Raw genomic sequence first — 57,671 nt, 5'->3', positions numbered from 1 at the left:
AAAATTAAGCGTGCTCATTAAAAACACGGCATGGATTTCTTTTTGAATGAACGGCAATTCGATGAGGCTTGCTTGAACTAAGCTAACTTTAGCATTGCAAAGTGCGGCAAGATTTGGCGTGATTTTTTCGCTCAGAATAATCTGGTGGTGCATAGGCAAATTCGTTGTAACTTCACCACTTAACTCACCGATCTTCAAAACCTGATGACCTAAAATTTTGGGCATCCAAGGCATTAACATTTGGCGTAAGGTTTGGCAATAATCATCCCCCTTTGGCAAATTTTGCCAACTTTCAGGATGAATGAAAGGCTTGGTCGCTTTGGCATTCCAGTTTACAATCATTTTATTCCTCCATCACAAATGAAAAGGATGATTATGTTATTTGCTTTGCCTGCGCTGAATGATAACTACATTTGGCTTTATCAACGAGAAAATATGCCTCTTATTATTGTCGATTTGCCTGAAACCGACAAGTTGTTTGCATGGCTAGATAAGCAAAATGTAACGGTTGAAGCAGTATTGCTTACTCACGAACATGAGGATCATACACAAGGTGTGTCGGCATTTAAAAAACGTTATCCAACGGTGCCGATTTATGGGTCGCAAGAATGTGAGAAAAAAGGCGCAACTCAAATTGTGAACGAAGGGAAGATCCTTACCGCATATTATCAAATTGATGTCATTCCGACGGGTGGACACACTAAACAGCACGTGAGTTTTTTAGTGGATAATCATTTATTTTGTGGCGATGCGTTATTTTCTGCTGGTTGTGGACGTGTTTTCACAGGTAATTATGCACAGATGTTTGAAGGTCTACAGCGTTTGAATACATTGCCAGACGAGACGATTGTTTGCCCTGCTCACGAATATACATTGGGAAATTTAGCGTTTGCAGAAACTGTGCTGGTGGAGAAAAGTGCGGTAGAAAAAAGTGCGGTAGAAAAACAACGTATTTTTGTTGAAACACAACGAGCTGAAAATAAACCAAGCTTGCCAACAACATTAAAACTAGAGAGAGAAATTAATCCGTTTTTACAAGCAAAAACACTTGAAGAATTTACCGCACTTCGCAAAGCCAAAGATATTTTCTAAGTTATCTTTTTTATTGGGGAAAAGTGCGGTGATTATTTAAATTAGCGGGTTATTTCTTTCTTGCTAACATCGTAGCAAATTTCATTTTAATGCGATTGCCGTTTTCATCGGTTTTGTGTAATTCGCCCATATTTTCGTTATATTCTAAAAACTCCCAATCTTTGTAATATTCTTTTAATTCATTTTCAGCGAAAGTGAAAGAGAACGGAAGTGGGCAAGGCACATCATCTGTGGACATAGCGGCAACGATTAAGTTATACCCGCCAACATTGGTGTGTTCTTGCATATTTTTGATGATTGACGGCACACGTTCACGATTTAAGAACATAAATACCACCGTTGAAACAATAAAATCATAGTTTTCTTGAATGTTGGCGGCGTTAATATCGTAAAGTGCGGTAGAAATATTAAGGTTTTCTTTCTCTTTGGTTTCATTTAAAAAGGCAATGCTGTTTTCATTGTGATCCCAAGAGGTCACATCATAGCCTAATAAACTTAAATAAAGTGAATTACGCCCTTGTCCACAACCTAAATCTAATACTTTACAAGGCGAGATAATTTTTGCTGCATCCACCACATCGCCGTGAGTAGCTGTCATGTTGTATTTTTTACTGAAGTAATCTTCTTTTTTGCAATAGAAACCTAGGGTACATTCAAGGTCATCAGAAAGGGCTTCAACACGATGCCATGCTTGAGGTTCAACAAAAGGAATGTCGCTTTCTGGGGTAAAAATATGCTCGGCAATGACATCGCCATTTTCGGTTAGCTCATAAAATTTGAGCTTACCTTTTAATACAGTTAATTTCCCCCAAGTGCCGACTTTTGTGTTGTGCTTTTCTTGGAACATTTGTGGTAATTTGTCTTTTGTCCACACTGGCATTTGTTTATAGCAGATTAATTCGTTTTTCATAATATTCTCCAAATAGATAAATAGTTGAGTGTTATAGTAGGTTATAAGTCGCCTATTTTCAACAAGAAAATAAAAGGGCAACGTAATGTTGCCCTCATTTAGATTGAATTGATTATTTTACTTGCATGCCTGCGGTGACACCGATATCGGCAGAAAGTAAGAATAAGTCACTACCGCCTGTTCCTGCGGATAGAATCATCCCCTCAGATACACCGAATTTCATTTTACGTGGTGCAAGGTTTGCCACCATAATCACAAAACGACCTTCTAATTCTTCAGGCTTATTGTAAGCCGCTTTAATGCCAGAGAAGACTTGACGAGTATGATCGCCAAGATCCAATTCAAAACGTAAAAGTTTATTGGATTCTGGCACCGCTTCGCATTTCAATACTTTTGCTACACGCATATCAAGTTTAGCGAAATCATCAATAGTGATGGTTTCAGCAATAGGTTCAACGGCAGAAAGTGCGGTTGGTTTTGCCTCGGTTTTTTCTGCTGCTTTATTGGCTGCTGCAAATAAGGCTTTAGTTTCTTCTACAACAGAATCAATTTGTTTTTTCTCTAAACGAGAGAATAAGGCTTTAAACGGTGCAAGAGTATGGCTAAGTAATGGTTGATGAATATTATCCCAACGTAATTCAGCTTGTAAGAAGGCTTCTGCACGTTCTGCCAGTTTTGGAAGAACAGGTTTTAAGTAAGACATCAACACGCGGAAAAGCTCAATACCCATTGAACATACGGCTTGTAATTCTGCCTCTTTGCCTTCTTCTTTTGCAATCACCCAAGGGGCTTTTTCATCAATGTATTTATTGGCTTTATCCGTTAATGCCATAATTTCACGAATGGCTTTATTGTATTCACGGCTTTCGTAGTAAGCGGCGATTTGCTCAGCTTGGGCGGTAAATTCTGCAAATAATGCTTCATCTTCCAGTTTATTTGCAAGTTTGCCTTCAAAGCGTTTCGCAATAAAACCGGCATTGCGTGAAGCTAAATTCACTAATTTGTTTACAATATCCGTATTTACACGTTGTACGAAATCTTCAAGATTAAAGTCTAAATCTTCAATGCGATCATTTAATTTTGCCGCATAGTAATAACGCAAACATTCAGGATCAATATGATTTAAATAAGTGCTGGCTTGAATGAAAGTTCCGCGAGATTTTGACATCTTTGCTCCATCCACCGTGACATAGCCGTGAGTGAATACATTAGTCGGTTTACGATAGCCACTACCTTCAAGCATTGCAGGCCAGAATAGACTGTGGAAATAAACGATGTCTTTACCGATGAAATGATAAAGCTCTGCATCGCTGTCTTCAGCCCAAAATTCATTGAAATCAATGCCTTTACGATTGCATAGATTTTTGAATGAAGCCATATAGCCGATTGGCGCATCTAACCAAACATAGAAGAATTTATCTTTTGCGCCCGGAATTTCAAAACCGAAATAAGGCGCATCGCGTGAAATATCCCATTGTTGTAAACTGCTTTCAAACCATTCTTGCATTTTGTTCGCAATTTCAGATTGAAGTGAGCCAGAACGTGTCCATTCTTTTAACATGCCTTCAAATGCAGGTAGGTCAAAGAAAAAGTGTTCAGATTCTTTTACCACAGGCGTTGCGCCAGAAACGGCTGAACGAGGATTAATTAAATCCATTGGGCTATAAGTAGAAGCACAAACTTCGCAGTTATCTCCATATTGATCTTCTGCTTTACATTTCGGGCAAGTGCCTTTCACAAAACGATCAGGCAAGAACATATTTTTTTCAGGGTCGAATAACTGAGAAATGACTTTACTCTTAATAAAGCCATTGGCTTTGAGTTTATTGTAAATTTCTGCAGTGAGCTGTTTATTTTCTTCGCTGTGAGTGGAATGATAGTTATCAAAACTAATATTGAACCCTGCAAAATCACGCACGTGATCGGCTTTTGCTTTGGCAATTAATTCTTCAGGGGGAATGCCAAGTTTATCAGCATTCAACATAATGGGTGTGCCGTGTGCATCGTCTGCACAGACAAAATGGATTTTATTGCCACGCATACGTTGAAAACGCACCCAAATATCCGCTTGGATATGTTCTAACATATGGCCTAAATGAATTGCCCCATTGGCATAAGGCAAGGCGCAAGTGACTAAAATTTTACGGGGTTGAGTTGTCATTTTTATTCTCTTTTTTAGTATACAAAAATTGTGCTTATCTTACTAGAAAAAAAAATAAGGGGCTAGTTTAAAACTTAATAAAATGCTATAAGAATTGATTTTTTATTACATAATAGGTAGAATATTATTACATCTCATTAGATTTCCTTATATTTAGTTTATTTATACACTGAATGCCAGTGTTACTACTTCAACAACATTTTATTCCCTACAATATATTAGAGGTTTTGCAGCATTAGCTGTATTATTTTTTCACTTAAGAGCTTCATTAAATAATGCTTATTCTCAGGTTAACTTAGGAGATCTACTTTTTTCACAAGGATATTTGGGAGTTGATTTCTTTTTTGTATTAAGCGGATTTATTATTTGTTTTTCTACAGAAAAAGAAAACTATGGATGGGGTTCATTTATTATTAGAAGATTTTTTAGAATTTATCCTTTACTTATTATTTGTATAACTACATATTATTTAGTAATGAGAAATTATGATTTGCATTATTATTTGATTTCTGTATTAGGATTTAACTTTAATTATCAAGCTTCTGCGCCTCATTTTGGTTATAATGTATTACCTTCTGCATAGTCGATTTCTTATGAGATAGTTTTCTATTTTGTTTTTTCTATAGCAATGGCTATTAATCATAAATATCGTGTGTATATCACTATTTTTTTAATTTTTCTTTTGTATCTTTCTTCTAGTTACTATTTTAACCATGATTTTTATTTATACTTTGGGGCGGGAGATAACAACTTAGTTGGAGAACATAATGTGTTGTATATATTTACCTCTTCAATGTTCTTTGAGTTCATTTACGGCATGTTGATTTATTTGTTTTATAAATATTCTAAAGGTTTTCTAGGGAATTTAAATATAGTAAATGCCTATCCAATTAAAGTTGCCTTTGTTTTATGTGGTATTTATCTGTTTTTCTTTATTTTGTCTAATGATAAAGATAACTTTTATTGGCTTCTGGAGACTGGGTCGTTTTCTGGTGGGGTTATTGCATCTTTATTTATTATTTTATGTATCTTATATGAGACTTTATTTAAAATATCTCGTTCATCTTTATTAATATATTTTGGAGAAATATCTTATTCACTTTATATCAGTCATATGGTGTTTACTGATTTTATTTATCATAAGTTTTATATTGTAAAACAAAATGGTCTTGCTACCTTTTTTATGGTAACTATCTTATGTATTTTACTAGCTATGATTTTACATCATACAATTGAAAAACCAATGATATCTTATTCAAAAAAATTAGTTTTACGTATGAAAAGTTCATTTTAATGAAAAATGAGTAATTGTTATCACTTTTTTTCTAGTTTGAAAAACTTTAACTTAACATACCGCACTTTCCGTGATTAAATATGCCCGACAAATTTACTCTACTAAACAGGAAGTTATTATGGCAACCTACTTTTCTGATAATTTGACTGCCGAGCAGCAAAATCAAGTTCAGCAGATTATTCAACAATTTCAGCATCCAACCCTGCAAAAGGACCTGATTGCGCTTAATACTTTGAAAAAAGTGGAAAAGGGCGGTGATACTTTACGCATTGAATTGAAATTACCTTTTGCATGGAATTCTGGTGCAGAACAGTTAAAACAAGCGGTTTCAGATGCGTTGTTGAAAGCGACAGATTGCAAAGCAATTAAATGGGCGATCTCGTATCAAATCGCTACACTTAAACGTGCAAATAATCAACCCGCTGTAAAAGGTGTGAAAAATATTATTGCTGTGAGTTCTGGCAAAGGCGGCGTAGGGAAATCATCGGTTTCTGTTAATCTAGCTTTAGCATTACAAGCACAAGGCGCACGCGTAGGAATTTTAGATGCGGATATTTATGGCCCTTCCATTCCACATATGTTAGGCGCAGCGGATCAACGTCCAACTTCTCCAGATAATCAACACATCACTCCAATTAAAGCACATGGTTTATCTACAAATTCTATTGGCTTTTTAATGAATGAAGACAGCGCAACAATTTGGCGTGGCCCAATGGCGAGTAGCGCATTAAGCCAATTATTAAATGAAACCCTATGGGATAGTTTAGATTATCTTGTTATCGATATGCCTCCGGGCACGGGCGATATTCAACTTACCTTATCACAACAAATCCCTGTGACTGGTGCAGTGGTAGTGACAACTCCGCAAGATATTGCTTTGCTTGATGCGGTGAAAGGTATTTCAATGTTTGAGCGAGTATCCGTGCCAGTGTTGGGTATTGTAGAAAATATGTCTATGCACATTTGTAGCGAGTGCGGTCACCACGAAGCGATTTTTGGCACAGGCGGTGCAGAGAAAATGGCGGAAAAATACAATGTGAAAGTATTAGCTCAGCTTCCTTTACACATTCGTATCCGTGAAGATTTAGATGCGGGCAACCCAACTGTTGTGCGAGTGCCTGAAAATGAAATTTCACAAGCGTTCCTACAACTCGCAGAAAAAGTCTCTACAGAACTTTATTGGCAAGGTTCCGTCATCCCAAGTGAGATTTTATTTAAAGAAGTGAAATAATCGAAAAAAGATAGGGCTGCATTTGCAGCCCTGTTTTATTGTGGATCAATTAAATCAACAAGTTTCATAATAACTTCATCGATTAAATAATCTTCTGCTTTTGTAGCAAATTTTGCCTGTCGTTCTTCTAAATCTAATGCTCTTAGTTGGTGGCACAAAATAACACCAGTTATTTTTCCTGATTGAGTGCTATTTCCATCAAGAGTAACTGTCACACTTTGTGAACGTGCTGCATTTCCACCTGTTGAAATTGGGCAACAAAGAGCCGTTCCTAATGCGTTGTTTAATAACTCATCAGTTATGACAATAAAGTAATGTGGGCTGTGTAATTCCTTTCCTTTTGTTGGATCGGGATCAATGTACCAAATTTCACCTTTTTTTGGGGCTCGCATTACCATACTTCTTTCCCTACGGCTTTAGAGCTAGTGAGTTCTGAGATTGATGCATTTAAGTTTGCTATTTCTTTGCTATCAATAGCTGTTAATAATTCCGCAATGCTCTTTCGTCCTCTTGCTTTCCGTTTAACTGGGGTCAGCACAACTTGTTCTCCTTGCGGTTCTAAATTGATTTTATTTCCAATTTCCCAGCCCATTTTTTGCAATATTGCCATTGGAACAGTTAGAATTGCGGCACCACCTTGTTGTCTTAATGTCGCTTGCATAATGATCTCCTAGATTAAAGTGCTACTTTGTGCAACATTGTAGTGCAAATAAAAAATAAAACAACTCTAATTTACCCCACCCATTTCACCACTTCATCCAACGTTTTACGGGATTTTTTTGCAATATCGCGTGAGCGGTAGCCGAAGGTTGCGGCGACAGAAACCGCATATTCTTGAGGATCGAATAATCCTTCTTCGGCGAGACATTCATTCATTTTATCGTAATGAAAACCTTCAATAGGGCAAGAGTCGATGCCAAGAGCTGTAGCTCCAGTAAGCATATTGGCAAGGGCGATATAAGTTTGTTTACTGCACCAATCAAATAAAGTGCGGTCGCTTTCGAGCAATTTCATATCTTCTTCTTGCAGTGCTTTGTATTTCGCGAGGGCGGCTTGTTGTTGGTCTGCGTTCAGGCCTTTGCGCGCCATTACATCCACAAAAAATGGGCTGTCATAACGGGCATTTTTCTTCGCTAAAATCACCACAAGATGACTGCAATTATCAAGCTGATTCATCATTCCCCAGCTAAAAGGTTTCATTTTTTCGCGTAAGGTTTTATTTTGAATCACTAAAAATTTCCAAGGCTCAGAGCCGACAGAACTCGGCGATAATCGACCGCACTCTAAAATACATTCAAAATCTTCATCACTAATTTTTTTTGCGGGATCGTAATAACGTGTTGAGCTGCGTTGATTAAAGAGTTCAAGAACTTGTTCACGAGTAAGTTGAGTCATTTTATTTCCTCTTTTTTAAACAAAAATGTGCTGCCATATTAAAGATTAGTTTTTGCTAAAACAAGGGAAAGATTCTAGAATAGTCAGCACTTTTATCACAGAGGGTGAAAATAATGACAAGAATTGCAATTATTCCTGCGAGAGCAGGTTCTAAAGGAATTAAAGACAAAAATTTACAGCTTGTGGGTGGCGTTTCTTTGGTGGGGCGAGCGATTTTGGCAGCGCAAGAATCGGGCATGTTTGATCAAATTGTGGTGACATCAGACGGTGAAAATATTTTAAAAGAAGCCACAAAATATGGTGCAAAACCAGTGGCACGCCCTGAAAGTTTGGCACAAAGTGATACGCGCACCATTGATGCTATTTTGCATTGCTTAGAAACACTTAATATTTCACAAGGCACCGCCGCACTTTTTCAACCAACCAGCCCATTGCGCAATGCTTTAGATATTCGTAATGCGATGGAAATTTTCCTTGGCGGCAAATATAAATCCGTGGTTTCAGCTTGCGAATGTGAGCATCATCCTTATAAATCCTTCACTTTAGAAGGCACCGAAGTTCAGCCTATTCACGAATTAACGGATTTTGAAGCCCCTCGCCAAAAATTACCGAAATCTTATCGTGCAAATGGCGCAATTTATATTAATGACATCGAAAGTCTCTTTGAAGAGAAACGCTTTTTTATTGTGCCAATGCGTTTTTATTTAATGCCAACTTATCGTTCTATTGATATCGATTCCACACTTGATTTGCAATTAGCAGAAAGTTTAATTTCAAAAGAATTTTAAGAAAATTGACCGCACTTTGCGGTCTTTGTTTTTTGATAAGCCTATTTGCTTTTTCTCAATAAAAACTCCCCTAAAAATCACCGCATTTTTGCTTACTTCTTGTGCAAAAAAAGCAAGCGTTTGCTTTGCGTTTTTATGATATTTTTAAATGTAAATTATTGTAAAGATTGTTCTGACTTCTTGAGATTGGTAAATATTACACGACCACCTTATATATTCTTCAGTTCAACGAAGTCGGAGTTTGTGCGGTTTATTGAGTATATGCAGGAAGATAAGATTGATAATTGGCAAGCCTTTGATAATGCGCAACGAATTGTAGTCAATGCCTCAGCAAGCTATTCAGGTAAGTATGAGGATAATATGGTTTACAAGTTCTAAACTCTGTAAAATTTAAACGCCCTTTAATGATGATTTAAAGGGCGTTTTTATTTCTCAAATTTAGCGATTTTTAACCGCTTAAAATGGGAAACAGCCAAGATTTCAGATTTCTCACTTTTAACGGTTATGTTTCTCAAAATTTGCGGGCGGCTACAACCGCACTTTAGGTTTAGACTTTATTCAAATAAGGATTTGTGTAATGAACGAACGACTTCGTCAGCATGTTCACTTTGCACTAACATGCAAATATTATTGGTACTTGCGCCATAACTAATCATTCGCACGTTGTAAGATTGAAGCGTATCAAAAATACGTTTTGCTACACCAGAAGCAATATGTAAGTCATTGCCGATTAATGCGACTAATGACAATCCAGTATCGACTTTTACTGAACAATATTGACGGAGTTCATCTAATAATTCAGCTGAAAGTAATTCCGCCTCTGAAGATGCAGAGCCAGTTTTATCTAACGTCAATGCAACGCTCACTTCTGATGTGGTGATAGTATCTACTGAAATTTTGTGTTTAGCCAAAATGTTAAACACATTCGCTAAGAAACCTTGCGCATGCAGCATACTTAAGCTTGAAAGAGTGAGTAAAGTTTGATCTCGGCGTAATGCAATTGCACGGAAAGTTGGACGAGGTTGAGGATCGCGAGTAACCCAAGTTCCGCCCGCTTCTGGTGCTTTACTTGAACCCACATAAACGGGGATATTGCTGCGTACTGCAGGGAGTAATGTGGCTGGGTGTAGCACTTTTGCGCCAAAGGTTGCCATTTCAGCGGCTTCTGCAAAACTCATGATATCGATTCGTTGTGCAGTAGGAACAATGCGTGGATCGGTTGTGTAAATACCCGCGACATCAGTCCAAATTAAAACGTCTTTTGCATTTAATACTTCGGCTAACAAAGCAGCAGAGTAGTCGCTACCGCCACGGCCTAATGTAGTTGTTTTACCACTTGGTTCACGCCCGATAAAACCTTGAGTAATGACTAATTCGCCGCGGTCTATTAATGGTTTTAAAATGTTATTGCTGTTTGATTGGGTTTGTTCATCATTCGGTGCTGCTTTACCAAAATGGTTATTGGTTGCAATAATTGTACGTACATCAACCCAAGTACCCGATGCGTTTTGTTCACGTAAAATCTCAATAAAGATTTGAGTTGACATCATTTCACCGTGGCTGATGAGTTCATCGGTTAATGCGGGAGAGGTTGCAAGACTAGCTGCTTCAGAAAGTGCGGTAATATTTTCAAGATATTTTTCAATAATTGGACGAACACGGCTGTCGTCTTTTAACTCATTCAAAATATTCTCTTGAATTTGACGGATTTCACCAATTAATTTTTCGCGTTCTGTCGCTTCTACACCATTTGCTAAAGCGACTAATAAATTTGTCACTCCAGCTGATGCAGAAAGCACGACTACGCGTGTATTTGGATCGGCAATCACAATTTTTGCACAAGCTGTCATTGCTGCATGGTTGGCTACAGATGTTCCGCCAAATTTGGCGACTGAGAGATGGGACATAAGATACTCCTAGATTTTGTGTTTTTAGAATAATGAACATTAGAAATAATGATTTAGGCATTTTTTGTCAAATAAATTTTAATTAAAAATAAATAGATGAGTGAGTAAAAGAGAAATAGCGATTAAAGTGCTAAAAAAGCCAATATGATATTGTAGAAATGTATAAAAAATAGTTGATGTGTTTTATTAATAATCAAATGAAAAGGAAAATCCAAATTTTTTAAAAAAAGTATTTGACGAGTATAGTCAAAATCAGCATAATACGCCCCGCAAAGCCGATATGGTTAGGCAAATTAAGGTAATGGCTACATAGCTCAGTTGGTTAGAGCACAACACTCATAATGTTGGGGTCGCAAGTTCGAATCTCGCTGTAGCCACCAAATTTGCGGGACTGGCGAAATTGGTAGACGCACCAGATTTAGGTTCTGGCGCCGAGAGGTGTGTGGGTTCAAGTCCCTCGTCCCGCACCATTTATTGCTTTGTAAGTCAAATAGTAGTTGGGGTATCGCCAAGCGGTAAGGCACCGGGTTTTGATCTCGGCATCCCTAGGTTCGAATCCTAGTACCCCAGCCATACTATCAAATAAATCTTCTTTATATCTACTCAAAGATTTCTCTGTTGGGGTATTGCCAAGCGGTAAGGCACCGGGTTTTGATCTCGGCATCCCTAGGTTCGAATCCTAGTACCCCAGCCATATTTTTAAATTCTCATACTTCTAATAAAAGCTAGTTTTTTGCCTTATTTAAGGTTGTTTTTGCGATCCAGATCTCAAACACGTTTATTTGTAATATGAAGTAATATTCTATTAATGCTATCTTGTTTTCCTATTCATTTAGGAGAGCAATATGGAATTTTCTTTACAATACATCATTATTTTCATTTTTGTTATTTTATTTCTAATTGGCTTATTTTCATCTAAATCGAGATCAACTCGTCGTAATGCGAAGAAGAGTCGTCTTCATCTTTCGACAGAAAACAAAATTAATATTGTGAATAAAAATGATCATCTTGATGTCATTATATTGAGTAAGTATAAAAGAAAAGCCTTGATGAATAAGAGTGAATATCAACTTTTTCTTCGTTTAGAAAAATTGTTATCTAAAGGTTATCAAGAGTTCCGTTTATTTACTCAGGTTTCAATGGGAGAGTTTTTAGAATCAATAGATAAAGAGGCCCATTTTGCGATAAATAGTAAACGAGTAGATTTTTTGATTGTAGATAAGAAAGGCTATGCCGTAATAGTAATTGAATATCAAGGGCAGGGACATTATCAGGATAATGCAGCGAAGCATGATGCAGTGAAACGGGAGGCTTGTCGAAAGGCTGGGGTGATTTTTTTAGAATTTCAGCCAAACTATGGAAAAGCAGAATTAGAATTTGTTGTTGAAAACTTAAAACGTTATTTGATAAAAAATTAAAGTTTAGGTATTTATTGAGAAATAATTAAAATACTCAGAACAAAAAAGCTAAGACTGATATCTTAGCTTTTTTACTTTGTTCAAACTTGTAAATTACGCGCGTTTGAAGTCAATGTGAACCAATTTTGGTTTGAATGGGTGACGTTGCATTGCTTGTACTTTAACTGCAACTTCTTTACCACCGATCACTAAAGTAATCACTTCAGAATAGAAAGATTCATGTGCTTGCGCGTTGTTTAATTCATCGTGGATTAAGATGATTGAAACTGGCTCTTCGCTGCCACCATAAACGATTGCAGGGATTTGACCATTATGACGCAGGCGGCGGCTCGCACCCTTACCTTGCGCTGTACGAACTTCAGCGTTAAATTTAAATGCCATTTTAATGTTCTCTTTAAATTAATGTTAAAAGAAAGAAAATTGCAGGCGACCCAGCAATTTTCCAAATATAGTTCCCAAAGACAAGCACTGGCCACGCTTTGAGACGGCAAATTATAGAATATCCCTCTTTTCAAAGCAAACTTTTTCTAGGTTTTTTACCCTGAAAAGATTAGAATGCTTAACAGTTTTTTACGATATTCATTAAAAAATAAAGTAGGAAGATTATGGAATTTCTGATTGGATTTTTTACTGAGTACGGCTATTGGGCTGTTCTTTTTGTTTTAATTATTTGCGGATTTGGTGTACCGATTCCTGAGGACATTACGTTAGTTTCTGGCGGTGTCATTGCGGGGCTTTATCCAGAAAGTGTTAATTCACATTTAATGTTGCTGATCAGTATGCTTGGCGTACTTGCAGGCGATTCTAGTATGTATTGGCTTGGTCGTATTTATGGCACAAAAATTTTACGTTTTCGCCCAATGCGTAAAATCGTGACGTTACAACGTTTAAGAATGGTGCGTGAAAAATTCAGCCAATATGGCAACCGTGTGTTATTTGTCGCACGTTTTTTACCTGGTTTGCGTGCCCCAATTTATATGGTCTCTGGAATTACTCGCCGTGTAAGTTACACACGTTTTGTCTTGATTGATTTCTGTGCTGCTATTATTTCTGTGCCAATTTGGGTTTATTTAGGCGAACTTGGTGCAAAAAATTTAGACTGGTTACATGCTCAAATCCAAAAAGGTCAAATGGTGATTTATGTGCTTATCGCTTTACTTGCCCTATTCCTTTTCTGGAAATGGAAAAAATCGAAAAAATAAACGAAGTAATCAACCAAAAGAGCGGTTAAAAAATCTTGTGTTTTTTTAACCGCTCTTTTTTATCTTGAATCTAAGTATATTGGCTTTATTTGATCACTTAATTCAACTCAAATACCCAATTTTGACATAGATTATATATTTACCTTTCCAATAATCATCAAAAAATTTGATTTTTATCAATAAAATTTTTCTTTAAATGAGTAAACTCTACGTACCTCTTGTTAGGTATAAATGAATAAATAAAATTTTTTAAGGAATGTCACTATGAAAAAAACAGCATTAACACTTATGTTAGGTGGGGTTTTATTAGCAGGTTCAGCAGCTGCACACGAAGCTGGAAGTGTTGTGGTACGTGCCGGTGCAATTACTGTAGATGCAAATTCAAGCTCAAGAACTCAAACATCTATTGATGTGGGATTAAAAGTAAAAAATAATACTCAATTAGGTTTAACTGGAACCTATATGTTAACGGATAATATTGGTGTGGAATTATTAGCTGCAACGCCGTTCTCTCATAAAATTCATGCGAATGTACCTGCACGTAACCTTGATTTAGGTAAAACAGCAATCGTGAAACAATTACCGCCAAGTTTATATGCTCAATACTATTTCTTTAAAGCAGATTCAGCTGTACGTCCTTATTTAGGTGCTGGTTTAAACTATACTCGTTTCTATCACGCAAAATCTGTTAACCCTGCAGTTACCAACTTAGAAGTGAAAAAACATTCATTTGGTCCTGTAGCAAATGTGGGCTTAGATGTGAAATTGGCTCAGAATGTTTATTTTAATGTTTCAGCATGGTATACACATATTAAAACCACAGCAAAATTCCAAGCACTTGGTGCAAATCATGAAGTTAAGTTAAAACTTGATCCAATGGTGTACTTTGCAGGCATTGCAGTGAAATTCTAATTTCATTGATAAAACAATAAAACAAAAGAGCGGTTAAAAAATTCTGTGTTTTTTTAGCCGCTCTTTTTATTTCAATAGACTATAAATTTCTCGCTTTTAAATAATTTTCCACTGTATCCACAATGGCTTGGGTCTGTGGATCAATTTCTATATTCACAATATCGCCCACTTTACGTTGCCCCATTAAGGTTCGTTGCAAAGTTTCAGGAATTAAATTCACACAGAATTGCGTGCTTTTTACTTCGCCAATAGTCAGACTGATGCCATCTACCGCAACAAATCCTTTCGTTAATATGTATTTCATTATATCTGCGCTTGGCAACTCAAACCAAATTTGTCGGTTATTTTCACTGGCAAAAATGTCTGAAATGGTTGCGGTGCAATACACATGACCAGATAATAAATGCCCGCCAATTTCTGTTCCCATTTGCATGGCTCGTTCGATATTCACATTATCGCCTACTTTCACTGCTCCAAGATTCGTAATTCTTAAGGTTTCTTGCATGAGATCAAAGCTAACGAGATCGCCGTTGACTTCAGTCACGGTTAAACATACACCATTATTTGCCACCGATGCGCCAATTTCTAGGTCTTTACGCATTTCAGGTGGTAATTTTACCACTTGTGTTCTAAAATTAGCCTTTTCTGTAATTGAATGAATAGGCGCAGTGCCTTGTACAATTCCGGTAAACATATTTTTTCCTTTTCTAAAAATTTTTCTTAGTATATCAAATTTATGAATTTTCGTCTTTTATCCCAATATCACGCTGATATTAAAAAATTAATTAAAATCTCTTTACCCATTTTGTTCGCGCAAATCGCACAAAACTCAATGGGATTAGCGGATACCATTATGGCTGGTCGAGTGAGTTCCACTGATATGGCTGCAATTTCTGTTGGCGCGTCTATTTGGATGCCATTAGTGCTTTTCGGTCAAGGCTTATTATTGGCGCTGCCTCCGACCATTTCTTATTTAAACGGTTCAGGTCAACGCCATCGCATTGCCCATCAAGTTCGCCAAGGCATTTGGCTTGTGTTAGGCATGAGTATTCCTTTAGGTTTGCTGATTTATTTCTGTGAAATTCTGCTGCAATATATGCAAATGGAAAGCAAAATGTCAGATTTAGCACGCGATTATTTACATGCGATGTTGTGGGGATTACCTGCTTATTTGATGTTGATTAATTTTCGCTGTTTGAATGATGGGATTGCCAAAACCAAGCCTGCGATGATCATTACCTTTTTAGGTTTACTGCTCAATATTCCGCTTAATTACATTTTTATTTATGGAAAATTTGGTATGCCTGCTTTTGGTGCGGTGGGCTGTGGCATTGCAACAGCTATTGTGAACTGGGCAATGTGCTTAATGATGATGTTCTATTCCTACACTAATACTCAAGAACGTTCGCTAAAAGTGTTTAGCCAATTAATCGAAATGCCAAATCCCAAAACACTTAAAAAACTACTGCGTTTAGGGTTACCCATTGCTATTGCACTTTGTTGTGAAGTGGCGTTATTTGCTCTCACTTCGTTAATGCTTTCTCCGCTGGGCTCAACCATTGTAGCGAGCCATCAAATTACATTGAATACCAGCTCTTTCATTTTTATGTTCCCCCTGTCAATTGGTATGGCAACAACGATTTTAGTCGGACAAGCATTGGGGGCAGGTTCTCCAAAAAATGCGAAAAAAATGAGCTATGCCGCATTATTATTAGGGCTAACGGTGACAATCATTACCGCATTAATTACGATTTTCTTCCGTTATGAAATTGCATCGATCTTCGTGACAGATGAAATTGTCATCGCCATGGCTGCAAATTTATTATTATTTGCCGCACTTTATCAATTTTCAGATACCATTCAAATGGTGGTTGTCGGCATTTTACGTGGCTATAAAGACACTAAAGTCATTTTATATATTACCCTTTTCTCTTATTGGGTAATTGGTGTGCCACTTGGTTATACGCTCGGTCGTACAGATTGGCTTGTGCTACACATTGATGCGAAAGGTTTCTGGATTGCCTTTGTGGTCTCACTCACTTTTGCAGCGATTTTACTTTCTTTGAGAATGAAAAAAATGCAAGCCATGAGCGATAACGCCATTTTACAACGTTTAGAAAAACTCAAATAAGGAACTTTATGCAACTTCCAGCTTTACAATCGGCGACATTAATTCGTCGTTACAAACGCTTTCTTGCGGATATTGAACTGCCAACTGGTGATATTATGACAATTCATTGCGCCAATACAGGCGCGATGACTGGGTGCGGTGAAAAAGGCGACAAAATTTGGTATTCACATTCCGATAGCCAAACCCGCAAATATCCTCATTCTTGGGAACTCACTCAACTTGCGAATGGACAACTTTGTTGTATCAATACGCATCGTTCTAATCAGCTTGTCTTTGAAGCACTGCAAAATAAGCAAATAAAAGAATTAGCAATGTATAACGAAATTTATCCTGAAGTGAAATATGGTGAAGAAAATAGCCGAATTGATTTCTTACTAAAAGGTGAAGGCTTACCCGATTGTTATGTGGAAGTGAAATCCATCACCTTAGTGAAAGGAAATTTAGGCATGTTTCCCGATGCGATCACTACGCGTGGGCAAAAACATGTCCGAGAATTACTCGCAATGAAAAAACAAGGTCATCGCGCAGTGGTGCTATTTGCTGGGTTACATAATGGTTTTGATCGTTTCAAAATCGCAGAATATATCGATCCCGAATATGATCGCTTATTAAAAGAAGCAATGGAACAAGGCGTTGAAGCCTATGCTTATGCGGGACAATTTGAAATTTCTAATGGAATTCCTACCGCACTTTCCTTAACAGAATCAGTGCCTTATATAAAATAATATTTTTTTGAGAATTATTTTCCATTTAGTTATTGACAAGCTTATTGATAACAATTATCATCTAGCGATTCCAACAACAATATTAGATAATCACTCCAACATTCCCGCCTATTTCCCCACAAATAGGCGTTTTTTTTATTCACAAATCGCCAAGAATCCCTATAATAAAACCTTTCAAAAAACATAATTAGGAAATAATAATGACTGACATTAATACCGTTCTCGCGGAACTAAAGCGCGGTACTGATGAAATCCTTTCAGAAGCGGATTTAATCGAAAAACTGAAAGAAAATCGCCCATTAAAAGTAAAATTAGGCGCTGACCCAACCGCACCTGATATTCATTTAGGGCATACCGTTGTATTAAACAAATTACGTCAATTTCAACAACTCGGTCATGAAGTCTATTTCTTAATTGGTGATTTCACTGGAATGGTGGGCGATCCATCAGGTAAAAATGCCACACGTCCTCCACTCAGCCGTGAAGACGTATTGCGTAATGCTGAAACCTATAAAGAGCAAATTTATAAAATTCTCGATCCACAAAAAACCAAAATCGTCTTCAACTCTGAATGGTTAAGCAAACTTGGTACAGAAGGTATGATTCGTCTTGCAAGCAACTACACCGTTGCGCGTATGCTTGAACGTGACGACTTCAAAAAACGCTTTGGCAATAACCAACCTATCGCAATCCACGAATTTATTTATCCATTACTGCAAGGCTACGATTCCGTTGCATTGGATGCAGATGTGGAATTAGGCGGTACAGATCAAAAATTCAACTTACTTGTTGGTCGTGAATTACAAAAATCAGCAGGCAAAAAACCACAGGTTGCGATTACACTTCCATTGCTCGTTGGCTTAGACGGCGAGAAAAAAATGTCCAAATCACTTGGTAACTATATTGGCGTAACGGAAGCACCAAGCGATATGTTCGGTAAAGTGATGTCAATTTCTGATGAATTGATGTGGGATTGGTATAACCTTCTTTCATTCCGTCCATTAAGTGAAATTGCACAATTAAAATCGGAAGTAGAAAACGGCAAGAATCCTCGTGATGTAAAAATCTTACTAGCAAAAGAATTAATTGCACGTTTCCACAACGAAGAGGCAGCAAACGCTGCAGAACGAGAATTTATTAATCGTTTTCAAAAAGGCGCAATGCCTGATGAAATGCCTGAATTTACGTTCTCTGGCGAAATGGGTTTAGCCACCTTATTAAAAGAAGCAGGTCTTGTGCCTTCCACTTCTGAAGCGATTCGCTCTGCTCAACAAGGCGGTGTAAAAATCAATGGTGAAAAAGTCGATAACGTAAAAGACAATGCACCGAAAGGTACAAATATTTACCAAGTGGGTAAACGAAAATTTGCGCGTGTAACGATTGAATAAAATAGGTAAAAAAATACCGCACTTTAAAGTGCGGTATTTTTCATTATAGCCAGCCAAAAGTCTGGCTATAAAAACCATACGCTATGCGTATGGAGCCAAATAGCTTAAGCGATGAACAGAAAAAATCCTCGCTATATAATGAACAAAGCTGACAACCAAAATTCAACATATAGGAGGATTATCATGGTAAGTAAAACCAGTGACGATTCAAGTCTATCACACACAAAATGGAACTGTAAGTATCACATTGTATTTATCCCGAAGTATAGAAGAAAAGCAATTTATGGAAAGTTAAGAGCAGATATAGGTCAAATATTGAGGCAGTTATGTGACTATAAAAATGTGGAGATAATAGAAGCGCATGCAATGCCAGACCATATCCATATGCTCTTAAAAATCCCAGCTAAAATATCAGTATCAGGTTTTATGGGCTATCTGAAGGGGAAGTCAGCGCTGATGATTTTTGAAAGACACGCGAACTTAAAATATAGATATGGAAATAGGCATTTCTGGGCGAAAGGATTTTTTGTAAGCACAGTAGGGTTAAATACAAAAGTGGTAGAGGATTATATAAGAAACCAAGAAAAAGAAGATATGGTTCAAGATAATTTATCAACGAAAGAACATGTTGACCCCTTTAAGGGGTAATCAAGGAAATAATTAGACGCGGTTGTCAGTTCTCACAAGCCCCTTGAGGGGCTTGTGAAGTATAGGCTCTTATAGGGGAGCCTAAAAAACCGCACGTTTTACGTGCGGATTGTTATTAAAATTTTAATTTAGTTAAACATCGCAGAAATAGACTCTTCGTTGCTAATGCGACGAATGGCTTCTGCTAGCATGGAAGAAAGGGTAAGCACGCGAACTTTACCGATAGCTTTCATTTCTTCTGATAATGGAATGGTGTCAGTAACAACAATCTCATCGATGGCATCGCTGGCTAAGTTTTTGGCTGCAGCGCCAGAGAAAACGGCGTGAGTTGCATAAGCAAAAACACGTTTTGCACCACGTTCTTTTAATGCTTCTGCCGCTTTACAAAGTGTACCGCCAGTATCAATCATATCATCTACTAAAATACAATCACGATCTGCAACATCACCGATAATATGCATCACTTGTGCTACGTTTGCGCGTGGACGACGTTTGTCAATGATGGCCATATCGGTATCGTTTAATAATTTAGCTACCGCACGAGCACGCACAACACCGCCAATGTCTGGGGAAACAACAATAGGGTTTTCAAGATCAGATTTTTTCAAAATATCGTGAATTAAAACTGGAGAACCAAATACGTTGTCCACAGGAACATCAAAGAAACCTTGAATTTGTTCTGCGTGTAGGTCGCAGGTTAATACGCGGTCAATACCAACAGTTGAAAGTAAATCTGCCACAACTTTAGCGGTAATTGGTACACGAGCCGAACGAACACGACGATCTTGGCGAGCATAGCCGAAATAAGGAATCACGGCAGTAATACGACCAGCAGATGCTCGACGTAATGCATCTACCATCACAATCAATTCCATCAAGTTATCATTGGTTGGCGCACAAGTTGATTGGATGATAAATACATCCGCACCACGCACATTTTCATTGATTTGAACTTGGATTTCACCATCGCTGAAACGTGCGACCGTAGCATCGCCTAGCGAAATATATAAACGTTCAGAAATACGTTTTGCAAGTTCAGGTGTTGCATTACCCGCGAAGAGTTTAATGTCAGGCATTTTATAAAACCTCAGGTTTAGATTGTCGATGAGTATAAGTTGATGATAGCTGCTTCAACATTGCGTGCAAGGGAGAAACATTGAGTCCTTTCGCAACAAAGCCAAAAAATGCTTCTGGTTTTTGTCTAAATACCGCTTGCGCTTCTGCTTCATTATCAAATTCAGCAAAAACACATGCTCCCGTTCCTGTTAATCTTGCCAGCGCATATTGTAGCAACCAGTTTAACGCTTTTTCAACGTTTGAATAATGATTTACCACAACTTTTTCGCAATCGTTTACATAAGGTTCACTCAAAAGTTGTTCTAGGGATTTTTTAGGTGTATTACGTGGTAAATTTGGATCTTGAAATATCACAGCCGTCGATATTGAATCATCAGGTTTTAATACAACAAACCATTTTTCAGCAGGTTCACAATAGGTAATTTTTTCCCCGGCACCTTCAGCAAAAGCAGCGTGCCCATGTACAAATATTGGCACATCTGCGCCTAGTGTTAATCCTAATTTTGACAGTTCATCAATGGATAAATTGGCTTGCCATAAATAATTTAATGCGACCAATGCAGTTGCTGCATTGGATGAACCACCACCAACACCGCCTCCCATTGGAAGAATTTTATCTAAATGAATATTTGCACCCAATTGAATATTGGCTTTTTCTTGTAAAAGTTTTGCAGCCCGATAAATTAGATTATCTTCCGTTTTTAGATTTGGAATTTCTGGCGTTAAAACAATTTGATTATCTTCTTCACGGATACTAATTTCTAACCAATCGCCGAAATCTAAAAATTGGAAAAGTGTTTGTAATTCATGATAGCCGTTCGGCAATTTCCCGTTGATATAAAGAAATAAATTCAGTTTGGCTGGGCTAGGGAAGCGCAATGGCTTCCCATTTGATTGTGTTGTATTTTGACAAAGTGCGGTAGAAAATTGATGTGATTTCATTAATGTATTCATTAGTAAATCCAGCCATCCACGCGAATTTTTAGAGTTTGTTTCGTGCTGTCATTTTTTAGCAGAATGTCTTCAGGCATCGAATTATTTGAATGATAAGTGAGATAATCTGCTGTCCATTGAGAACCATCCACATGATAAGTAAATGCGCCAAGTAAATGATTAGTACCGACTTGATAATTCGCATTCATTGCCGGTTGGCCTTTCAACCAATATGCTAAATGTTCTAATGGCACATCCATTCCAATAATCTCTTGTAATAATAGTTTCGCATTGGCTGCAGATTGTTGATTGCCGTTGTTATCGGAAATTGTCATCCCGCTTTGGTGCATTTGAATCCAAAGAGTAGATTTACTGATTAAAGAATAGAGTTTAAGCGTATAAGATTTTGGATTTTGGTATTGCCATTCAAAGCGGCTAGAAAAACGTTCTGTAGGACTGATATAACCAATTTGTCCTTTAGCTTGATAGGATTGAATTTTTTGAATCTTTTGTAAATGCTGTTGCCATGTGGCGTCGGTTTTATCGATATATTGCACGTTAACTGGACGGTCAGCATCCATCGTACAGGCTGTAAGTATGCTGATTACAAAAAGTGCGGTGAGAAATTTAAACGTTTTCATATTATTCATCAAGTTAATAAGCTCGCGTATTTTAAGGATTTAGTTTAATTGAGTAAAGTTACTTTTATTTGTTAATTTTTTTGGTAATTCGTTTTTGTTTGTTTAACCGCTAAGATTCTTCGTTTTGTCAATTCACTTCTGATTTCTTGTTTCTCAAATCCATCTGCAATAACTTGCTGTACATCTACTTCATTTGCCGAGTGTAATAATTGATTCATATAATCTATTTGTGGATAGTCTTTATTTTCAAAACCGGTTCTACCTCGAGTATCAGCTAGACATATTTGTAGAAATTCTTGAAAGCGTTGTGGTTTTCTCCACACATCAAAACGATTAAACAGCGTTATGACGGTTTCAGCTCGAAGCTCAAAGGCTTTGTGAATATGCGTATGAAATTCACAAGTTAGTTCTGCAAGTTCTTGAAAATAACTTGGAACCTTCAAGCGTTTGCACAATGATCTAGTTGGTTTTATGCCAGCTTGCTCATGCCTATAATGATGAGGAAGAATATTTTGAGGCGTAAGAGCCTTGCCAAGATCATGACAAATTGCGGCAAAACGGACCGCACTTTTATTTAAGATAGGGTTATTTTCAGTCAAATTAACCGTTTGTTTTAATACCAACATGGTATGAATAAAACTATCCACTTCTGGATGATGTTTTACTGGATTTGGCACACCATAAAGGGCATCGATTTCAGTAAATAAAACTCTTAATGCACCTGTTTTATGTAAGGTTTCAAAATAAATTTCAGGATTTTTTTCGTTTAAGGCTTTTTCTGTTTCTAGCCAAACGCGTTCCGCCGTGAGATGTTGTAATTCTCCCGATTGGGCAAGTTCCGCCATTAGGGATAGTGTTTCTGATGCGATTTTAAAACCGAGAGAATGATAACGGGCTGCAAAGCGTGCCACACGCAATACACGTAAAGGATCTTCTGAAAAAGCGGGAGAAATATGGCGTAAAATTCGATTTTTTAAATCTTGTTTTCCGCCATAAGGATCGATAATTTCACCGTCTTCGCTTTGAGCCATGGCGTTAATAGTGAGATCTCGTCGAATTAAATCTTGTTCTAATGTAATTGTTGGGGAGAAATCACAAATAAAGCCAGTGTAACCTGCGCTAGATTTTCGTTCTGTTCGAGCAAGCGCATATTCTTCTTTTGTTTTAGGATTGAGAAAAACCGGAAAATCTTTGCCTACTTGTTGATAACCGAGAGAGAGTAGAGTAGCGGGGTCTGCGCCTACTACAATCCAATCACGATCTTTTACCGGTAAACCCAATAATTGATCGCGAACAGCCCCACCAACCAAATAAACTTTCATTCGTGATTATGCCCAACCATCACGACGGCGACGTTTTGGTAACACATAAGGAATGAGTAAACCGAAGAGTAAGCCTACGCCCAATACTGAACCGCCATAAATAAACCATTGAATCGCAATTTCTCGTTTACCTGCATCAAGCATCGCTTCTAAATCACGATTTTTATTTTTGGTCATTTCAAGTTCACGTTTCAATTGTGAATTTTGTTCTAAAAGATCCGCACTTTGTTGCTCAGCTTGTTTGGTTCGACGTTGCATTTCTACGGTACGTTGTTGCCAATCGCCATCTAAACGACTAAGTTTTAAGGTTAATTCTTGAACTTGAGCTTTTAATTTTGGATTTTCTTCTTTACTACTTGGCGTGTTGCTTAAGTCTGAATTTAAAATCCAAGCTTCACGATTTTTATTGTCGCGAATGAGTGTGTATTTACCCTGGCGATCTAATACATTCACTGCTTCGCCCGCTTGAATTGAACCTGCAATTTTAAATTGTTCACCGGCACCTCGGCGTAAGAAAGTACTGAGATTTTCAGTAACATATTGTGTTTCTGCATGGGCAGTTGCAATACCTGTACCAAGTAAGGCGCAAGATAGAAGTGTATTGTAGATTTTTTTCATGCTTTCTCCTTAAAAATAAAAACAACAAAAGTGCGGCTAAATAAACCGCACTTTTTGTTGCAATAAATTAATTAAACACTGCACGCAGTAAATAGAAGATAATAATTGCGAAGAATGCGCCAGCTGGTAAAGTGATTATCCAAGAACTAATGATATTTCGGATAACCGTTAAATTGAGTGCCGCAATACCGCGAGCAAAACCGATACCTAAAATTGCCCCAACAAGTGTTTGTGTTGTTGAGATTGGCAAACCTGTACCAGATGCAACTACAACGGTCATCGCGGTGGCAAATTGAGCGGCAAAGCCACGGCTTGGGGTTAAATCGGTGATCCCTGATCCAACAGTCGCCATTACTTTTTGTCCCATAGTAATTAAGCCTACAGCAATACCTAATGCACCTAGTGGTAAAATCCACCACGTTAGGGCTCCACCTGAAACAATTTTACCGCCTTGTTCTACGATTGATACCACCGCTGAAAGTGGACCAATTGCATTAGCTACATCATTCGAACCATGAGCGAAAGCCATCGCACAGGCGGTTAATAACATTAAAATGCTGAAGACTTTTTCTACCGCACCAAAAGTCCCTTTGCTTGCAGATTGAGTGAATGTTTTGCTTTTAAAATAGAAGTGGAAAAACAGCATACCTACAAGGCTAATGACAAGTGAAATGACTAAAGTTTCTTTATTGGAAAGATTTAAACCAACATGTTTTAAACCTTTTGTCATGGTTACGATACACAACACAAATACGGTTATCCCCATGTAATAAGGACCATATTTTTGTGCATTTTTTAGAGGATGTTCGGTATCAAAAATAAGTTTTTGCGTACTTGCAAAGATTGCATAGGCGAGAATACCTGCAATGATAGGCGTGATGAACCAGCTACCAACGATGCTACCAATATTTGACCAATCTACTGCACCTGGGCCAATCGTAATACATGCAAATCCAATAATTGCACCGATGATAGTGTGAGTACCTGAAACCGGCCAGCCCATTTTCGTTGCGATAAATAACCAAGCGCCAGAGGCAAATAAAGCAGATAGCATACCTAGTGCCAAAATATCGGGCGTATCCACAAATTGCATTGGATCGATTACGCCACTTTTAATGGTTTCTGTTACTTCACCACCGGCTAGATATGCGCCAGCAGATTCAAAAATTAATGCGATAATAATTGCTTGTTTGGCTGTTACAGTACCAGATCCTACAGATGTACCCATTGAATTTGAAACATCATTTGCTCCGATACCGAAAGCCATAAAAAAGCCGAAGGCTGCTGTAATCCACACCAACCATGAACCATATTGACTAATAACTTCCATAGTTAATTTCCTATGTTTTGTTGATTATGAACGCGCCAGCATTAATTCAATGCGTGAGCCAACACGTTGTGCTTGGTCAGCTAGCACACCAACCCATTCAATAATTTTATATAAGAACATCACATCAATTGGGTTATAACGGCTTTCGATGGTGTAAAGCATTTTACGCAATTTGATCTGCATTTGGTCGGTATCATCTTCAATTGCATCGAGTTCTTGAATCATATCGTTAACTAATTTTAGTTCACGGCCTTTAAAACCAGTTTCTAAAAGTTGATCCATTTCTTCGATTACTCGATGAGCCTGATGAATTGCATCTAAACTACGTTTTACGTAATGTAAGAATTCTTCCTGCATTTCTTCAGGAATACCAAATTGACGCCCAATCATACGGCCTGCAATATCTTTAGCAAAATTTGCTAATTTATCTTGTTGCGTGACTAATTCTAAGAGATCAGTACGATCGATAGGTAAGAATAAACCACGTGGCAATTTCAAACGAATCTCACGTTTTAAGCTATCCGCTTCACGTTCACGCTGAGAGATTTCTAAGCGTTTTTCTTCCGCTTTTTCCCAATCCTTTGAGAAGGTGGTTTCAAAAAAAGGAATTAAAAGATCGCAACATTCAGTGACTTTTTCCGAATGCTTTTGCAATGGTTTTAAAGGCGAATGGGCAAATAATCCGAGAATATTATTCATTGCCATAAGTGATTTACTCCATAAGGGGTTAAAAATTCGTGCGCATATTACCCGATTTTTGTTGATATTTAAAATTTTTCAAAAAAATTTGTAAGAAAGAAGGTTTATCTTCGACTAACTAAATAACTGGGTAATATTTCCTAGTGTGGTAAGATAAGTGGTCCAATACACTTTTCGCTTTAAAAGCGAGAAAATTTGAAAGGTAAAAAATGAAGGATTGTAAGATGAAAGGTATTAGCAGCGGCGTGAGTTTATTGATTTTACGCTTTTTTCTTGCGTGGGAATTTTTAGAGGCTGGGTTAGAAAAATGGAATGGTCAAAATTGGTTTACTGAAATACAAGATCGTTTTCCTTTTCCGTTTAATCTTATTCCTGCTGATATTAATTGGCACGTTGCAATGGGGTCGGAATTAATTCTCCCATTCTTGCTAATATTCGGAGTACTAACTCGTTTTAGTGCATTAAGTTTAACGATTTTAATCTCTGTCGCGTGGTATAGCATTCACGCCGATTCAGGTTATAACGTTTGTGATAATGGTTATAAATTATCCTTAATTTATGTGGTAACTTTATTAATCTTAATTACGCAGGGAGCAGGGAAACTCTCTTTAGACACGCTTATTAAGAAGGTTTATCCAACTAAAAGCTGGTTGAAATTCCTCTAACTATATATTCAATATCAAATTCTAGGAGATTTAAATGAAAAAATTATCCACTTTAGCCGCATTAGCAGGAGCATTAACGATGACAGTAGCTACTGTTGCACACGCTGAGCCAAAATCAAGCAGTATGGATAAAGCTGTAACACCTTGTGTAGGTGATAAATGTGTGAAAACAAAAGCTGCAGAAGGTAAATGCGGAGAAGGCAAATGTGGTGCAAACGAAACGAAAGCCTCAGAAGGTAAATGTGGTGAAGGTAAATGCGGCTCTAAATAATCGTATTTAAATCTAGATGCCACACATAGCACTGGTGTAAATTTACACCAGTGTTGTATTAAAAGGAGTAAATAATTATGTTACAAGGTGCAGGATTAGGGTATCGTCGAGATTTAGCGGATGATTTTTTGAATTTATCATCAAATAATGCGATTCAGTTTATGGAAGTTGCTCCAGAAAATTGGGTAAAAATGGGAGGAGCTGCTCGTTATAAATTTGATCAAGCCGCTGAAAGATATCCACTTGCGGTACACGGACTATCACTTTCATTAGGCGGGCAAGCACCACTTGATCGCGAGTTATTAAAAAATACTAAAGCATTAATGACTCAATATAATTCGACATTTTTTTCTGAACATTTGAGTTATTGTGAATGTGAAGGGCATTTATATGATTTATTACCTATGCCATTTACTGAAGAAGCTGTAAAACACGTAGCACAGAGAATCCGTTATGTGCAAGATTTTTTAGGATTACAAATTTCATTAGAAAACACCTCTTATTATTTACACTCTCCCACCAGCACAATGAATGAAGTAGAATTTTTAAATGCTATTGCACAAGAAGCGGATTGTGGTATTCATTTAGATGTGAATAATATTTATGTAAATGGCGTCAATCACGGTTTACTCGATCCTTATGTTTTTTTAGATCAAGTAGATGTGAAACGTGTCAATTACATTCATATTGCAGGACACGATGAAGAACATTCTGCAGCACAAGTTGTGGAGGATTTAGAAGGAGAATCATTTAATAAAATAAAAGGGGCATATCGCCATTTACCAGAGTTATTAATTGATACGCACGGTGAGGCAGTAAAAGGTACTGTGTGGGATTTATTAGAATATGCCTATCAACGACGACCTGCCATTCCGCCAACATTATTAGAGCGTGATTTCAATTTCCCTCCATTTGCAGAACTTTATGCTGAAGTTGAACATATTGCACAACTACAGCAAAAATATGCTCAAAAAGAGGTAATATCCTATGCAGCCTAAACCTTCGCTTATTGAAACACAAAAAGCACTTGCCACAGCAGTTCGATTGGCTAATGCTCAACCTCTAAATGGTTATGCTCCGAATCGCCTTGCTGTTTATGCTCGCTTAGTTCGAAATAACATCTTTGGTTTTATTGACCGTTGTTTTGTTGAAGCACCTAAACACGTTTCTGCTGAGAGTTGGTTTCAGACAAAAGAAATGTTTGTATTAACAGGAAAATCACATTCGCCTTATTTTCAGGATATTGCTGGAGAATTTCTCTTATTTTGTCAAGAAAAAGAGAGTTTTGATGCCAAAATACTGGCATTGATGGATTTTGAAAATACTCAGTTACTTGCAGAAGTTTCTTTAGCAAAAGTACCTGAAAAATTTGAGTGGAATAAGCATAGCGTAATGCAGTTATCTGATGCAGCTTATTTAAAACGCTATGAAGTCGATTTTTTATCAAGCGATTTTAAACAATTTGATGAAAACCCTATGCAAGCTGTTATATGGCGGGATAGCGATTTTAATATTCTGCAACAACGCTTATCTGAACTTGACTTTTGGCTATTAAGTTATATACAAGAACAACCTTCGTCTTTAGAAGAGGTATTATCTGCCTTAAATACTGTAGTTGAAGATAGCACCCCCTTAATTCCATTATTGGAAAACACTTGGGTTAATTGGATTAATGCTGAAGTGCTTTATCCGAAAGAGGGATAAATTTTGTATAGAAAAACTCATAAAATGTTAGATAGGTGAAAAAGATGACTTTTTCACCTAATTTTTTCTTGGCTAGTATTTTCCATATATTATCCAAATCTTTTTAGTATAGATTTGAGAACAGTTCGAATCATATTCTCCGCTTAAATGAAACCTTTCAGTTATAAATATAAATATTTGATTTCCAATTTATTCAATTTCATATAATGAAAATTTATCACATAATTTTTGAATAACCTTTCATTTATAATTTCCTATATTTTAATTATAGGAAAATACTGCACAATAAATAAAAATTCATTTATAGCTGTTTAATATGTAAAGTAAAACACCACAAAAATCTTGATTTATTTTTATTGTATTGTATATTCAAACAGTTAATTTGAATAAGGAATATTATGCTACAAGAAATTGAATTAAAATTGGCGATCTCGCCACAAATCAGTATTGAATTGCCACAATATCTTGCAAAATTTACGATTTTAGATCATCAAGATTTATTTTTGGGTAATACTTATTATGATTATCCGGATCATTTTCTTGCTAAACAAAAGATGGGATTACGTATTCGTCAAGAAGATCAAGAACTTACATTAACGCTTAAAACCAACGGCGAAGTTGTTGGTGGATTGCATAGTCGCCCAGAATATAATTTATCATTAACCGAAAAAGAAACGCCAACTAATGCCCAATTAAGAGAGTTTTATCCTTTTGAACAATTACCTAGTTCGACACTACAACCTATTTTCTCCACAGATTTTAACCGCACTTTTTGGTTAGTTGAATTTCAACAATCCAAAATTGAAGTGGCTTTTGATCAAGGCAAAATTATTGTAGGCGAATCTGAGCAACCGATTTGTGAAATTGAGTTTGAATTGAAATCTGGCAATGTGCAGGATCTTTTTGATTTTGTGGAAACTTTGCCTTTCGAAAGAGATATTTATTTTAGTAGCGCAAGTAAAGCAAAGCGTGGTTATTTGCTGGGTTCAAAACAATTTTTAACAGATTGGTTAAATAAATGGCGTGATTTCTTAAAAGAAGAACGAGAAGAAAGTGCGGTAGATTTTGGTGCAAAATTTAATTCAGTGTTGAAAATGGAACAGAAACTTTTGGAAGAAACCTTATCCTTTTCTTCCGCACTTTTTAGCCAAGATTTTATGAAAACAGTGGAGCGAGTTGGGGCATTTTTTAATCTTTATCATTATTATGATGAAAATGGAAAAATCCTAGAAGCAGTGGCAACAGAGAAACAAAAAGAAACGCTCTTACCTGCTTTGTTAGAAAGCAATCAGAAAATTTTTGCTGAAATCCGTGATTTGATTCGTTTTCATAGTGAAACGAAAAACAATGAAAATACTATTGAAAAATTGACCGCACTTTTGAAAAGTCGAGTTTATTTTGAGCGAATGATCAAATTAATGAGATTTTCAGCGTAATGCGAATCAACCGTGCAAATGGGTAAGCTATATTTCTAGGCATTATGTCAGCTTGCCCTGAACAATATAACGATATTTAGCCATAGGTATATAAATACTAGGTTAAAGAATGAGAAGGATGAAAAATGGCTAAAGCCCCGAAAACAGCTTATGTATGTAACGATTGTGGTGCGGAGTTTTCTCGTTGGCAAGGGCAATGTTCGGCTTGTAAAGCGTGGAATACAATCACGGAAGTGCGGTTAATTTCCACGGCAAAATCAAAAAACGATCGTTTTAGTGGCTACGCAGGTGAAACTCAGGCAAAAATTCAAACGCTCTCTGAAATTAGTTTGCAAGAAACTCCACGTTTTTCCAGTGGCTTTAATGAATTAGATCGCGTACTGGGGGGCGGGATCGTACCAGGCAGTGCGATTTTAATTGGTGGGCATCCTGGTGCAGGGAAAAGTACCTTGTTATTACAAGTCATGTGTGGTTTAGCGAAAAATATGACCGCACTTTATGTAACGGGAGAGGAGTCGTTACAACAGGTTGCGATGCGCGCTAGTCGATTGGAATTGCCAAACGATCAATTAAAAATGTTGTCAGAGACCTCTGTGGAACAGATTTGTAATTTAGCGGATCAGTTGAAGCCGCAAATTATAGTGGTGGATTCCATTCAAGTAATGCATCTGGCAGATATTCAATCATCACCAGGAAGTGTAGCGCAAGTGCGTGAATGTGCTTCTTTCCTCACTCGTTATGCGAAAACACGACAAGTCGCCATTATTATGGTGGGGCATGTAACGAAAGACGGTACCCTTGCTGGGCCGAAAGTGTTAGAGCATGCGATTGACTGTTCATTACTATTAGAAGGCGAAGCCGATTCTCGCTATCGTACTTTGCGTAGCCATAAAAACCGTTTTGGTGCGGTGAATGAATTAGGCGTATTTGGTATGACCGAGCAAGGTTTGCGAGAAGTAAAAAATCCATCTGCGATCTTTTTAAGTCGAGGTGATGAGATTACATCAGGCAGTTCCGTTATGGTACTTTGGGAGGGCACGCGTCCTCTTTTAGTTGAAATTCAAGCCTTAGTGGATCATTCAATGCTAGCGAATCCTCGTCGTGTTGCGGTGGGATTAGAGCAAAATCGCTTAGCGCTATTATTGGCGGTGTTACACCGACATGGTGGCTTACAAATGGCTGATCAAGATGTCTTTGTCAATGTCGTTGGGGGGGTAAAAGTGAGTGAAACAAGTGCGGATTTGGCTTTGTTGATTGCATTAATTTCTAGTTTTCGTAATCGCCCTTTGCCACAAGATTTAGTGATTTTTGGTGAAGTTGGATTAGCGGGAGAAATTCGCCCTGTGCCAAGTGGACAAGAGCGTATTAGTGAAGCGGCAAAGCATGGCTTTAAACGTGCTATTGTTCCTTTTGGTAACAAGCCGAAAAGTGCGGTCGAAAATATGCAAGTTTTTACAGTGAAGAAACTTTCCGATGCGCTAGCTGTATTGGACAATTTCTAAATACTTCCATTAGAAATAATTAATAGTCTCAATGGAAATGAATTATCTAATCCCGTTGTACTGAAAACGTTAGCAAAATTTGTTAAAATAAACATACTTTTTATTCAAAGAAAAATAAGAAAATGGAAAAAAAACTGAATAAAGCGCTGGATGCGATTGATATAAAAATTCTTAATGAATTACAACGCAACGGTAAAATTTCTAATATTGATTTGTCGAAAAAAGTAGGGCTTTCACCCACTCCTTGTTTAGAACGTGTTAAACGTTTAGAAAAACAAGGCGTAATTATGGGATATCGCGCGTTGTTGAATCCTGAATTATTGGAAGCGCCTTTGCTTGTGATCGTGGAAATAACGTTAGTTCGTGGAAAACCTGACGTATTTGAGGAGTTTAATGCTGCGATTCAAGAGTTGGAAGAAATTCAAGAATGCCATTTGGTATCGGGCGATTTTGACTATTTATTAAAAACTCGTGTTGCAGACATGGCTGAATACCGAAAATTGCTAGGTACAACATTATTGCGTTTACCAGGTGTAAATGACACTCGTACTTATGTTGTGATGGAAGAAGTAAAACAAACCAATTTCCTTGTATTGAAATAATATGATTAAACAAATAACAGAACGGTTTACACCAAGACAGTATTTAGCTGAACTTTTGCTTGGATTGACTGCACTTTTCGGGCTTTATTTAATTATTGCGTGGTCAAGTTATACTCCGCTTGATAATTCTTGGGCAACGGCTGGTTCGCATGGTGAAACAATTAATAAAGTCGGCGCATTTGGTGCGTGGATTATTGATCTTTCTTTTGTTTTCTTAGGCTATGTCGCCCATGTTATTCCTTTTACGGCTTTTTTGGTACCAGTCTATTTATTGAAAACAAAAGCAGTTAAAAACCTTTCCTGTACTCGAATTATTTTACGTAGTTTTGGCTTTATAATGCTGATTATTGGGCTTTGTGTGATGAGTATGTTGCTTTTGTCAAGCAATGCCTTTTATTTAAGTGGTGGCGTATTGGGCGGTTCACTTGTTGTAAATTGGCTTTATTCAGCATTAGGTAAATTCGGATCGGTTTTAATTGGTTTTACATTTGCTTTAATCGGTTTTATTTTCTGCTCTGGCGCCTCATTAATTCGATTGATTGTGGCCTTTTATCATTGGTTGACAATGAAAAATGAGCAGGAAGAAAATGTTGAGCAAGAAAAATCAACGGAAGAATTAGAGCAAATTGTGATTGTAAAATCAGATGGTTCAGCAACAGAAAATCCAGATCAAAATAATCTTAATGTAGAACAAAATAGTGAGATTGAAACTCAAAAATCGTCTTTAGAGGTAGAAGACAACTCAGTTGAGCATCCTTCGCATTTAATTAATATCCATGGTTTAAATCCAGAGTTTTCTATTAAATCAGAATATGAAGTTTCTCCTGAAGAGAGTGTAAAACCTCAGTTCTCTCTTGAGTTTGAATCTGAAGCCTTGCCTAGCGTGAATTTATCGAGCGACGCGCATGGACAAACGGTAAGTAAAAATGATTTTGTGCCAGTTTGGAATAAACCGATAAAGTCTGCTGTTCAGGACAATGTCTCAATGAATCAAAGTGCGGATGATTTTACTAAGGTTTCCTTGCTTACAAATGATGAAATGCCAACAGTTTCATTAAAACCGACTCATGAATCCTTGAATACGGAAATGGCGGATAATAATTTTGATGTTCAAGCTGATGAAAAAGTCCGTTTGGGTGATGATGAATTGAAATTTAAGGTATCCTTAGAGAATGATATGAGGGATGTTCAATTAGACAAAAATCAAGAAGAATCGCCTAACTATAAAGGTTATAGCGGTAGCTTGATTCATCCTGCATTCCAACAGCAAACAACTAAACGTGAAAAGCCTAGTACACCGTTACCAAGTTTAGAATTATTGTCAAAACATCCAGCAGTGGAACAAAATATTACGCAAGAAGAAGTTTTTGAAACGTCTCAACGTATAGAGCAACAATTACGTAATTTTAATGTGAAAGCGACTGTAAAAGATGTGCTTGTTGGCCCTGTTGTCACTCGCTATGAATTAGAATTACAACCTGGGGTGAAAGCGTCAAAAGTAACCAGTATTGATACCGATTTGGCGCGTGCATTAATGTTCCGCTCGATTCGTGTGGCAGAGGCTATTCCTGGTAAGCCTTATATTGGTATTGAAACACCTAATCTTCACCGTCAAATGGTGCCATTACGTGACGTGTTAGACAGTAGCGAATTCCGTGATACTCATGCCACTTTGCCAATGGCTTTAGGTAAAAATATTAGCGGAAAGGCAGTGATTGTTGATTTAGCGAAAATGCCACATTTGTTGGTAGCAGGATCAACGGGATCAGGTAAGTCTGTTGGCGTGAATACGATGATCTTAAGTTTACTTTATCGTGTTCAACCAGAAGATGTGAAATTCATCATGATCGATCCTAAAGTCGTTGAACTTTCAGTTTATAATGATATTCCGCACTTGTTAACGCCTGTTGTAACAGATATGAAAAAAGCCGCTAATGCGTTGCGTTGGTGTGTAGATGAAATGGAACGACGTTATCAATTGCTTTCTGCGCTACGTGTACGCAATATTGAAGGCTTTAACGAAAAAATCGATGAATATGAAGCAATGGGAATGCCTGTGCCTAATCCAATTTGGCGACCGGGCGATACAATGGATGCAATGCCACCTGCATTGAAAAAATTGAGTTATATTGTGGTTATTGTCGATGAGTTTGCTGATTTAATGATGGTCGCGGGTAAGCAAATTGAAGAACTTATTGCTCGCTTGGCACAAAAAGCGCGAGCTATTGGTATCCATTTAATTTTAGCCACACAACGCCCTTCCGTAGATGTGATTACAGGATTAATTAAAGCAAATATTCCAAGTCGCATTGCCTTTACGGTGGCTAGTAAAATTGACTCACGCACTATTCTTGATCAAGGGGGCGCAGAAGCCCTTTTAGGGCGTGGTGATATGCTTTATTCGGGGCAAGGTTCATTGGATTTGGTACGTGTTCATGGTGCCTTTATGAGTGATGATGAAGTTATTCGTATTGCGGATGATTGGCGAGCACGTGGTAAACCTGACTATATCGATGGCATTTTAGAAAGTGCTGACGATGAGGAAAGTGTGGAAAAAGGGATATCAAGCGGTGGGGAATTAGATCCACTCTTTGATGAAGTAATGGATTTTGTTATTAATACCAGTACAACCTCAGTATCTTCTATTCAACGTAAATTCAGCGTAGGTTTTAACCGAGCAGCGCGTATTATGGATCAAATGGAAGAACAAGGGATTGTAAGCTCAATGCAAAATGGTAAGCGTGAGATTTTATCACGTCGTCCTGAGTACTAATTTAAAAGGAAAGTAAAAGTAAAATGAAAAAAACAACGTTAAAATTTGCCGCACTTGCCTTACTTGGTTTGAGTAATTTGGCATTGGCTGATGCGGCAAGTGAATTGCAAATGCGTTTAGCTAAGGTCGATGTGTTAAGCGCTGAATTTGTGCAGACAGTGACATCTGGAAATGGCCAAAATGTTCAAAAGGGAAGTGGCAAACTCCAAATTAAACGTCCAAATTTATTCCGTATGGATACTAAAAAACCTCAAGAAACCCAGATTATTTCTGATGGTAAAACCTTATGGTTCTACGATCCATTTGTTCAACAAGTAACAGCACAATGGGTGAAAGATGCGGTAAATAATACACCTTTCGTCTTGCTTACAAGTAACGATAAAAGCCATTGGGATCAATATTCGGTTATGCAACAAGTGGATACTTTCGTATTGAAACCCAAATCTTCAAAAAGTAATATCAAGCAATTTGATATTCGCGTCGATGTCAATGGCGTATTAAGAAATTTCAGTACGACAGAGAAAGATGGGCAAACCAATCTTTATGTTTTACGTAACATTACTAATCAAACGTTGTCTGATAGCTTGTTCCAATTCAAGCCAGAAAAAGGCGTTGAAGTGGATGACCAACGTAAAAAATAATAAATTATTATTTTAAATAAGGGCGTAGAAATACGCCCTTCAATTTTGTGAGAAATAAACATGTCTAACCTCAATTTTGATTTTGCCGAAAATGATTTTCGTCCACTGGCAGCCAAGATGCGTCCAACGAGTCTAGAGCAGTATTTTGGGCAAACTCATCTTATTGGTGAAGGTAAGCCGCTGCGTAAAGCTATTCAAGCTGGGCATATTCATTCTATGATTTTTTGGGGACCACCAGGTACAGGAAAAACAACGCTTGCAGAAATTATTGCCCAACGCATTAATGCAGAAGTAGAGCGAATTTCTGCGGTGACGAGTGGTATCAAAGAAATTCGAGAGGCGATTGATCGTGCAAAACAAAATCGTCTTGCCGATCGTAAAACTATCTTGTTTGTAGATGAAGTCCATCGTTTTAATAAAAGCCAGCAAGATGCATTTTTACCGCACATTGAAGACGGAACTGTTATTTTTATTGGGGCGACAACAGAAAATCCCTCTTTTGAGCTAAATAATGCGTTGCTTTCTCGTGCCCGAGTGTATGTGCTGAAATCACTCACAACGGCTGAAATTGAACAAGTTTTGCAGCAAGCTGTAGAAGATCCTGAACGAGGATTGGGTAAAGAGCGGTTACTTTTAGAAGAGAATTTACTGCAAGTACTTGCCAAATATGTCAATGGAGATGCTCGATTAGCCTTGAATTGCCTCGAATTAATGGTGGATATGGCGGATAAAACTGAAAATGGAAAGAAAATTGACCGCACTTTATTAAAAGAAGTCTTAGGTGAACGCCAAGCGAGATTTGATAAACAAGGCGATCGGTTTTATGATTTAATTTCTGCGCTACATAAATCTGTTCGAGGTTCTGCTCCAGATGCTGCGCTGTATTGGTATGCAAGAATTTTAACAGCGGGTGGAGACCCTTTGTATGTTGTGCGACGATTACTTGCCATTGCTTCAGAAGATGTGGGAAATGCAGATCCTCGCGCTATGCAAGTCGCATTGGCTGCTTGGGATTGCTTTACTCGAGTCGGGGCTTATGAAGGAGAGCGAGCCATCGCCCAAGCCATCATTTATCTTGCGGTAGCCCCAAAAAGTAATGCGGTTTATACCGCATTTAACACTGCAAAACAGCAGGCGAAAGATTTGCCTGATTACTATGTTCCACCACATTTACGCAATGCGCCGACTAATTTAATGAAAGAGCTTGGCTATGGTGCTGAATATCGTTATGCTCATGATGAACCTAACGCTTATGCTGCAGGTGAAAATTATTTCCCGCCTGAATTAAAAGATACTCAATATTACTTTCCGACTAATAGAGGTATGGAAATTCAGATTAAGGAAAAACTAGAACGATTACGTGAGCAAGATAAAAGTGCGGTGAAAAAACGGTATAAATAATTTTGATTTAGGATTTTTTTTAGAATGGAATGAAAGTGCGGTTAATTTTGAAAACTTTTTTGAAATTTACCGCACTTTTTAATTTAATCTCTTAAGCAGATTTTCTCAAATTCACTAAAGAATGTTGGAAAGGTTTTGGCAGTACATTTAGGATCTAAAATCGTCACTGGTGTATTGGACAGAGCGATTAGAGAAAAACACATCGCTATGCGGTGATCGTTATAAGTTTCAATATCAGCATGTTTAAACTGATTGAGTGCAAGTGGTTGAATACGAATAAAATCTTCACCTTCTTCGACTTCTGCACCGACTTTACGCAGTTCGGTTGCCATTGCTGTTAAACGATCTGTTTCTTTCACACGCCAGTTATAAATATTGCGAATGACGGTTTCGCCGTTGGCAAAAAGAGCCGTGGTTGCAATCGTCATTGCAGCATCTGGAATGTGGTTCATATCCATATCAATGCCATGCAATTCAGCACGTTCGGCTTGAATAAAATCCTCTCCCCAAGTAATTTTTGCCCCCATTTTTTCTAATACATCAGCAAATAAACGATCGCCCTGAATAGAGTTTTTGCCAATTCCCGTTACTTTCACTTTTCCTTTAATGGCGCCAGCTGTGAGAAAGTAAGATGCCGATGATGCATCACCTTCTACCAAATATTTTCCAGGTGAAATGTAGGATTGATTTCCCTTAACTTGAAATTTTTGGTAGTGATGATTTTCAACGTGAACACCAAAATCTCGCATCATCGCAAGGGTGATGTCAATATAGGGTTTAGAGACTAGTTCACCGATAATTTCGATTTCTGTGTCATTTTCTGCAAGTGGCGCAGATATTAAAAATGCGGTCAAAAATTGGGATGAAATAGAACCATCAATTTTGACATTTCCACCTTTTATCCCTTTATTGCGAATTGCGACTGGAGGATAACCTTCATTTTCTAAGTAGCGAATATCTGCACCCGTTTGGCGTAAAGCATCGACTAAATGGAGAATTGGTCGCTCTTTCATACGAGGTTCACCCGTTAAGATGATTTCAATTTCAGAGGTTCCTTTTAAGCAAAGCGCAGCGGTTAATGGACGCATTGCCGTCCCCGCATTGCCAAGAAAGAGCGAAAGATTTTTCTGTATATTGAATGCTCCGCCTAATCCCTCTATTTCACAAATAGTTTTGTCATCAGAAAGTTGGTAGCGTACACCTAACGTTTTGAGGGCGTTAAGCATATGTCGAATATCATCGCTATCTAATAAATTGGTTACTTTTGTTGTGCCTTTAGCTAAGGCAGCTAAGAGTAATGAGCGATTCGATAAACTTTTAGAACCTGGTAAATTAATTGTTCCTTCAACCGCACTTATTGGCGTAAGGGTGATTTTTTCCATTACAACACCACCGTTTTATTTTTATAAACGAAAATTCTATCGTGTAAAGCAAGATCAAGGGCACGACTTAACACGGTTTTTTCTACATCACGACTGGCGCGCATCATTGCTTCAGCGCTATAAGTATGATCCACATTAATGACATTTTGCATAATAATGGGACCTTGATCCAATTCATTATTAATGAAATGTGCTGTTGCACCGATAATTTTTACACCTCGTTTATAGGCTTGTTGATAAGGTTTTGCGCCAATGAAAGCGGGTAAAAATGAATGGTGGATATTAATCACTCGATTTGGATAACGAGCAACAAATTCAGGATTTAGTACACGTATATATTTAGCGAGAACAATATAATCTGGCGTATATTCATCAATTTTTTCAGCTAATAATTTATCGTGCTCAATACGAGTTAAGCCTTCATGGCTAACTAAATGAAATGGAATATTGAAGCGCTCAACGAGTTCGCGTAAATTATCATGGTTGCCGATTACTGCTGCAATTTCTACATCAAGCGCACCATAATAATTTTTCATTAAAATATCGCCGAGACAGTGAGCTTCTTTTGTGACTAAAATAACGATTCGTTTACGTTTTGTACCAATTAATCGACAATGCGTTCCTTCAAGTAAGCTATATTTTAGATCTTCTAATAAAGTAGCTTCGTTAAAAATACCTTCCAATTCTGTACGCATAAAGAAATGTTTGGTTTCAAAATCTACAAATTCATTATTATGCAGAATGTTTAGTTGATGTTTGTAACAAATGTTGGTTATTTTAGCTATTAGACCTTTATCATCGGGACAATCGGTGAGTAATATTTTTTTTTCGATCATAATGTTGTGTGCTACGTTTAGATAAAAAAATAGAACCCATAAAAATGGGTTCTAGTTTCAAATAGAAAAATTAAATTTCGAAATCAGATAATGATTTACCAGAATTCAATGCATTTTGAATTGGGCGTGGTGTGCGACCTTGGCCAGTCCATGTTTTACGCTCGCCATTTTCATCAATAAATGCATATTTTGCTGGGCGAGGTGGACGTTTTGCTCTAGCAGATGTTGCTGCTGTACCAAAGATCTCTTGTAATTCTTCAGGTGTAATACCTTCTTTTTCCATTAATTCTTTATATTTCGCTAAACGCTCTTTTCGCTCTGTTTCTGCTTTAATTAATTCTGCTTCATTAGCACGTTTTTCTTCAATAGCAGTTTGTAATTTCTCAAGAGCGCTTTCCGCTTGTTCTAAAGTTAATTCGCGTACAGCCGCACGTAAACTACGAAGATTTGTCAAACCTTTTACTAATTCGCTCATAATAAACCTCGATAAAATAATCTTGTGTATGGAAAACTTATTTAATAATAGGGAAAATAATATTTATTGTAAATATCTATTTTAAATAAATGGTCGGAGCAGGTATTATATCTTTAAATTTCTTTGTGTTTATTTTTTATATTTTTAATTTAATCTAATAAAAAATTTTATAAAATCTGTTGGCGTTTAGATTTTTTTACGGTAATCTCTTTACTCACTACAAAAGTAGAGGTGCAATCATTATAAGTATTTTTTCAGAGTGGATAACGATGAAGAAAAAAGAAAGGAATGATTGCCGAAATCAAACAAAAGTCGTTTTGTTTGGTTGGTGGCGTACTTGAAAGGGGCGACACTGTCATAGTTTTTTTGATTAACTATGGAGCGCTACGGTTGTTCTGGTCTTATTCTGTCCTTTGCTTTCCGTTCTCTCCATTAATTGTAGGTATCTCTTAATGGAACTTATCGATTTTTCATCTTCAGTTTGGTCAATCATTCCAGCTTTATTGGCGATTGTCTTGGCCATTGCAACTCGTCGTGTATTGGTGTCCCTCAGTGCAGGGATTATTATTGGTGCGTTAATGTTAGGTGGCTGGAATATTGGCTCATCTTTCAGTTATCTATCAAGCAACGTGATTTCACTTGTTTATGCTGATGGCGCAATTAATTCTAATATGAACATTGTCTTGTTCTTATTATTGCTTGGTGTTCTAACCGCACTTTTAACTGTATCAGGTAGTAATCGTGCATTTGCTGAATGGGCACAAAACCGTATTAAAGGTCGTCGTGGTGCTAAATTATTAGCTGCATCATTAGTTTTTGTTACTTTTATTGACGATTATTTCCACAGTCTTGCTGTAGGCGCAATTGCTCGTCCAGTGACAGACCGTTTTAAAGTTTCTCGTGTGAAACTTGCTTATATTTTGGATTCAACGGCAGCACCGATGTGTGTAATGATGCCAGTTTCAAGTTGGGGCGCATACATTATTACCTTAGTAGGCGGTTTATTAGCGACTTATTCGATTACTGAGTACACACCAATTGGTGCATTCGTGGCAATGAGCTCAATGAACTTCTATGCAATTTTCTCAATTATCATGGTGTTCTTTGTGGCATATTTTTCCTTTGATATTGCTTCAATGGCACGTCATGAAAAATTAGCTTTGGAAAATTCTGAAGATGAATTAGAAGAAGAAACTGGTGTAAAAGGTCACGTACGTAATCTCGTATTACCTATCTTAGTTTTAATTTTTTCAACGGTTACAATGATGATTTACACTGGTACATCAGCATTAGCAGCGGATGGTAAAGAATTTAGCATTTTAGGTGCATTTGAAAATACTGTTGTTGGAACTTCTTTAGTTGTGGGTGGCACTTGTTCGATTCTAGTTTCTACTTTATTGATTATTATTGATCGTCAAGTAAGTGTTCCAGAATATGCACGCTCTTGGATTGCAGGTATTAAATCAATGGTTGGTGCCATTGCGATTTTATTCTTTGCGTGGACAATTAATAAAGTCGTTGGGGATATGCAAACTGGTAAATATTTATCTTCTCTTGTTTCCGGTAATATCCCAATGCAATTCTTACCAGTAATTTTATTTATTCTTGGTTCTGCAATGGCATTCTCAACTGGTACAAGCTGGGGAACATTCGGTATTATGTTACCAATTGCAGCGGCTATGGCTGCAAATACGGCACCAGAATTATTACTCCCTTGTTTATCAGCAGTAATGGCGGGAGCTGTATGTGGTGACCACTGTTCGCCAGTATCGGATACAACGATTTTATCTTCAACTGGTGCAAAATGTAACCATATAGATCATGTGACTACTCAGCTTCCTTATGCTGCAACAGTTGCAACTGCAACGGCTATCGGTTACATCGTAGTTGGATTCACTTATTCTGGTTTAGCTGGTTTTGCAGCGACGGCGGTTTCATTATTTTTAATCGTATTTGCAGTGAAAAAACGTTAAAAATGTGATCTTGCTCAAAATCTAAATAAAATATAAAATTTTGATAAATTTATAAAATGCGATATAAGGTCGCATTTTTTTATTTAAAATTGTTATTTTTTTTATAAAAATCTAATTTTTTATGATTGTTTGATTTTTTATTCTATTTTATTTGCGTTTTTAGCTGTTATGTAGACTAGACAAAAACTTTTTGCTTAGTATGATGTAAATCATTGATACAAAGCATGGGCACTTTTGAAAGTGCGGTTCGTTTTAGGAGTAAAAAATGAAGAAGTTATCTGGAGCAGAGATGGTGGTTCAATCTTTACGCGATGAAGGCGTAGAGTATTTATTTGGTTATCCTGGTGGGGCAGTATTAGATATTTATGATGCGATCCATACGCTAGGTGGTATTGAACATATTTTAGTTCGCCATGAACAAGCGGCTGTGCACATGGCGGATGGCTATGCACGTTCTACAGGTAAAGTTGGATGTGTGCTAGTGACTTCGGGGCCTGGAGCAACAAATGCAATCACAGGGATTTTAACGGCTTATACAGATTCTGTGCCTATGGTCATTATTTCTGGTCAGGTCATGAGTAATTTAATTGGTCGAGATGCATTCCAAGAATGTGATATGGTGGGGATTTCTCGTCCAGTTGTGAAGCATAGCTTTATTGTCAAAAAAGCGGAAGATATTCCATCTATATTGAAAAAAGCTTTTTATATTGCCTCAACAGGTCGTCCGGGTCCTGTAGTGGTGGATATTCCAAAAGATACTGTAAATCCGAATTTCAAATATCCTTATGAATACCCTGAATCTGTCGAGTTACGTTCTTATAATCCGACAGTAAATGGGCACAAAGGCCAAATTAAGAAAGCATTAAAAGCACTTTTAGTGGCGAAGAAACCAATACTTTTCGTCGGTGGTGGCGCAATTGCTGCTGAATGTAGTCAACAGTTAATTCAGTTTGCACAACGTTTAAATTTACCGGTTACCTCATCATTAATGGGATTAGGGGCTTATCCAAGTACGGATAAACAATTCCTAGGTATGTTAGGGATGCATGGTACTTTCGAGGCCAATACGGCAATGCACGAAAGTGATCTTATTTTGGGAATTGGCGTTCGTTTTGATGATCGCACAACAAATAATTTAGAAAAATATTGCCCAAATGCCAAAGTGATTCATATTGATATTGATCCGACCTCGATTTCTAAAAATGTTCCAGCAGCGATTCCAATTGTCGGAAATGCGAAAAATGTATTGGAAGAGTTTTTGAGTTTATTGAATGAAGAGGGATTAAAATCTCAAACAGATCTTGAAAGTTGGTGGCAAGAAATCAACCAATGGAAAGCGAAAAAATGTTTGGAATTTGACCGCACTTCTGGCGTGATTAAACCGCAACAAGTCATGGAAGCGGTATATCGTTTTACTAAAGGACAGGCGTATGTGGCTTCTGATGTAGGGCAACATCAAATGTTTGCTGCGTTACATTATCCATTCGATGAGCCTCGTCATTGGATTAACTCTGGCGGTGCTGGCACCATGGGATTTGGTTTACCCGTTGCGTTAGGCGTGAAATTGGCTCATCCGGAAGGAACGGTTGTTTGTGTTACTGGTGATGGAAGTATTCAAATGAATATTCAAGAGCTTTCTACCGCAACCCAATATGGCATTCCAGTTGTCATTATTTGTTTGAACAATCATTTCTTGGGAATGGTAAAACAATGGCAAGATTTGATTTATTCTGGTCGCCATTCGCAAACCTATATGAATTCCTTGCCTGATTTTGTGAAATTGGCAGAATCTTACGGTCATGTCGGTATAAAAATTGCTACGCCCGATGAACTTGAAAGTAAATTGAAAGAAGCATTCAGCATTAAAAATAAATTAGTATTTGTGGATATTAATGTAGATGAATCTGAGCATGTGTATCCAATGCAAATTCGTGGTGGTGCAATGAATGAAATGATTTTAAATAAACCGAAAGAGGAGACAAACTAATGCGTAGAATTTTATCTGTTTTACTCGAAAATGAGTCTGGTGCTTTATCGCGTGTTGTTGGTTTATTCTCCCAACGTGCCTTTAATATTGAAAGTTTAACGGTGGCACCAACGGATGATCCAACACTTTCTCGAATGACTATTGAAGCGGTGGGCGATGCACAAATATTGGAACAAATTGAGAAACAACTCCATAAATTAGTGGATGTGTTTAAAGTGATTAATTTGAGTGAGCAAGAGCATATAGTCCGTGAAATTGTTTTAGCGAAGGTTAGAGCTGTAGGTTCATCTCGCGATGAGATTAAACGTTTAGCCGATATTTTCCGTGGTCAAATTGTAGATGTCACACCTAAATCTTACACGATTCAATTAAGTGGAACCAAAGATAAAATTGATGCATTTATTTCTGCATTGAAAGAAGAAACCACATTGTTGGAAATTGTTCGTTCTGGATTGATTAGCGTGTCTCGTGGAGAAAAGAATATTCTCTAAAGTAGGGGCGTAAAGTGCGGAAATATTTTAATAGAATTTCACCGCACTTTATTAGAAATATATTTGTTTTTAGTTTTTTTATAAAAAAATCGTGACCAACTTCACAAATCTAAAAATATGTATTTGCATAACTGATCGGATTTCTTTATTCTGAAACCACTAAAAACAAGTGCTATCTCAAATAGCCGACATCTATTTTGCTTTCCGAGTAGTGCCCCATTGGGGCACTTTTTTTATTCTAAAAATAAGCATAAAAAATCCCTTTCGTAAGAAAGGGATTTTAATTATCTAAATTACATTTTTTCTACGGTCTTAATACCGAGTAACTCTAAACCTTGTTTTAAGGTTTTTTCCGTTAATAATGCTAATTTCAAACGGCTTAATTTTACGGACTCATCTTCAGCATTTAAAATTGGGCAATGCTCGTAGAATGACGAGAAGATGCCAGCCAGTTCGTATAAATAAGCACAAAGCACGTGTGGTGTGCCTTCTTTTCCAACAGTTTGTACCGCCTCTTCAAATTGTAGAAGTTTAATTGCAAGCGCTCTTTCTTTATCATCTTCAAGCGTGAAAGGTGCAGCTAAAAGTGCGGTCGAATTTATATCTGTTTTATTAAAGATAGAACGAATTCGGGTGTAAGCATATTGCATATAAGGCGCAGTGTTACCTTCAAAGCTTAACATGTTATCCCAATCAAAAACGTAATCAGTAGTACGGTTTTTGGAGAGATCTGCATATTTCATCGCACCAATACCGACAGCCTCAATCACGGCTTCTTTTTCATCATTAGATAAATTTGTATTTTTTTCATTAATTAATACAGTGGCGCGCTCAATCGCTTCATCTAATAGATCGGCTAATTTCACAGTACCGCCGGTACGGGTTTTAAATGGTTTGCCATCTTTACCAAGCATCATCCCAAAGTTTTTATGCTCTAAAGAGAAACTGTCTGGTACATAACCTGCTTTACGAGTAATTAACCAAGCTTGTTGCATATGTTGGCTTTGGCGAGTATCTGAAAAAACAAGTGCGCGATCAGCTTTTAATGTTTCATAACGATATTTGGCTGCAGCAATATCGGTTGTAGTGTAAAGGAAACCGCCATCTTTTTTCTGAATGATCACGCCCATTGGGTCGCCTTCTTTATTTTTGAATTCATCCAAATAAACAACCAATGCACCATCATCTTCTACAGCTAAGCCTTGTTTTTTAAGATCTTCTACGATGCTTGGTAACATTGGATTATAAAGACTTTCACCCATCACATCTTTTTCGGTTAAAGTCACATTCAAGCGATCATAGTTGTGTTGATTTTGTTGCATGGTGATGTCAACTAAACGCTTCCACATCGCTCGACAATATTCATCACCACCTTGTAATTTCACGACGTAATTACGTGCTTTTTCAGCGAAAACTTCATCTTCATCGTAATGTTTTTTAGCTTCGCGATAAAAGGCTTCAAGATCTTGTAATTCCATTTCACTCGCATGCTCGTTTTGCATTTTTTCAAGATACGCAATAAGCATTCCGAATTGCGTTCCCCAGTCACCAACATGGTTTGCACGAATGATATGGTGACCTAAAAATTCCAGGGTTCTCACAACCGCATCACCAATGATAGTAGAGCGCAAGTGACCTACATGCATTTCTTTTGCTACGTTTGGCGATGAATAATCAATCACAACAGTTTGCTTATCCGTAGCTTGAATGCCTAAATTCTTTTGGGAAAGCGCAGTTGAAACCTCTGTTGTTAGCCAAGTTGGATTTAAAAAAATATTAATAAAGCCGGGTCCTGCGATTTCTAATTTTTCTGCAATATCAGATAGTTGAGCATTATCTAAAACTTTTTGAGCAAATTCTCGTGGATTTAAACCTAATTTTTTCGCCGCAGCCATAATGCCATTGGCTTGATAATCGCCAAATTGTGGTTTCCCTGATTGACGAACAAGTGCATCACAAGATTGATCTGCTCCAGCAAGAATCATAGCTTGTTTGATTTTGTCGGATAAAATAGATTGAATATTCACGTTTTTTCCTATGTTCAAATTGAATAATGAAAATAATCGGCTATGATACCGTTCTTTATGAGTTTCTCAAAGGGACAAAATGACAAATTTACAGGAAAAATCACCCGCACTTTTTTCTGATTTGGCAGAATTTGAAAAAAAAATTCAACAATTAGCTCAAATAATGTTAATTGATTTTTCAAATTATGAAATTGATCATCTTGCTGTGCGTGTAAATAATGAACAAAATGCAAAAGACTGGCTGACACTTTTATTGAAATACGGTAGAATTTTATCCGATAACATTGTCAACGGGCGCAAGATTTATCTAATTCAGTTAGAAAAAGCAGTGAAATTTGCTAATCAGTTCGTTGATGTTATTGAACTTCCGTTCCCTAAAAATAAGGAGTATCCCGTAGAAGGTTGGGAGCATATTGAGGTTGTAGTGCCATTTTTACCGAATGAATTGATAAATGAATGGGTACAGCGTATTAATATGCGTTTTTTATGGAGCGAATTAACTCAATTAACTATTAAAGTGAGTGAGCCTAAAGTGGATGGCGAGAGATTGCCTAATCCATCTATTGCAGTAAGTTTTGTTGATAAGACATCAAATCATACTTGTATTAAGGTTCATCCTTATTCTATAAAGAAAATACTCGAGGTTTAGCAAAATGAAAAAATTATCTCTTGCATTAACGGTTTTAGCGGCTGTAGGTTTAAGCGCTTGTTCTTCTTTCCAAAAAGATGAAAATGCTTATAAAGGCCAAATCATTTTTAGCCAAATGGAAGGTGAAAATCTTAAATTAACCATCCGTAAAAATGATTGTTCAGGTCGTCAACAGGATGGAGAGCAAGTTGAGCTTACTCACAAGTATGATTCAACTTTAGTTGTTGGTGCTTGTGTTTTAGTATCTGACAATGGTAATACTAAAAACATTTCAACTTTTTCTCCAAGAAACCCACTTTAATTCCTTTCTAATATAGAGAATATTATATGAAAAAAACAAATATGGCATTAGCACTGTTAGTTGCTTTTAGTGTAACTGGTTGTGCAAATACTGATATTTTCAGTGGTGATGTTTATAGCGCATCTCAAGCTAAAGAAGCTCGTTCAATTACTTATGGTACGATTGTTTCTGTGCGTCCTGTTAAAATCCAAGCTGATAATCAAGGTGTAGTTGGTACGCTTGGTGGTGGTGCTTTAGGTGGTATCGCAGGTAGTGCAATTGGCGGTGGTCGTGGTCAAGCTATTGCAGCAGTAGTTGGTGCGATTGGCGGTGCAGTAGCTGGAAGCAAAATCGAAGAAAAAATGAGTCAAGTAAACGGTGCTGAACTTGTAATTAAGAAAGATGATGGTCAAGAGATCGTTGTCGTTCAAAAGGCTGCCAGCAGTTTTGTAGCTGGTCGCCGAGTTCGTATTGTTGGTGGTGGTTCAAACTTAAATGTTTCTGTGCTATAACTAATAGCGTTAACGCCTAATATATTATTAATCAGCGTCTTAATCAGTTAAGGCGCTGATTTTTTTATTATTAAAAATACAAAAAACAATTAATTAAAAATTTTACGTATATTCATAACATCTTAAAGATAAATTTAAAGGACTAAATCCTATAATAAATATGGAATTTAGTCCTCGATATAAAATTATAATTGTTTAAATCTTTTATATTAAATAAACAATTAACGCCATGCTTTAAATTGATTAATTAACCCATTAGTTGAACTGTCATGACTTGCAATTTTTTCAGAGTCTGTTAATTCAAGAAGAATTCTGTTTGCAAGTTGTTTGCCTAGTTCTACACCCCATTGATCGAAGCTAAAGATATTAAAAATTACACCTTGTACGAAGATTTTATGTTCATACATAGCAATTAATGCCCCCAAGGTAAATGGCGTGATTTTTTGAACGAGAATCGAATTAGTTGGTTTATTACCCGTAAATACTTTAAATGGAACAATATTTTTTACATCATCTAAAGATTTCCCCGCTTTTACAAATTCAGCCTCGACTTCCTTTTTTGTTTTTCCGAATGCCAATGCTTCTGTTTGTGCAAAAAAGTTAGAAAGTAATTTATTGTGATGATCTGCCAATGGGTTGTGGCTTTGGGCTGGCGCGATAAAATCACAAGGAATTAAAGTGGTGCCTTGGTGAATTAATTGATAGAACGCATGTTGTCCATTTGTACCTGGTTCTCCCCAAATGATAGGGCCCGTTTGGTAATTGTTAATGACATTTCCATCACGATCCACATATTTACCATTTGATTCCATATTGCCTTGTTGGAAATAAGCCGCAAAGCGATGTAAATATTGATCATAAGGTAAGATCGCTTCTGTTTGTGCACCAAGGAAATTGGTATTCCATAAACCAACTAATGCTAAAGTAGTTGGAATATTTTTTTCAATTGGAGTAGAGCGGAAATGTTTATCCATTTCATACGCGCCATTCAATAACTCTTCAAAGTTTTCAAAGCCAATTGATAGTGCAATTGAAAGACCAATAGCTGACCACAAAGAGTAACGACCGCCAACCCAATCCCAAAATTCAAACATGTTATTGGTATCAATACCAAATTTTTCTACATCTTTGGCATTGGTTGATAGAGCTGCAAAATGTTTTGCAACCGCACTTTCATCTTTCGCGGCTTTTAGTAACCAATCACGTGCACTTTGCGCATTTGTCATAGTTTCTTGAGTGGTAAACGTTTTAGATGCTACTAAGAAAAGAGTGGTTTCTGGATTGATTTTTTTTAAGGTCTCCGCAATATGTGTACTATCGACATTTGAAACAAAGTGCATATTTAAGTGATTTTTATATGGGCGAAGCGCTTCAGTTACCATATAAGGGCCTAAATCAGAGCCACCAATACCAATATTCACAACATCCGTAATCGCTTTGCCTGTATAGCCTTTCCATTCACCAGAAATAATACGCTGACAGAAATCTTTCATTTTAGTTAGCACAGCATTCACTTCAGGCATGACATCTTTACCATCTACAAGCACCGGGGTATTAGAGCGATTGCGTAGTGCGGTATGTAGTACAGCCCGATTTTCAGTACGATTGATTTTTTCACCGGTAAACATAGCTTCTTTTGCGCTATCAAGAGAGCATTCTTGAGCAAGTTGGCGAAGATGTGAAAGGGTTGTTTGATTGATGTTGTTTTTGGAAAAATCTACAAGAATTTGGTTATTGAATGTTAAAGAATAATCGTCAAAACGATTTTTTTCTTGTTTAAATAAATCTTGGATGGTGGTATTTGACAATTCAGCTTTATGTGCTTCGAGAGATTTCCACGCATGGGTGTGAGTCGGGTTAATGTTTTTCATGGTATTTCCTTTCATTAAAAATAATCAAAATTTTAACCGCACTTTCTAGGGTTTCTATCAGAGAGGGAGTGAATCCCTCTTTTCAGAAAATGCAGCGATTAACAGATTAATCAACATATTCAGTTATAACACGCGGTGTTAATTTTGTAATTAGCTCATAGCTTAAAATTCCTGTGAATTTAGCTACGGTTTCAATAGGTAATTCCTTACCCCATAGAATTACTTCATCACCGACTTGATCTTGGCTATCAGGTCCTAAATCAACGGTTAACATATCCATTGAAACCCTTCCAACGATTGGTACGATACGACCATTCAAATAAACAGGCGTGCCTTCAGGCACATCTCGAGGATATCCATCGCCATAGCCAATAGCCACAACACCGATTTTTGTATCATGCGAACTTGTCCAAATGCCACCGTACCCAACAGGTTCACCTTGTTTATGGTTGCGAACAGCAATTAATGATGAAGTTAAATTCATCACTGGCGTTAAACCAAATTCAGCACCGACGGTATCGGTTGGTGAAATCCCATACATAATAATACCAGGGCGGATACATTCCAGATGAGATTCAGGCCAGAAAAGAATGCCGCCTGATGCCGCAATAGTACGTTCACCTTGTTTATCTTTTGTGGCGGATAAAAAACGGTTGATTTGAAGTTGGGTATAATTGGATTCTAATTCATCAGCGCGGCTAAAATGGCTGACAAAGCCTAAGTGCGGTTGAATATATGGAAGTTTTTTAAGTTCATTATAGAAAAAATCGACTTCATCTAATGCAACACCTAAACGATGCATGCCTGTGTCTATTTTTAACCAAACTTTAATTGGGCTTGGTAAATTCGCACGTTTTAATGCTTCCAATTGTTCACGATTATGTACGATAGTTTCGATATTATTGACCGCTAAGACGGGCAAATCTTGTTCATTAAAAAAGCCTTCAAGTAATAAAATCGGTTTAGTAATACCATTGGAACGTAATGCCAAAGCCTCTTCTAAACGAGCCACGCCAAAGCAATCAACATTTTGTTCTAAAGTTGATGCGACAAACACAACGCCGTGACCATAGGCGTTTGCTTTAACCACAGCGATGATTTTACTATTTGGTGCTTTTTGTCTAATTATTTCTAAATTTTGTTTTAAGGCGTGCGAGCTAATTTTCGCTGTCGCCGGTTTTACATTCATTGTTATTCCTTAATAATCATCATGATATTCACGTTGTTCGGCGAGATTGTCGAAGCGTGATAATTGTCCATTAAATTTTAACCGCACTCGACCAATCGGGCCGTTGCGCTGTTTACCGATAATAATTTCTGCAACACCTTTATCTTCTGAGTTATCGTTATAGACTTCATCTCGATAAATAAACATAATCAAGTCTGCATCTTGTTCAATGGAGCCCGATTCACGTAAATCTGAGTTTACAGGGCGTTTGTCTGCACGTTGTTCTAAAGTACGATTTAACTGAGAAAGGGCGATGACTGGCACTTGTAATTCTTTGGCTAGCGCCTTGAGGGAGCGAGAAATTTCTGCGATTTCTAGTGTTCGATTATCTGAAAATGCCGGTGCGCGCATTAATTGCAAATAATCCACCATAATCATACTTAATCCACCATTTTCACGATAAACTCGGCGTGCGCGCGAACGAACATCAGTAGGCGTTAGGCCTGAAGAGTCATCGATATAAAGATTATTTTTTTGCTTGAACATTCCAACTACGCTGGCAATTTTGTTCCACTCGATCTCATCTAAATTTTGACCTGTTCGAATTTTAGTTTGATCAACGCGAGCAAGCGATGCGATCATACGCATCATAATTTGTTCTGCGGGCATTTCTAAACTAAATACTAAAACAGGTTTTTCACTTGCCATTGCGGCATTTTCGCAAAGGTTCATGGCGAAAGTGGTTTTACCCATTGACGGACGTGCTGCAACGATAATTAAGTCAGAAGGTTGTAAACCTGCCGTTTTTTTATCAAGATCAGTGAAACCAGTCGTAATGCCCGTTACGCCTGAATGATTTTCAAGTTTGCTTAAAATATCGATTTTTTCAATAGTACTTTCCAGCACATTGATCACATTCTGTGGACCTTCGCTAGAAGTTGTCCGTTTTTCTGCAATCGCAAATACTTCACGCTCAGCCTCATCAAGAATTAACTTAATGTCTTGCCCTTTGGGAGAATAGCTATTTTCAGCAATGCGATTTCCTACCGAAATAAGTTCTCGTAATATGGCTTTCTCGCGCACAATATCTGCATAAGCCAAAATATTAATCGCATTCGGCGTATTATTGGAAAGCTCTGCTAGATAGGCAAATCCACCCACTTCATCGCTTACACCACGGCTTCTTAAGGCTTGATCTAGCGTAATTAAATCAATAGGCGATTGATTACGCATTAGATGTTCCATTTCTGTAAAAATCAGACGGTGTTGAAAAGTATAAAAATCGTCAGCAATCACACGTTCAGCAATGCCATCCCAATGTTGATTGCTCAGCATGATTCCACCCAACACGGCTTGTTCAGCCTCAAGTGAGTGCGGTGGAATACTTATTTGTGCCGTTTTTTTGTCAGAAGATTTGATTTGAGGTTGTGATGCCATAGGACTTATTTCGATACTAGAATATCATCTATGATACCGCAAATATCTATTAGGTTTAAGTGAAAAGTGCGGTGGAAAAAGGAAATAAAAAACGGTGGAAAAATCCACCGCTCTTTCATTTTAACGTATTTAGATTGTTGATTATTCAACAATTAATGTACGACATACGTTGGTTTGTGTCGCACCTTGACCACCGTGAGTAACAAGCACTAAATCACCAGTAGATAAGTAACCTTTTTCTTTTAATGATTGAAGTGCTGCTTTTGCACTGGTTTCTGTGCGGCTATCTTCACCATGATAAACTGGGGTTACGCCACGGTATAGTGCACAAAGGTTTAAGGTTTCTTGATTACGAGATAAAGCAAAGATTGGTAAACCTGAGCTGATACGTGACATCAATAATGGAGTACGGCCTGTGCTAGTTAAAGTGACAATTGCTGCAACACCTTTCATGTGGTTTGCTGCATACATTGCAGACATAGCAACAGATTCTTCAATGGTTTCAAATTCTTTATCCATACGGTGACGAGAAACGTTAATGCTTGGCATTTTTTCTGCACCTAAACATACGCCAGCCATTGCTGCTACTGTTTCAGAAGGATATTGACCAGCAGCAGTTTCTGCAGAAAGCATAACTGCATCAGTACCATCTAATACTGCGTTTGCAACGTCCATCACTTCGGCACGAGTTGGCATTGGATTGCTAATCATTGATTCCATCATTTGAGTCGCTGTAATTACCGCACGGTTTAATTGACGTGAACGACGGATTAATTTTTTCTGTACGCCGACTAATTCAGGATCGCCGATTTCTACACCTAAGTCACCACGAGCAACCATGATAACATCAGATGCTAAAATGATATCGTCCATCGCTTCATCAGTAGCTACTGTTTCTGCACGTTCAACTTTAGCAACGATTTTTGCATTTAAACCAGCTTGTTGTGCAAGTTCACGTGCATAATTTAGGTCAGCACTTGAACGAGGGAAAGAAACGGCTAAGAAATCAACGCCAATACGTGCAGCTGTAATAATGTCGGCTTTATCTTTTTCTGTTAATGCTTCTGCAGATAAACCGCCGCCTAGTTTGTTGATACCTTTATTATTTGATAATGGACCACCAACAGTAACTTCAGTGAAAACTTTTGCACCATCAGTTGATAATACTTTTAATTGAACACGGCCATCATCTAATAAAAGAATGTCGCCAGGAACAACATCTTGTGGAAGCGTTTTATAGTCTAAACCAACAGATTCTTGGGTGCCTTCGCCTTTTGGTAATTCCGCATCAAGAATGAATTTATCACCAACGCTTAAGAAAATTTTACCGTCTTTAAAAGTAGAAACACGAATTTTAGGACCTTGTAAATCACCTAAGATTGCCACGGTTTTACCTAATTTTTTCGCGATAGAACGTACACGTTCAGCACGTCCAATATGGTCATCAGGTGTACCGTGAGAGAAGTTCATACGAACTACGTTAGCACCCGCTGCGATAATTTTTTCAAGATTGTTATCTCGGTCAGTTGATGGGCCCATAGTACATACAATCTTCGTTCTTCTTAGTCTTCTAGACATTATTTACTCCGTCAATTATTACAAAATTTTAAAGATACTATTTTTACTTGGCTATATATTAGCCAGATGAAAAATCGGTGCGTATTATACGCTTAAAAATTGGGGAAATCAAAAACAGCCCTGTTATTTAAGACAATACTGTTTACTTTTTTGCCAGTTATATCGGGTTTTAAGAAAAATACTTGTTTTCAGATTAAAAATATCTATAATGCCAAGCACTTTATACAGTGCGACTATAGCTCAGTTGGTTAGAGTACCACCTTGACATGGTGGGGGTCACTGGTTCGAGTCCAGCTAGTCGCACCATCTAACCCTTTCATAACCCCGCAAAACTAATCGCGGAGTTTTGTTTTATCTAGGTTTTATGAGTGATATAAGAGAACAATAAATTGTTACTATATCAAAACGGCTAAAAACATTTCTATTTTTAGCCGCACTTTTTAATTTTCTTCTTTATTTTCTTTAAATAAGCCTGATGCGCCCTCAGAATAATCTCTTGGCTGTTCATTTTGAGATTTATCTGTTGCAGTAATTAGCTGTTGGGTGAATAAACCTTTGTGATCTTTTTCGCCAAGTAAATTATTGGAGGAGGTTGCGTAGTGGCGATAAAGTTTTTGATAATCGTTAATTAAGGTTTTGAATAATTCAGCACTTTCTGCAAAATGTTTTTCGATTTGCGCTTTTTGTGTATCAAGTTGGGTTTTAACTGTTTTTAATTCAGCCTCTGTTTTAGCTTGATGTTTTACAGAGCCTTTGGTTAAACGCACAATAATGTAACCAATAAATAATCCAACAATAAAAGCGATACCAATCGCTACCCAAATTTCATTTGTCCAATTTTCCATAATATTCTCCTGTTTATTCGGCTTAAAAACTAACACGTTGCAATAATAACAATTTCAACTTTCCAACGAGGATCCGCTAATTTAGCTTCGACTGTGGCTCGACTTGGTGGGCTAACATGATCGACCCATTCATCCCAAGCTTGATTTAATTGTGCATAATCTTGCATGTCAGCCAAGAAAACTTGCGCGGTTAAAATGTTGCTTTTATTGGAGCCAATTTCTGCTAACAATTTATCAATTAAACCTAATACTTCTTTGGTTTGTTCGTAGGCATTTTGCTCGATGGTTAGCTCTGGAACTTGCCCTGCAAAATAGGCGAGGTTGTTATGAATTGAAACTTCCACTTAAACGTGAGCTGGGTAAAATGCGTTGAATTGTCATAGGATTCTCCTTTGGGGTGTTTTCTTCTATTCTAAATAGCGTTTACTACTTTGTAAAATCCTCTTTACTAGGCTAGAATATCCGATAATTATTCTCAATTATTTAGTCATTATGAAACTGCTTATCTCTAATCAGCATGGCGCTATTGTTATGGCATTGGTGCCTTTTATTTACGGCATGTTACTTGCTAATCCTGTATGGGCGCACTTATTCTTATTATTAGGATGGTTTTCGCTTTATTTGATGACTTATCCTTTTTTGAATTTGTTTAAAGGTAAAAATCTTGAGTTATACAAAAAATGGTCTGTGATTTATTTTGCTGCCGCTGTTATTTTTGCGATTCCCGCGTTAATTTATAATTGGCAAGTGCTGTATTTTATGTTTGTTATGCTGCCGTTTGTTGCGGTAAACATTTATTTCACTAAGAAAAAAGATGAGCGTAACTTATGGAATGACTTGGCGGGGATCTTAATTTTTGCTCTAGCTGGAATGGGATCGTATTATTTTTCTGACCGTACTTTTGATGAAAAAATACTTTGGGTGGCGATTTATCCAACATTATTTTTTATTGGAACAACGCTTTATGTGAAATCAATGATGCGTGAGCGAAAAAATCCACGTTATTTTGGGGCGTCAGTGATTTTTCACTTATTATGTGTGCTGATTTTTGTGGTTTCGCAACAATTTATTTTAGCATTAGCTTTTGTCCCTGGATTAGTGCGAGCGGTTTATCTGCCCACTAAAAAGCTCTCTGTTATGCAAGTTGGACTAACCGAATTTGCCATTACTGCTGTGTTTTTTATTTTACTTTTAATAGCAACTTTATAAATGAAACTGAAGTTATTTTTTCATACAGTATTACTTTCTTGTAGCTTGCCTATTTGGGCGATGAAAACCGTTGATATTACAGCGAGTTCGAAAATGGATGATCAAGCAAGAATGAATTTGGCACAAGACTTTGCCAATAAACAACAATGGATCTCTGTTTTCGATATCATGTATCCGATGGCGTTAGAAGGAAATATAACGGCTCAAAGCAATCTAGGAATGTTATATAATCTTGGGCGTGGCACGGTGAGAGACTACGAAAAGGCTTATTGGTGGTTTAGCGAAGCAGCAGAGAAGGGCAGTGTGAAAGGGCTAAATAACCTTGGCGTTATGTATCTACGTGGCGATTACGTCAAACAAAATACAGAGCAAGCCATTAAGCTTTTTGAACGTACAGCTCGGGCTAAGGATACGGATGGAATGATGATGCTAAGTAATATTTATCGCTCGCAAAACCAACCTGAAAAATCATTGGAATGGTTGAAGAAAGCCGCTGAATTAGGCAATAAGGAAGCAAAACAGCGTTTATCTAGTCAGCCATAATCTAAAAGTGCGGTTATTTTAATCGCACAAATTTCACGCCACTATGTTGCAATAGCAATTTCATTGGATCTTCATCATTTGAGACTGTTTTTTCACGTAATTCAATTAATTTCATCCGCAAATGGGCGAGTTCGTGAATCCTTGTTGCCACCTCTTTAATATGTTTGTCTAACACACGATTTATTTCTTCGGCTTGTTGTTTTGAGGCATTTTCTAAATTCAGTAGGCTTTTTATTTCACTTAATGAAATATCTAAATTTCGGCAGTTACAAATAAATGATAAACGTTGCAAATGTTCTCCATTATATTGCCGAAAATTGCCTGAAGTGCGTTTTGGGGGCGGGATTAAACCTTGTTGTTCATAATAACGAATGGTTTCTACGGTACAGCCTAAGGCTTTAGCAAGTGCTCCAATTTTCATCAATTTCCTTAAAAATGACTTGACTCTAAAGTTACTTCATATTTTATCATGCGTTCAGATTTTCTTAAACAAAAACAAACAAGGAGCATCCAAAATGGAATTAAAAAAAATCGCAGTGGGATTAACCGCACTTTTAGGTATGTCTGTTGCTAACGCTCACAATGTTTGGCTTGAACCTGCTTCAGCCCAAGGTGAATACGTGGTGAAATTTGGACATGAACAAACTGAAACCTATCCAGAATCTAAACTTAAATCTATCCAAGCCTTAAATGCGCAAGGAAAATTAACTGCAATTGACTATCAATTCAGAAATGGCGAAGCCTATCTTATGCCTAAATCAGATTTAGTATTCGTTCATTTCGATAATGGTGTATGGTCAAAATTACCAAGCGGTAAATACGTTGAAAAAACAAAACGTGAAGAACCAACAGCAGAGTTTAGTACCAATCCTGTTAAATTTGGTAAAGCGATTTTGAAATGGGATGCTGAATCTTTCAAATCTCATCAACAAGCTTACGAATTGATTCCTCAAGAAAAAGCACAAGCGAACAAACCACTTTCTATCCTTGTGTTACACAACGGTAAACCCGTTCAAGGCATTAAAGTGGGTGTAAGTGAAGATGCACCGTTCAATTTAACCAATGAAAAAGGTATCGCTCAATTTACGCCAGCTAAAGGCTTCAATAAAGTATGGGCGGAGTTTGAGGAAAATGTAACAAATAATGCGGATTACGATCGTCGCTCTGTAGAATATATGTTAACTTTTGATGCGCAATAATATGGATTTGGGATGAAGAAAATTGTTTTTTTAACCGCACTTTTTGCGGCTTGCTATCTCCCGAATGCTTATGCCCACGCGCTTTACGTGTTTGCCCAATATGATGGGCAAACACTCTCTGGCAAATCTTATTATTCTGATATGACCCCAGCGGCTGAAACTTATTTAGAAGTTTTCCGCTCTGGTGTTGCTGATCCCGTTTTAACTGGAAAAACAGACCGCCAAGGCGCATTTAAGCTTTCGATTGCTGATGTGCCGCATACAACCTTAAAAGTTGTAGTGGAAGGCGATGAAGGACACCGTGCGTCAGTAGTTGCTGCTCATACATCTGCCGAAAATCAAAGCGGTGCAGATTTAATGCTTCTTCGTGAAGATATTGCGCATTTAAAAGA

The 57,671-nt window shown here is 37.3% G+C and carries 56 protein-coding genes, 5 tRNA genes, 3 pseudogenes and 1 riboswitch (2 of these 65 running past the window's edge); of the genes and pseudogenes, 37 read left to right on the top strand and 27 right to left on the bottom strand.

Annotated features, from left to right (window positions below; genetic code table 11):
* Positions 1–342 carry the 5' portion of a methyltransferase domain-containing protein gene (locus AC6H0A_RS03875; protein ID WP_005643739.1) on the bottom strand. The gene continues 357 nt to the left of window position 1, outside the view, so only the first 342 of its 699 coding nucleotides appear in the window; the start codon lies at positions 340–342; its stop codon lies beyond the left edge, outside the window.
* Positions 343–375: 33 nt separating this feature from the next.
* Between AC6H0A_RS03875 and gloB the strand changes: the two genes are divergently transcribed.
* A complete protein-coding gene (gloB, locus tag AC6H0A_RS03870) occupies positions 376–1,092 on the top strand; it encodes a hydroxyacylglutathione hydrolase (RefSeq protein ID WP_044233311.1) in 717 nt (238 codons plus the stop codon).
* A gap of 49 nt (positions 1,093–1,141) precedes the next feature.
* Here gloB and tehB read toward each other — a convergent pair whose 3' ends face one another.
* Positions 1,142–2,002 (bottom strand): SAM-dependent methyltransferase TehB, encoded by an 861-nt coding sequence (tehB, locus tag AC6H0A_RS03865; RefSeq protein ID WP_044233312.1) that lies wholly within the window; start codon positions 2,000–2,002, stop codon positions 1,142–1,144.
* A gap of 112 nt (positions 2,003–2,114) precedes the next feature.
* Entirely contained in the window at positions 2,115–4,163 is a 2,049-nt protein-coding gene (metG, locus tag AC6H0A_RS03860; protein ID WP_497512461.1) for a methionine--tRNA ligase, read from the bottom strand.
* Between the two features lie 160 nt (positions 4,164–4,323).
* On the opposite strand from metG, the pseudogene AC6H0A_RS03855 reads away from it, so the two are divergent.
* Together AC6H0A_RS03855 and apbC are read left to right on the top strand one after the other, a co-directional pair.
* Positions 4,324–5,457, top strand: a pseudogene (locus AC6H0A_RS03855) (acyltransferase family protein).
* Positions 5,458–5,575: 118 nt separating this feature from the next.
* A complete protein-coding gene (apbC, locus tag AC6H0A_RS03850; RefSeq protein ID WP_005642332.1) occupies positions 5,576–6,688 on the top strand; it encodes an iron-sulfur cluster carrier protein ApbC in 1,113 nt (370 codons plus the stop codon).
* 35 nt (positions 6,689–6,723) lie between these two features.
* On the opposite strand, the gene AC6H0A_RS03845 is transcribed toward apbC, so the two are convergent.
* The 3 genes from AC6H0A_RS03845 to AC6H0A_RS03835 form a co-directional block, all read right to left on the bottom strand.
* Complete coding sequence (locus AC6H0A_RS03845; protein ID WP_005642330.1) at positions 6,724–7,086, bottom strand: type II toxin-antitoxin system PemK/MazF family toxin; 363 nt, start codon at positions 7,084–7,086, stop codon at positions 6,724–6,726.
* A complete protein-coding gene (locus AC6H0A_RS03840) occupies positions 7,080–7,349 on the bottom strand; it encodes an AbrB/MazE/SpoVT family DNA-binding domain-containing protein (protein ID WP_005642329.1) in 270 nt (89 codons plus the stop codon). Before AC6H0A_RS03840 ends, AC6H0A_RS03845 begins: the two co-directional genes overlap by 7 nt.
* A 71-nt stretch (positions 7,350–7,420) precedes the next feature.
* Positions 7,421–8,083, bottom strand: coding sequence for an NAD(P)H-dependent oxidoreductase (locus AC6H0A_RS03835; RefSeq protein ID WP_005642328.1), 663 nt, complete (start codon positions 8,081–8,083; stop codon positions 7,421–7,423).
* 113 nt (positions 8,084–8,196) lie between these two features.
* Between AC6H0A_RS03835 and siaB the strand changes: the two genes are divergently transcribed.
* Both siaB and AC6H0A_RS03825 read left to right on the top strand, forming a co-directional pair.
* A complete protein-coding gene (siaB, locus tag AC6H0A_RS03830) occupies positions 8,197–8,871 on the top strand; it encodes a 5-acetyl neuraminic acid cytidyl-transferase (RefSeq protein WP_005642326.1) in 675 nt (224 codons plus the stop codon).
* Positions 8,872–9,036: 165 nt separating this feature from the next.
* Positions 9,037–9,249: pseudogene (locus AC6H0A_RS03825) on the top strand (hypothetical protein); the annotation flags it as partial.
* A gap of 176 nt (positions 9,250–9,425) precedes the next feature.
* Here AC6H0A_RS03825 and lysC read toward each other — a convergent pair.
* Positions 9,426–10,778: a lysine-sensitive aspartokinase 3 gene (lysC, locus tag AC6H0A_RS03820; protein ID WP_005642325.1), complete on the bottom strand. Its 1,353-nt coding sequence runs from the start codon at positions 10,776–10,778 to the stop codon at positions 9,426–9,428.
* A 303-nt stretch (positions 10,779–11,081) separates the two neighbouring features.
* Between lysC and AC6H0A_RS03815 the strand changes: the two genes are divergently transcribed.
* From AC6H0A_RS03815 to AC6H0A_RS03795, 5 genes are all read left to right on the top strand, one after another.
* Positions 11,082–11,158, top strand: a tRNA-Met gene (locus AC6H0A_RS03815).
* Between the two features lie 5 nt (positions 11,159–11,163).
* Positions 11,164–11,248, top strand: a tRNA-Leu gene (locus AC6H0A_RS03810).
* A gap of 28 nt (positions 11,249–11,276) precedes the next feature.
* Positions 11,277–11,351 (top strand) — tRNA-Gln (locus AC6H0A_RS03805).
* Between the two features lie 46 nt (positions 11,352–11,397).
* A tRNA-Gln gene (locus tag AC6H0A_RS03800) sits at positions 11,398–11,472 on the top strand.
* A 151-nt stretch (positions 11,473–11,623) separates the two neighbouring features.
* Positions 11,624–12,196, top strand: coding sequence for a DUF2726 domain-containing protein (locus AC6H0A_RS03795; RefSeq protein WP_005642323.1), 573 nt, complete (start codon positions 11,624–11,626; stop codon positions 12,194–12,196).
* A gap of 93 nt (positions 12,197–12,289) precedes the next feature.
* Here AC6H0A_RS03795 and rplY read toward each other — a convergent pair whose 3' ends face one another.
* The gene (gene rplY / locus AC6H0A_RS03790) at positions 12,290–12,577 is read right to left on the bottom strand and encodes a 50S ribosomal protein L25 (protein ID WP_005642321.1); all 288 of its coding nucleotides are present in this window, start codon (positions 12,575–12,577) and stop codon (positions 12,290–12,292) included.
* A 224-nt stretch (positions 12,578–12,801) separates the two neighbouring features.
* Between rplY and AC6H0A_RS03785 the strand changes: the two genes are divergently transcribed.
* Together AC6H0A_RS03785 and AC6H0A_RS03780 are read left to right on the top strand one after the other, a co-directional pair.
* On the top strand, positions 12,802–13,398 hold the full coding sequence (locus AC6H0A_RS03785) for a DedA family protein (RefSeq protein WP_005642319.1): 597 nt from the start codon (positions 12,802–12,804) through the stop codon (positions 13,396–13,398).
* Positions 13,399–13,662: 264 nt separating this feature from the next.
* Positions 13,663–14,310, top strand: coding sequence for an OmpW/AlkL family protein (locus AC6H0A_RS03780; RefSeq protein ID WP_005642317.1), 648 nt, complete (start codon positions 13,663–13,665; stop codon positions 14,308–14,310).
* A 79-nt stretch (positions 14,311–14,389) separates the two neighbouring features.
* Here the strand turns inward: AC6H0A_RS03780 and ribE are convergent, their stop codons facing one another.
* A complete protein-coding gene (gene ribE, locus AC6H0A_RS03775; RefSeq protein WP_005642315.1) occupies positions 14,390–15,004 on the bottom strand; it encodes a riboflavin synthase in 615 nt (204 codons plus the stop codon).
* A gap of 42 nt (positions 15,005–15,046) precedes the next feature.
* Between ribE and hmrM the strand changes: the two genes are divergently transcribed.
* The 4 genes from hmrM to tnpA all read left to right on the top strand — a co-directional run bounded on the left by hmrM (position 15,047) and on the right by tnpA (position 19,202).
* On the top strand, positions 15,047–16,441 hold the full coding sequence (hmrM, locus tag AC6H0A_RS03770) for a sodium-coupled multidrug efflux MATE transporter HmrM (RefSeq protein WP_005642314.1): 1,395 nt from the start codon (positions 15,047–15,049) through the stop codon (positions 16,439–16,441).
* A gap of 8 nt (positions 16,442–16,449) precedes the next feature.
* A complete protein-coding gene (sfsA, locus tag AC6H0A_RS03765; RefSeq protein WP_005642312.1) occupies positions 16,450–17,166 on the top strand; it encodes a DNA/RNA nuclease SfsA in 717 nt (238 codons plus the stop codon).
* Positions 17,167–17,366: 200 nt separating this feature from the next.
* Positions 17,367–18,554, top strand: coding sequence for a tyrosine--tRNA ligase (gene tyrS / locus AC6H0A_RS03760; protein ID WP_005642310.1), 1,188 nt, complete (start codon positions 17,367–17,369; stop codon positions 18,552–18,554).
* 183 nt (positions 18,555–18,737) lie between these two features.
* A complete protein-coding gene (tnpA, locus tag AC6H0A_RS03755; protein ID WP_005639541.1) occupies positions 18,738–19,202 on the top strand; it encodes an IS200/IS605 family transposase in 465 nt (154 codons plus the stop codon).
* A 128-nt stretch (positions 19,203–19,330) separates the two neighbouring features.
* Here the strand turns inward: tnpA and AC6H0A_RS03750 are convergent, their stop codons facing one another.
* The 7 genes from AC6H0A_RS03750 to AC6H0A_RS03720 form a co-directional block, all read right to left on the bottom strand.
* The gene (locus AC6H0A_RS03750; RefSeq protein WP_005641811.1) at positions 19,331–20,278 is read right to left on the bottom strand and encodes a ribose-phosphate pyrophosphokinase; all 948 of its coding nucleotides are present in this window, start codon (positions 20,276–20,278) and stop codon (positions 19,331–19,333) included.
* 1 nt (position 20,279) lies between these two features.
* Positions 20,280–21,221 (bottom strand): 4-(cytidine 5'-diphospho)-2-C-methyl-D-erythritol kinase, encoded by a 942-nt coding sequence (ispE, locus tag AC6H0A_RS03745; RefSeq protein ID WP_044232913.1) that lies wholly within the window; start codon positions 21,219–21,221, stop codon positions 20,280–20,282.
* Between the two features lie 11 nt (positions 21,222–21,232).
* Positions 21,233–21,853 (bottom strand): lipoprotein insertase outer membrane protein LolB, encoded by a 621-nt coding sequence (gene lolB / locus AC6H0A_RS03740; RefSeq protein WP_290438349.1) that lies wholly within the window; start codon positions 21,851–21,853, stop codon positions 21,233–21,235.
* Between the two features lie 71 nt (positions 21,854–21,924).
* Positions 21,925–23,175: a multifunctional CCA addition/repair protein gene (locus AC6H0A_RS03735; protein ID WP_005641804.1), complete on the bottom strand. Its 1,251-nt coding sequence runs from the start codon at positions 23,173–23,175 to the stop codon at positions 21,925–21,927.
* Between the two features lie 6 nt (positions 23,176–23,181).
* A complete protein-coding gene (locus AC6H0A_RS03730; protein ID WP_005641802.1) occupies positions 23,182–23,793 on the bottom strand; it encodes a TIGR04211 family SH3 domain-containing protein in 612 nt (203 codons plus the stop codon).
* A gap of 67 nt (positions 23,794–23,860) precedes the next feature.
* Entirely contained in the window at positions 23,861–25,123 is a 1,263-nt protein-coding gene (locus tag AC6H0A_RS03725) for an inorganic phosphate transporter (RefSeq protein WP_005641800.1), read from the bottom strand.
* A 24-nt stretch (positions 25,124–25,147) separates the two neighbouring features.
* Positions 25,148–25,828: a TIGR00153 family protein gene (locus AC6H0A_RS03720; protein WP_005641798.1), complete on the bottom strand. Its 681-nt coding sequence runs from the start codon at positions 25,826–25,828 to the stop codon at positions 25,148–25,150.
* A 218-nt stretch (positions 25,829–26,046) separates the two neighbouring features.
* On the opposite strand from AC6H0A_RS03720, the gene AC6H0A_RS03715 reads away from it, so the two are divergent.
* The 10 genes from AC6H0A_RS03715 (at position 26,047) to AC6H0A_RS03670 (ending at position 36,817) form a co-directional block, all read left to right on the top strand.
* Positions 26,047–26,487: an HvfX family Cu-binding RiPP maturation protein gene (locus tag AC6H0A_RS03715; RefSeq protein ID WP_005641796.1), complete on the top strand. Its 441-nt coding sequence runs from the start codon at positions 26,047–26,049 to the stop codon at positions 26,485–26,487.
* 34 nt (positions 26,488–26,521) lie between these two features.
* On the top strand, positions 26,522–26,758 hold the full coding sequence (hvfA, locus tag AC6H0A_RS03710; RefSeq protein WP_005641794.1) for an oxazolone/thioamide-modified RiPP metallophore HvfA: 237 nt from the start codon (positions 26,522–26,524) through the stop codon (positions 26,756–26,758).
* A gap of 77 nt (positions 26,759–26,835) precedes the next feature.
* On the top strand, positions 26,836–27,756 hold the full coding sequence (locus AC6H0A_RS03705; protein ID WP_005641792.1) for an HvfB family MNIO-type RiPP peptide maturase: 921 nt from the start codon (positions 26,836–26,838) through the stop codon (positions 27,754–27,756).
* Positions 27,746–28,462 (top strand): HvfC family RiPP maturation protein, encoded by a 717-nt coding sequence (locus AC6H0A_RS03700; protein WP_005641790.1) that lies wholly within the window; start codon positions 27,746–27,748, stop codon positions 28,460–28,462. Before AC6H0A_RS03705 ends, AC6H0A_RS03700 begins: the two co-directional genes overlap by 11 nt.
* A gap of 398 nt (positions 28,463–28,860) precedes the next feature.
* Positions 28,861–29,898, top strand: coding sequence for a CYTH domain-containing protein (locus AC6H0A_RS03695; RefSeq protein WP_005641788.1), 1,038 nt, complete (start codon positions 28,861–28,863; stop codon positions 29,896–29,898).
* A 125-nt stretch (positions 29,899–30,023) separates the two neighbouring features.
* On the top strand, positions 30,024–31,400 hold the full coding sequence (radA, locus tag AC6H0A_RS03690; RefSeq protein ID WP_005641786.1) for a DNA repair protein RadA: 1,377 nt from the start codon (positions 30,024–30,026) through the stop codon (positions 31,398–31,400).
* A 122-nt stretch (positions 31,401–31,522) separates the two neighbouring features.
* Positions 31,523–32,002 carry a leucine-responsive transcriptional regulator Lrp gene (gene lrp / locus AC6H0A_RS03685; protein WP_005633718.1) on the top strand — a complete coding sequence of 160 codons (480 nt, stop codon included), beginning with the start codon at positions 31,523–31,525 and terminating at the stop codon, positions 32,000–32,002.
* 1 nt (position 32,003) lies between these two features.
* The gene (locus tag AC6H0A_RS03680; RefSeq protein ID WP_497512451.1) at positions 32,004–34,775 is read left to right on the top strand and encodes a DNA translocase FtsK; all 2,772 of its coding nucleotides are present in this window, start codon (positions 32,004–32,006) and stop codon (positions 34,773–34,775) included.
* Positions 34,776–34,798: 23 nt separating this feature from the next.
* Positions 34,799–35,416, top strand: coding sequence for an outer membrane lipoprotein periplasmic chaperone LolA (lolA, locus tag AC6H0A_RS03675; RefSeq protein WP_005641781.1), 618 nt, complete (start codon positions 34,799–34,801; stop codon positions 35,414–35,416).
* Positions 35,417–35,476: 60 nt separating this feature from the next.
* On the top strand, positions 35,477–36,817 hold the full coding sequence (locus tag AC6H0A_RS03670; protein WP_005641779.1) for a replication-associated recombination protein A: 1,341 nt from the start codon (positions 35,477–35,479) through the stop codon (positions 36,815–36,817).
* 83 nt (positions 36,818–36,900) lie between these two features.
* On the opposite strand, the gene aroA is transcribed toward AC6H0A_RS03670, so the two are convergent.
* From aroA to AC6H0A_RS03655, 3 genes are all read right to left on the bottom strand, one after another.
* The gene (aroA, locus tag AC6H0A_RS03665; protein WP_005641777.1) at positions 36,901–38,199 is read right to left on the bottom strand and encodes a 3-phosphoshikimate 1-carboxyvinyltransferase; all 1,299 of its coding nucleotides are present in this window, start codon (positions 38,197–38,199) and stop codon (positions 36,901–36,903) included.
* A complete protein-coding gene (purU, locus tag AC6H0A_RS03660) occupies positions 38,199–39,035 on the bottom strand; it encodes a formyltetrahydrofolate deformylase (RefSeq protein ID WP_497512449.1) in 837 nt (278 codons plus the stop codon). Before purU ends, aroA begins: the two co-directional genes overlap by 1 nt.
* Before the next feature lie 70 nt (positions 39,036–39,105).
* Positions 39,106–39,510 (bottom strand): H-NS histone family protein, encoded by a 405-nt coding sequence (locus tag AC6H0A_RS03655; RefSeq protein WP_005641774.1) that lies wholly within the window; start codon positions 39,508–39,510, stop codon positions 39,106–39,108.
* A 218-nt stretch (positions 39,511–39,728) separates the two neighbouring features.
* Positions 39,729–39,905: riboswitch (Lysine riboswitch) on the top strand.
* A 57-nt stretch (positions 39,906–39,962) separates the two neighbouring features.
* On the opposite strand from AC6H0A_RS03655, the gene AC6H0A_RS03650 reads away from it, so the two are divergent.
* The 3 genes from AC6H0A_RS03650 (at position 39,963) to ilvN (ending at position 43,961) form a co-directional block, all read left to right on the top strand.
* Positions 39,963–41,483: a Na+/H+ antiporter NhaC family protein gene (locus tag AC6H0A_RS03650; protein ID WP_005641772.1), complete on the top strand. Its 1,521-nt coding sequence runs from the start codon at positions 39,963–39,965 to the stop codon at positions 41,481–41,483.
* 265 nt (positions 41,484–41,748) lie between these two features.
* Positions 41,749–43,470 carry an acetolactate synthase 3 large subunit gene (locus tag AC6H0A_RS03645; protein WP_179231019.1) on the top strand — a complete coding sequence of 574 codons (1,722 nt, stop codon included), beginning with the start codon at positions 41,749–41,751 and terminating at the stop codon, positions 43,468–43,470.
* Positions 43,470–43,961, top strand: a complete 492-nt coding sequence (ilvN, locus tag AC6H0A_RS03640) for an acetolactate synthase small subunit (RefSeq protein ID WP_005641768.1) — start codon at positions 43,470–43,472, stop codon at positions 43,959–43,961. The genes AC6H0A_RS03645 and ilvN overlap by 1 nt, the downstream gene beginning before the upstream one ends.
* Before the next feature lie 293 nt (positions 43,962–44,254).
* On the opposite strand, the gene argS is transcribed toward ilvN, so the two are convergent.
* The gene (gene argS / locus AC6H0A_RS03635) at positions 44,255–45,988 is read right to left on the bottom strand and encodes an arginine--tRNA ligase (protein WP_005641765.1); all 1,734 of its coding nucleotides are present in this window, start codon (positions 45,986–45,988) and stop codon (positions 44,255–44,257) included.
* 79 nt (positions 45,989–46,067) lie between these two features.
* Between argS and AC6H0A_RS03630 the strand changes: the two genes are divergently transcribed.
* The 3 genes from AC6H0A_RS03630 to AC6H0A_RS03620 are packed head-to-tail and all read left to right on the top strand — an operon-like array spanning position 46,068 to position 47,429.
* Positions 46,068–46,637 carry a VOC family protein gene (locus tag AC6H0A_RS03630; protein ID WP_005641763.1) on the top strand — a complete coding sequence of 190 codons (570 nt, stop codon included), beginning with the start codon at positions 46,068–46,070 and terminating at the stop codon, positions 46,635–46,637.
* A gap of 4 nt (positions 46,638–46,641) precedes the next feature.
* Positions 46,642–46,938, top strand: a complete 297-nt coding sequence (locus AC6H0A_RS03625) for a hypothetical protein (RefSeq protein WP_005641761.1) — start codon at positions 46,642–46,644, stop codon at positions 46,936–46,938.
* Positions 46,939–46,964: 26 nt separating this feature from the next.
* Entirely contained in the window at positions 46,965–47,429 is a 465-nt protein-coding gene (locus AC6H0A_RS03620) for an outer membrane lipoprotein (protein ID WP_179231018.1), read from the top strand.
* Positions 47,430–47,650: 221 nt separating this feature from the next.
* On the opposite strand, the gene pgi is transcribed toward AC6H0A_RS03620, so the two are convergent.
* The 4 genes from pgi to pyk form a co-directional block, all read right to left on the bottom strand.
* Positions 47,651–49,300 carry a glucose-6-phosphate isomerase gene (gene pgi, locus AC6H0A_RS03615; protein WP_005641756.1) on the bottom strand — a complete coding sequence of 550 codons (1,650 nt, stop codon included), beginning with the start codon at positions 49,298–49,300 and terminating at the stop codon, positions 47,651–47,653.
* 106 nt (positions 49,301–49,406) lie between these two features.
* Entirely contained in the window at positions 49,407–50,489 is a 1,083-nt protein-coding gene (alr, locus tag AC6H0A_RS03610) for an alanine racemase (protein WP_005641751.1), read from the bottom strand.
* 9 nt (positions 50,490–50,498) lie between these two features.
* Positions 50,499–51,914 (bottom strand): replicative DNA helicase, encoded by a 1,416-nt coding sequence (locus AC6H0A_RS03605; RefSeq protein ID WP_256867586.1) that lies wholly within the window; start codon positions 51,912–51,914, stop codon positions 50,499–50,501.
* 132 nt (positions 51,915–52,046) lie between these two features.
* The gene (pyk, locus tag AC6H0A_RS03600; protein ID WP_179231017.1) at positions 52,047–53,483 is read right to left on the bottom strand and encodes a pyruvate kinase; all 1,437 of its coding nucleotides are present in this window, start codon (positions 53,481–53,483) and stop codon (positions 52,047–52,049) included.
* A gap of 229 nt (positions 53,484–53,712) precedes the next feature.
* On the opposite strand from pyk, the gene AC6H0A_RS03595 reads away from it, so the two are divergent.
* Positions 53,713–53,789 (top strand) — tRNA-Val (locus AC6H0A_RS03595).
* Positions 53,790–53,923: 134 nt separating this feature from the next.
* On the opposite strand, the gene AC6H0A_RS03590 is transcribed toward AC6H0A_RS03595, so the two are convergent.
* Entirely contained in the window at positions 53,924–54,328 is a 405-nt protein-coding gene (locus AC6H0A_RS03590) for a Z-ring associated ZapG family protein (RefSeq protein WP_044233218.1), read from the bottom strand.
* Positions 54,329–54,357: 29 nt separating this feature from the next.
* A pseudogene (locus tag AC6H0A_RS03585) lies at positions 54,358–54,709 on the bottom strand (RidA family protein).
* Between the two features lie 111 nt (positions 54,710–54,820).
* Between AC6H0A_RS03585 and AC6H0A_RS03580 the strand changes: the two are divergent.
* Both AC6H0A_RS03580 and AC6H0A_RS03575 read left to right on the top strand, forming a co-directional pair.
* The gene (locus AC6H0A_RS03580) at positions 54,821–55,537 is read left to right on the top strand and encodes a YwiC-like family protein (RefSeq protein WP_005642917.1); all 717 of its coding nucleotides are present in this window, start codon (positions 54,821–54,823) and stop codon (positions 55,535–55,537) included.
* Positions 55,538–56,080, top strand: a complete 543-nt coding sequence (locus AC6H0A_RS03575) for a tetratricopeptide repeat protein (RefSeq protein ID WP_005642915.1) — start codon at positions 55,538–55,540, stop codon at positions 56,078–56,080. It begins immediately after the preceding gene.
* A gap of 13 nt (positions 56,081–56,093) precedes the next feature.
* On the opposite strand, the gene AC6H0A_RS03570 is transcribed toward AC6H0A_RS03575, so the two are convergent.
* Positions 56,094–56,501, bottom strand: a complete 408-nt coding sequence (locus AC6H0A_RS03570) for a Cd(II)/Pb(II)-responsive transcriptional regulator (protein ID WP_005642913.1) — start codon at positions 56,499–56,501, stop codon at positions 56,094–56,096.
* Positions 56,502–56,595: 94 nt separating this feature from the next.
* Here AC6H0A_RS03570 and AC6H0A_RS03565 point away from each other — a divergent pair, with 94 nt between their 5' ends.
* Positions 56,596–57,279 carry a DUF4198 domain-containing protein gene (locus AC6H0A_RS03565; RefSeq protein WP_070047002.1) on the top strand — a complete coding sequence of 228 codons (684 nt, stop codon included), beginning with the start codon at positions 56,596–56,598 and terminating at the stop codon, positions 57,277–57,279.
* A 12-nt stretch (positions 57,280–57,291) separates the two neighbouring features.
* Positions 57,292–57,671, top strand: the 5' portion of a protein-coding gene (locus AC6H0A_RS03560) for an HI_1622 family ECF transport-associated protein (protein ID WP_005642909.1). The gene runs 106 nt beyond the window's last position; only the first 380 of its 486 coding nucleotides appear in the window; it begins with the start codon at positions 57,292–57,294; the stop codon falls past the right edge of the window.

Source organism: Haemophilus sp. THUN1692, assembly GCF_059704395.1.
This window is presented reverse-complemented; position numbering and strand designations above follow the sequence as displayed.

Bases quoted from the DNA above. Each gene is read 5' to 3' on its own strand.
- gloB (WP_044233311.1), top strand. From the start codon at position 376: ATGTTATTTGCTTTGCCTGCGCTGAATGATAACTACATTTGGCTTTAT.
- tehB (WP_044233312.1), bottom strand. From the start codon at position 2,002: ATGAAAAACGAATTAATCTGCTATAAACAAATGCCAGTGTGGACAAAA.
- metG (WP_497512461.1), bottom strand. From the start codon at position 4,163: ATGACAACTCAACCCCGTAAAATTTTAGTCACTTGCGCCTTGCCTTAT.
- apbC (WP_005642332.1), top strand. From the start codon at position 5,576: ATGGCAACCTACTTTTCTGATAATTTGACTGCCGAGCAGCAAAATCAA.
- AC6H0A_RS03845 (WP_005642330.1), bottom strand. From the start codon at position 7,086: ATGGTAATGCGAGCCCCAAAAAAAGGTGAAATTTGGTACATTGATCCC.
- AC6H0A_RS03840 (WP_005642329.1), bottom strand. From the start codon at position 7,349: ATGCAAGCGACATTAAGACAACAAGGTGGTGCCGCAATTCTAACTGTT.
- AC6H0A_RS03835 (WP_005642328.1), bottom strand. From the start codon at position 8,083: ATGACTCAACTTACTCGTGAACAAGTTCTTGAACTCTTTAATCAACGC.
- siaB (WP_005642326.1), top strand. From the start codon at position 8,197: ATGACAAGAATTGCAATTATTCCTGCGAGAGCAGGTTCTAAAGGAATT.
- lysC (WP_005642325.1), bottom strand. From the start codon at position 10,778: ATGTCCCATCTCTCAGTCGCCAAATTTGGCGGAACATCTGTAGCCAAC.
- AC6H0A_RS03795 (WP_005642323.1), top strand. From the start codon at position 11,624: ATGGAATTTTCTTTACAATACATCATTATTTTCATTTTTGTTATTTTA.
- rplY (WP_005642321.1), bottom strand. From the start codon at position 12,577: ATGGCATTTAAATTTAACGCTGAAGTTCGTACAGCGCAAGGTAAGGGT.
- AC6H0A_RS03785 (WP_005642319.1), top strand. From the start codon at position 12,802: ATGGAATTTCTGATTGGATTTTTTACTGAGTACGGCTATTGGGCTGTT.
- AC6H0A_RS03780 (WP_005642317.1), top strand. From the start codon at position 13,663: ATGAAAAAAACAGCATTAACACTTATGTTAGGTGGGGTTTTATTAGCA.
- ribE (WP_005642315.1), bottom strand. From the start codon at position 15,004: ATGTTTACCGGAATTGTACAAGGCACTGCGCCTATTCATTCAATTACA.
- hmrM (WP_005642314.1), top strand. From the start codon at position 15,047: ATGAATTTTCGTCTTTTATCCCAATATCACGCTGATATTAAAAAATTA.
- sfsA (WP_005642312.1), top strand. From the start codon at position 16,450: ATGCAACTTCCAGCTTTACAATCGGCGACATTAATTCGTCGTTACAAA.
- tyrS (WP_005642310.1), top strand. From the start codon at position 17,367: ATGACTGACATTAATACCGTTCTCGCGGAACTAAAGCGCGGTACTGAT.
- tnpA (WP_005639541.1), top strand. From the start codon at position 18,738: ATGGTAAGTAAAACCAGTGACGATTCAAGTCTATCACACACAAAATGG.
- AC6H0A_RS03750 (WP_005641811.1), bottom strand. From the start codon at position 20,278: ATGCCTGACATTAAACTCTTCGCGGGTAATGCAACACCTGAACTTGCA.
- ispE (WP_044232913.1), bottom strand. From the start codon at position 21,221: ATGAAATCACATCAATTTTCTACCGCACTTTGTCAAAATACAACACAA.
- lolB (WP_290438349.1), bottom strand. From the start codon at position 21,853: ATGAAAACGTTTAAATTTCTCACCGCACTTTTTGTAATCAGCATACTT.
- AC6H0A_RS03735 (WP_005641804.1), bottom strand. From the start codon at position 23,175: ATGAAAGTTTATTTGGTTGGTGGGGCTGTTCGCGATCAATTATTGGGT.
- AC6H0A_RS03730 (WP_005641802.1), bottom strand. From the start codon at position 23,793: ATGAAAAAAATCTACAATACACTTCTATCTTGCGCCTTACTTGGTACA.
- AC6H0A_RS03725 (WP_005641800.1), bottom strand. From the start codon at position 25,123: ATGGAAGTTATTAGTCAATATGGTTCATGGTTGGTGTGGATTACAGCA.
- AC6H0A_RS03720 (WP_005641798.1), bottom strand. From the start codon at position 25,828: ATGGCAATGAATAATATTCTCGGATTATTTGCCCATTCGCCTTTAAAA.
- AC6H0A_RS03715 (WP_005641796.1), top strand. From the start codon at position 26,047: ATGAAAGGTATTAGCAGCGGCGTGAGTTTATTGATTTTACGCTTTTTT.
- hvfA (WP_005641794.1), top strand. From the start codon at position 26,522: ATGAAAAAATTATCCACTTTAGCCGCATTAGCAGGAGCATTAACGATG.
- AC6H0A_RS03705 (WP_005641792.1), top strand. From the start codon at position 26,836: ATGTTACAAGGTGCAGGATTAGGGTATCGTCGAGATTTAGCGGATGAT.
- AC6H0A_RS03700 (WP_005641790.1), top strand. From the start codon at position 27,746: ATGCAGCCTAAACCTTCGCTTATTGAAACACAAAAAGCACTTGCCACA.
- AC6H0A_RS03695 (WP_005641788.1), top strand. From the start codon at position 28,861: ATGCTACAAGAAATTGAATTAAAATTGGCGATCTCGCCACAAATCAGT.
- radA (WP_005641786.1), top strand. From the start codon at position 30,024: ATGGCTAAAGCCCCGAAAACAGCTTATGTATGTAACGATTGTGGTGCG.
- lrp (WP_005633718.1), top strand. From the start codon at position 31,523: ATGGAAAAAAAACTGAATAAAGCGCTGGATGCGATTGATATAAAAATT.
- AC6H0A_RS03680 (WP_497512451.1), top strand. From the start codon at position 32,004: ATGATTAAACAAATAACAGAACGGTTTACACCAAGACAGTATTTAGCT.
- lolA (WP_005641781.1), top strand. From the start codon at position 34,799: ATGAAAAAAACAACGTTAAAATTTGCCGCACTTGCCTTACTTGGTTTG.
- AC6H0A_RS03670 (WP_005641779.1), top strand. From the start codon at position 35,477: ATGTCTAACCTCAATTTTGATTTTGCCGAAAATGATTTTCGTCCACTG.
- aroA (WP_005641777.1), bottom strand. From the start codon at position 38,199: ATGGAAAAAATCACCCTTACGCCAATAAGTGCGGTTGAAGGAACAATT.
- purU (WP_497512449.1), bottom strand. From the start codon at position 39,035: ATGATCGAAAAAAAAATATTACTCACCGATTGTCCCGATGATAAAGGT.
- AC6H0A_RS03655 (WP_005641774.1), bottom strand. From the start codon at position 39,510: ATGAGCGAATTAGTAAAAGGTTTGACAAATCTTCGTAGTTTACGTGCG.
- AC6H0A_RS03650 (WP_005641772.1), top strand. From the start codon at position 39,963: ATGGAACTTATCGATTTTTCATCTTCAGTTTGGTCAATCATTCCAGCT.
- AC6H0A_RS03645 (WP_179231019.1), top strand. From the start codon at position 41,749: ATGAAGAAGTTATCTGGAGCAGAGATGGTGGTTCAATCTTTACGCGAT.
- ilvN (WP_005641768.1), top strand. From the start codon at position 43,470: ATGCGTAGAATTTTATCTGTTTTACTCGAAAATGAGTCTGGTGCTTTA.
- AC6H0A_RS03630 (WP_005641763.1), top strand. From the start codon at position 46,068: ATGACAAATTTACAGGAAAAATCACCCGCACTTTTTTCTGATTTGGCA.
- AC6H0A_RS03625 (WP_005641761.1), top strand. From the start codon at position 46,642: ATGAAAAAATTATCTCTTGCATTAACGGTTTTAGCGGCTGTAGGTTTA.
- AC6H0A_RS03620 (WP_179231018.1), top strand. From the start codon at position 46,965: ATGAAAAAAACAAATATGGCATTAGCACTGTTAGTTGCTTTTAGTGTA.
- pgi (WP_005641756.1), bottom strand. From the start codon at position 49,300: ATGAAAAACATTAACCCGACTCACACCCATGCGTGGAAATCTCTCGAA.
- alr (WP_005641751.1), bottom strand. From the start codon at position 50,489: ATGAATGTAAAACCGGCGACAGCGAAAATTAGCTCGCACGCCTTAAAA.
- pyk (WP_179231017.1), bottom strand. From the start codon at position 53,483: ATGTCTAGAAGACTAAGAAGAACGAAGATTGTATGTACTATGGGCCCA.
- AC6H0A_RS03590 (WP_044233218.1), bottom strand. From the start codon at position 54,328: ATGGAAAATTGGACAAATGAAATTTGGGTAGCGATTGGTATCGCTTTT.
- AC6H0A_RS03580 (WP_005642917.1), top strand. From the start codon at position 54,821: ATGAAACTGCTTATCTCTAATCAGCATGGCGCTATTGTTATGGCATTG.
- AC6H0A_RS03575 (WP_005642915.1), top strand. From the start codon at position 55,538: ATGAAACTGAAGTTATTTTTTCATACAGTATTACTTTCTTGTAGCTTG.
- AC6H0A_RS03570 (WP_005642913.1), bottom strand. From the start codon at position 56,501: ATGAAAATTGGAGCACTTGCTAAAGCCTTAGGCTGTACCGTAGAAACC.
- AC6H0A_RS03565 (WP_070047002.1), top strand. From the start codon at position 56,596: ATGGAATTAAAAAAAATCGCAGTGGGATTAACCGCACTTTTAGGTATG.